This is a genomic window from Haloferax sp. DFSO60, assembly GCF_046557615.1.
GTDB lineage: Archaea > Halobacteriota > Halobacteria > Halobacteriales > Haloferacaceae > Haloferax.
The window spans coordinates 1-57,671 of record NZ_JBKIII010000001.1 but is presented as its reverse complement, the minus strand read 5'-3'; the positions used below and the strand labels follow the sequence as shown (position 1 = coordinate 57,671).

Below are 57,671 nucleotides of genomic sequence, written 5' to 3'. Positions count from 1 at the left end.
TAGAGCATGGTTTTCGGTGGTCGAACCCCCGGAGTAGCGATACGACAGGAGGTTTCTAAATCATCATTTTATCTCGAATTTTCTTTATTTACTCTTGTTTAATCCCTCAGAAGATGACAAGAGTGGCGTGCAACATACAGAGCATCAATTCTTTGAGGGCACACCCTTGTGTGATGTAGGACAGTGAGGTGCAATTGATACGTAAACATCTTACAGAGGCTGTGTAGGAGTATTTTTGAGGTTTGGAATTCTTCAGATAGGGCTTTGTGAAGTCATTATTACATCACCTTCAACTTCGATTTTTTCCCAGACCAGACCAGACATGATTTGTGTTGGAACTTCCTCAAAATCACCAGAAATTTTTTTGCCGTTCTCGGAAGTGACAGAAATCTGTTGTTTATACCAATGAATTTCGTCAAAAGTTGCTGCGGTTATGTCCTCAGAGAAGGACATATTCTGAACTTCTCCATCATCAAGGTGATATTCATGTACCATCTCAATGTTTTCTTCCCAACCGTCTTCAGTTGGGAATCGGTAGCGGGGACGAATTGAAGCAGGTATCTGATTTGAAGAGGTATCACTTAGATAATAACGGTAGACTGGAAATGACACTGTATCACCTGGGTTGATTTTAGTGGTCGATGGTCTACCAGTTTCAACCCAATGAGGATTGGTTTTAATGACGTACTTCGTGTCATCCGTAATACCACTCATATACAGAAATGCTCTACAATTCTTCGCGGCACTATTACCGTGATTCTTTACCTGAACCCGATATTCTATCTTTTTATATTTCTCGCCAGTAACAAACTCGGTTGGAGCATTGTGGGTGAACATCAGTCTGGGCTTCTGAAAGAGGCGCCAAGCAACCTGTGCCCCAAAATTAGCCAAGAATCCGCCGAGTGCCCCAATTATGAGTGGGTCGGTTGCCATTTCACTTTTTTAAAAGATTTTCACAGACACTTATACCTATCTCCAAGATTTTGGGTGATTCAAGGTAAAGATAAGCACTCTCTATTCAGCACGATTCTCAAAACCTGTTATCGAAAACACATATAGAAAAGACACGTTGAGTTAGTTCACCCCACTCTGAGCCGACGAGGAACGATTTCAAACAGTCACACCCAAAATGGTCGCAGGTCTATATGCTGATACCATCAGACTACTTCGACTATCAACTAATCGCAAGACAGCGTTGAGTCGCGTTAGTCTCGTGTTGAACTAACACCGGAATTTCGGGTGTTCCAGAAGGTACTAATGGCTATACTGCGTAGATTTGGACGCATCAGCCGCTCTCTGGTGACTGTGATTCCATCGGGAAGGAAGTGGGCCGGACGCGATTTGAACACGCGACCGTCTGATTAAGAGTCAGACGCTCTGCCTAACTGAGCTACCGGCCCTTGCAACTTCTCGTAACTGGTGGTAGGTAAAATGACTTTCCTTTTTGCACGGGGGCGGGAGTGTCCGACACACGCGCCGCGTGGCGGTAAACGGGTGTGTTAAGTGTCGGCCGAGCGGATAACTATCAACGATGAGTGCAGGGGTTAGTATTTCGTCGATGTCTACTTACGCGATTCTCGGCTGTGGAAGTGTCGGCCACGCGGTCGCCGAGGACCTGACCGACAGCGGGAAAGACGTCGTCATTCTCGACAAAGACGAGAGTCGGGTCGAAGCCCTGCGTGACCAGGACTTGAACGCACAGACGACGGACATCCGCGACCCGGAAGTCGTCGATGCCGTCGCAAACAGAGACGTGATTCTCATCCTCTCGTCTGACGTCGAAGCCAACAAGGCCGCCGTCTCGAAGATTCGAGAACGAAGCGACGACCAGTTTATCGTCGTCCGTGCCTCGGACCCCGTCTCCGAAGACGAACTGACGGAACTCGGTGCAGATGTTGTCATCAACCCGTCCGAGGTCATCGCCGACTCGGCGCTTCGAAGCGTCGAATCCGGCGAATTAGAGTACAAAGCCCGACAACTCGGTGACCTCCTCCGCGAGACCGAACACGGCTTGGCAATCCTCACCCACGACAATCCGGACCCGGACTCGCTGGCGTCGGCGGTCGCGTTGCAAGCGATTGCCCGCGAATACGACGTCGAAGCCGACATCCTCTACTCGGGTGACATGGGCCACCAAGAGAACCGGGCGTTCGTCAATATCCTCGGCATCGAACTCACTCCGCGAAGCGACGCGAAACCACTCACTGAGTACGGTGCTGTCGCGCTCGTAGACCACATGAAGTCTGGACTGCCGGACCTCGGCGGGGCAGACGTGACTATCTTCGTGGACCACTTCGAACCCGACGAGGGCATCGACGCCGAGTTCACCGACGTTCGACCGAACGTCTCCTCGACATCGACCATCGTCACGAAGTACATCCAAGAGTTCAACCTCAGCCCGTCGCAGGAAGTCGCAACCGCACTCCTGTACGGCATTCGCGCCGAGACGCTGGACTTCAAGCGCGATACGACGCCAGCTGACCTGACCGCCGCGGCGTATCTGTATCCCTTCGCCGACCACGACACGCTCGAAAAAGTCGAGTCGCCGTCGATGTCGCCCGAGACGCTGGACGTACTCGCTGAGGCCATCCAGAACCGAGACGTACAGGGGTCGCATCTCGTCTCGAACGCGGGGTTCATCCGCGACCGCGACGCGCTCAGTCAGGCGGCCCAACACCTGCTCAACCTCGAAGGCATCACGACGACGGCCGTCTTCGGCATCGCCGACGACACTATCTACCTCGCCGCACGCTCGAAGGACATCCGGATGAACATCGGAAAGATTCTGAGCGACGCGTTCACTGGAATCGGCGAGGCAGGTGGCCACTCCACACAGGGTTCTGTCGAGATTCCACTCGGTATCTTCACGGGTATCGAATCGAACGACGACAACCGCGATACGCTCTTACAACTCACCGAAGAGGCGGTAAAGCGGAAGCTCTTCAGAGCGATGGGCGTCGAAAGTGGCGAAAGCGGAAACGGAAATTAAACGACGACCGACTCTTCGCTCTCTTCTGGGTTCTTCAGGCGCTCGATGACGTCGTTGATGAGGATGACGTCGCCGACTGCGCGGACCCACCGATACGGAATGAGTACACCCTTTCCGGCTTCGATTTGGTTGCCAAACAGTTCCGTGTTCAGTGCCGTGAGCGCAAGTCCCGTGACCGCTTCGTGGTCGAGGTTGAGTCGAACGTCTTCGACTTCTCCGACGAACATGCCGTTGTTCGAGTAGACCTCACGGCCGACGAGCGTGGTAATCTCTTCGGGCGTCCCGTTCATATCCGGAACATGGTGTGCCGGGTCTTAATAGTTCGTAGGGCATCGAGAGCGAGACGGACGCCCGGCAGACGAGCGTCGGACACGCGTCGCAAAAGAGACACGAATCGGTCAGTTCGGCGGTGAAATGAGCTGTATCGGGTGTTTTGTTGGGCGCGAAAGCAGCGCGTCGAGTTGTTCGAGACACGACGTGCCGCTCGCGACGACGGTTCGAGTCCTCGTCTCGTCGGTTTGGAATTGGGCGCGCAAGTCGTCGCCGACGGCCATGCTCAGTTCGTAGTATTCGGCTTTGTAACCGAACGACCCGGCCATCCCACAGCACTCGACGTTCGAGGTTTCCACGTCGAATCCGAGGTCCGAGAGGACGGTTTCAGTGTATCCTTCCAGCCCGAGCGTTCGCTGTTGGCAGTGACTGTGATAAGCGATTTCTTCGCCTGTCCCTGCATCGAGTGCGTCTGCATCCGCGCCGTTCGAGAGCAGTCCAAAGACGTACTCCATCACCTCGTAGGAATTCGACGAAAGTCGCTCGAAGGACGCTTTGGGGAGGAATTTCTCGTACTCGTCTTTGAACATCGCGAGGTCCGAGGGTTCGATGACGACGATATCGTGCCCGGCGTCGATGTGTTCTGCGAGTCGTGCGTACACGTCGTGCGCGTGGTCTTCGGCGGTGGCAATCATCCCCTGCGAGAGTGGGGCGCGCCCAGACGAGCGAAGGTGGGGGACCATGACCTCGACGCCGAGTGCTTCGAGGGCTCGAACCGTCGCTTTTCCGCGTTCGACCTGCACGTGATTCGTGTAGAGGTCAGGGTAGACGACAGCGGTTCGCGTTGGGTTTTCGACGCGCGAATTTCGGTTCTCGAACCACGAAGTGAACGTCTCTCGTTTGAACGCAGGCAAGTCGCGCCGTGCGTCGATGCCCAGTGTGCGCTCCATGAGCGACCGCGAGATGGACGAGTGGGCGACCCAGTTCGAGACCGGCGCGAGCGCACTTCCAACCTTCGCGGCGGTTTCGAAGTTTCCGAAGAAGCGCTTTTGCAGGCTCACGCCACCGGGTTCCTCGTCGGGAGTGAGACCCTCCACGAGCCAATCGAACTCGGTGTGTTCCTCGCGATTTACGCGGTCGCGGACGACCGTGTTTATCCACGGAATGTCGATGTTGACCGGGCACGCGGTGGTACACCGACTACACCCGGTACAGAGGTCGTTGAACTCGGCGGCCGAATCGAGCCCTTCGATGCCCGCTTCCCACCCGGTTCCGATGCCTCCCGAATAGGTCTCACCGCCGAAGGCGTGGCCCCCGACGTGCTGGAAGTTGGCACAGACGTTAGAACACGCAGAACACCGAATACAGTAGAGTGTCTCGCGGAGTTGGTCGTCTTCTCGCATCGCCAGTCTGCCGTTGTCGATGAGTACGAGGTGGAACTCGCGGTCCGTCTCGTTCTCACTAATCGGCGTGTCTGGGTCGTCGAAATCGACGGTGGGCGAGACGACTGGCGGGGTCAAAAGCGAGATGTACGACGTGATGTGCTGGCCGGTTCCCGATTTCCCGATGAGTTCGATAAAGGGTCGCAGGTCTTCGACGCTCGGGATGACCTTCTCGACCCCCGCGACGGCGATGTGCGTGTCGGGGACGACGGCGGTCTTTCGGGCGTTGCCTTCGGAGGTGACGAGCGCGAGGGTTCCCGTGTCGGCAGTGATGAAGTTCGCACCGGTCATGCCCACGTCCGCGCCTTCGATGAGTTCGCCCAGTCGCTCGCGGGCGAACATGGTGAGTTCTTCGGCAGTTTCGAGTGGTTCGTCGGGGTCGAACGTCTCGTTGAACAACTCGGCAATCGCCTCTCGCGACTTGTGAATCGCGGGCGCGACGATGTGTGAGGGCGACTCGTCGGCGACCTGCAACACCCACTCGCCGAGGTCGGTTTCGACGACTTCGATTCCTGTGGCTTCGAGCGCGTCGTTGACCTCGATTTCTTCGGAGGTCATCGACTTCGATTTGACGACGCGCTCGGCCTCGTTGTCCGAACAGACGTCGTTGATGTAGCGATTCGCGTCTGCGGCGTCGTCGGCGATGTAGAGCGTGCCACCGTTCGATTCGACCGTCTCTCGGAGTTGGTCGATGAGGTCTGGAAGACGCTCGATTGCGTCTTCTTTGATGGCTCGTGCGTCGGCTTTCAGTCCCTCGTAGTCGTCTAACGTCTGGACAGATTCGTAGCGTCCGGCGTTGAACCCGCGTGTATTTTTGGCGACCGAAGAACCCTCGGTCTGCATCAGGTGTCGAATTTTAGCGGCCTTCGACTCTCTGGTCTTACTCATCGAGAATCACCACGTGAACCTCCTTGGGTCCGTGCGCGCCCTTGACGAGTTCGCCCATGTCTGCTGTCGCGCTCGGCCCAGTTGCGATAATCGCAGACGAGGGGGTTCGTTGGAATTCCTCGGCGAGCCACGAAAATGCCGCAGGCATGTCGGGGACGATATCGGATTTCCGGAGGATGGCGACGTGGCAGTCACCGAATAGGCTCACTGGTTCAGCTCCGTCAGGCGTCGCTTGGATGACGACACTCCCGTAATCCGCGATAGCGAGTCCGGCGGCCGTAATGCCGGTTCGTGCCTCACGGAGGTCTGCGGGCGTTGGTTCGGTGTTCACCCACGACGGGAGTGTCACCTCGTCGAATGGTAGCGAAACGCCCACTGTGGGGTCGTCGCACACCGCAGAGAGCGTGGCTTCGAACTCGTCGGGTGACGTGTGGGTCCACCCGACGTTGAGTCGGTCGAGCGACGCTTCGAACGTCGCGACCGTACGTGTTGGCATGACAATCAATAGCGGGCTTCGGGTATTCGTTCTTCGGGTGGTGACGGCTCTCGAATTCGAGGCGAATTTCGGAGAGCTCAATTTCTCCCCGACCCCGGTGGCTTTAGTATTTGACACACAACCAACAGCCAAGACCCTATGGCATCCCATCCGCACGACTCCTCCTCCGACCCCGCCACTGCGGGTAACTACGACTACGTCAACGACGACGTTGCCCGTCCCGCACTGGTCGAAGACCTCGAACGACTCGTCGAAGGCGACGTTCGCTTCGACTCCTACACGAGAACGCTCTATGCGACCGACGCCTCCGCCTACGAACAACTTCCAGTTGGCGTCGTCATGCCGACATCGACCGCCGACGTTGCCGCGGTGATGAAATACTGTTCCGAACGTGAGATTCCAGTCCTCCCTCGTGGCGGCGGGACGAGTCTCGCTGGACAGACGGTGAACGAAGCGGTCGTCATCGACTTCGTTCGCTACATGAACGACGTTCAAGAGTTTGACATCGAAGCGGCGGCCGTAACCGCTCAAGCGGGCGTTCGGCTCGGTGAGTTGAATGAGCAACTCGTCCCTCACGGCCTCAAGTTCGCACCCGACCCCGCGTGGGCAGACCGCTCGGCACTCGGCGGGGCAATCGGAAACAACTCCACCGGCGCGCACTCGCTCAAGTACGGCAAGACAGACTACTACATCGAAGAAGTCGAAGTCGTCCTCGCAGACGGGACGGTGACGACGTTCGGCGAGATGTCGATAGAGGAACTCCGTGAGAGTGGCGATGCGGATGGGAACTTGGAGGAACGAATCTACGCGAAAGTCGCCCAAATTCTCGACGAAGAGGCCGACGAAATTTCGAACAAATACCCAGACTTGAAACGAAACGTCTCGGGTTACAACCTCGATATGCTCGTCGATGAGATGCGTGGGGAGCGCCGGTTACCCGACGACACCGGTATCGACGAGTCGTGGGAGGAAGGCCACATCAACCTCGCACGGTTGTTGGCAGGAAGCGAAGGCACGCTCGGAATCGTCACCGAAGCGACTGTCTCGCTCACACCGATTCCGAACACGAAATCCGTGGCTCTCCTCACCTACGACGACGTGTTAGACGCGATGCGCGATGTCGCACCGATTCTCGAACACCACCCCGCCGCCGTCGAAGTGATGGACGACGTGTTGTTGGACCTCGCGCGCGAGACTCCCGAGTTTTCCGATGTCGTTGGAATGCTCCCCGAAGGGACTGATTCGGTTCTCCTCGTAGAGTTCTACGCCGAGAGCGACGACGAGGGCAAACAACAGGTCGCAGACCTCATCGCCGACCGCGCACGCAACAGCGAAGGAACCGAGTTCGAAGCATCGGTCGATGCAGATTCGCTGACCGGCGACGAGCGCCTCGCCAGCGGTTTCATGGAAGCTCACGACGCCGACACCCGCGCGAAATTCTGGAAGATGCGCAAGTCGGGACTGCCGATTCTCCTCTCTCGAACGAGCGACGACAAGCACATCGCGTACATCGAAGACACGGCGATTCCCGCCCACAACCTGCCGGATTTCGTCGCCGATTTTCAGGATATCCTCGACAGTTACGACACGTTCGCGTCCTACTACGCCCACGCCGGGCCAGGCGTTCTCCACATCAGGCCGCTCGTGAACACGAAGACTGTGGAAGGCGTCGAGACGTTCGAAGCCATCGCCGACGAGGTGACCGACCTCGTGGTCAAATACGGTGGGTCGGTCTCCGGCGAACACGGCGACGGACGTGCCCGAACCCAGTGGAATCGGAAGTTGTACGGCGACCACCTCTGGAACGTCTTTCGTGACCTGAAAGCCGCATTCGACCCACAGTGGTTACTCAATCCGGGGAACATCTGCGGCGACTTCGATATGACCGAGAACCTTCGGTTCTCGCCGGACTACGAGTTCGATGCCGGGTTCGACCCCGCGCTTCGGTGGACCAACCAGAACGGCTTCCAAGGGATGGTCGAACTCTGTCACGGCTGTGCCGGGTGTCGCGGCCAGCAATCGACCGTCGGCGGCGTCATGTGTCCGACCTTCCGTGCCGCCGAAGAAGAGATTCAATCGACTCGCGGGCGGGCGAACATGCTCCGGCAGGCGATGAGCGGTGGCCTGCCGGAAGACGAACTGTTCGAAGACGAGTTCGTCCACGAGGTGATGGACCTCTGTGTCGGGTGTAAGGGGTGTGCCAAAGACTGCCCGAGCGGCGTCGATATGGCGAAGATGAAAGCCGAGGTGATGTTCGAGTACCACAAGCGAAACGGGGCGTCGATGCGCGACCGGATGTTTGCGAACATCGATACCATCTCGAAACTTGGGTCGGCACTCGCGCCCGCGACGAACGCCCTGACGAAGCTTCCGGGTTCGCGGACGCTCTTACAGAAGACACTCGGTATCGCCAAAGAGCGGTCACTCCCGAAATTCCAGGCGATGAGTTTCGTCGAATGGTTCGAAACCCGCGAGGGCGCACAGATTCCGGAAGGGCAGGCCGACCGAAACGTGCTGTTGTTCCCCGACACCTACACGAACTACAACCACCCCGAAGTGGGCAAAGCCGCAGTCGGCGCGCTCGAAGCCGCGAACGTCCACGTTCGGATTCCATCGGGCGTCACTGGGTCGGGCCGTGCCCCGCACTCGAAGGGCTTTCTGGAAAAAGCTCGAAAAGACGCGAAACAGAACGTCAGAACCCTCACGCCGTACGTCGACGAAGGCTGGGACGTGGTGGTGTGCGAGCCCTCCGACGCAGTGATGTTCCAATCCGATTATCTCGACTTGCTCTCGGGCGAAGATGTCGTCGCGGTGGCGTCGAATACCTACGGAATCATGGAGTACTTCGACACCTTCAGACTGGACGAAGACCTCGCGTTCAGTCCACAAGACCAACACCTGACGTACCACGGTCACTGTCACCAGAAGGCGACGAAGAAAGACCATCACGCCGTCGGCGTCCTCCGTCGTGCTGGCTACGACGTTGACCCACTGGATTCGACGTGTTGCGGCATGTCGGGGTCGTTCGGCTACGAGGCCGAACACTACTCGATGTCGAAAGCGATTGGCAACATTCTCTACGACCAAGTCGAATCGAGTCCGGGCGATACCGTCGTCGCGCCAGGGGCATCCTGCCGGTCACAACTCGAAGCGATGCCGGGTGCGAGCGACGAACCGCCGCACCCAATCGAGCTACTGGCTCGAGCCATCACGATTTGAGCGGGGAGAAACGCTGAGTGGTTAGGTACTCGAATCGAGTACTGACCCGAATACGTCGAGGGCTTCGGCCATCGCATCGGGGTCGCCGCCGAGCGAGAGACGAAACTTTTCGGGGTAATCGAAGAACCGGCCAGGGACGACTAAGATACTCTCGTCCCACGCTGCGTCCGAAATTTCTGTCCCGTCCATCGATTCGTGTTGGAGGAAGGCGAAGGGGCAGTCTTCGGGGAGGAACCCCTCGAGAGCCGGACGAGATTCGATGAAATCGGTGAGCAACCGGGTGTTTTCGGCCACGCGGCCACGTGCTACCGCTTCGAGTTCGTCGCCGTGGTGGAGAGCGCGCCGAGCGAGCAGCGAACTGGGCCCGGCGACGGATGGCATGTGCATCGAGGCGGTTCGAGCGCGCTCGATGACGGATTCGGGGCCGACGAGCCATCCGATGCGAAGGTGGCCGAGTCCGTAGAGTTTGGTGAGCGACCCGGAGACCACGGCGTTTGGCAGTCCAGCGGCAGTCGGCCCGCCGAAAGGACCGTTCATCGGGTCAGACAGATAGGGTGCGTACACCTCGTCGACGAGGAGGTGACCACCTGCATCCGCGACGACGCCTGCCGTCTCCGAAAGCGTCTCTCGTGATTCGAGTCGGCCGGTTGGATTGTGTCGGTTCGTCACGACGGCATACGCGAAGTCGTCGGTCGCGGCGTTACCAATCCGTTGGGGGTCGAGTCGGTAGTCGGTCTCTTCGGGTCGCAGGAAGCGGTCAACCCGCGCGCCAAGTGCTTCGGGCGTCGCCGCGAGTGGTTGATATCCCGGTTTCTCGATGAGAACCTGTGGTTTGGGACTCGGTTCATCGTCCTCGGTCGGCGGCGTTTCTCGGTCGAGAAGCGCGCAGGCGGCGAGGAAGTTCGCGTGAGTCGCACCCGCAGTGACGAGGACGTGAGATTCGTGAACGTCGTATCGAGAAGCGAGTTGGCTCGTCAGTGAGGGTTCGTCTGGGTCGGACAACGCGGCCAACCTCGGCGGAACGACATGTTCGTCGGCCCGGTCATATCGAAGGTCACTCGTTGCGAGGTCGTACGTCGCGGCGGACGCACGCCCGACAATCCACTCCAGGTACGGGATTGCGGGAAACGTCGTCGTCATCGTCAGTTCTTCGATGGCCCTGTTGTAAGATATTGGGGTGTCGAAGAGGGTCACTATCCGGCGAAAATCGAGGAGAAAACCGTACCAAGTATATAAATAATGGAAAAATATAAATATTTGAATTCAGACCCTGAGCAAGACTTGCAGGGAATGAAGTAAAGACCTGAGACAAACAATGACAGTATGCCGGAGTGCCTCTGATAAACCGGCAATCGTCCTCCGAACCGGGGTGCCCGGTCCGGTTCGGTAAAACGGGGGAAACCACCCCGCTTTTCGAGAGACTCACACTTCGAGTGAGTGCTGTTTCTGTGACCCGAATTAGAGTTGTGCCGGTCGTTCTGCTGCGCCGTCGAGCAACGCATCGAAGGTATCGAGCGCGGCGCCCTCTATCGGATACGTGCTGTGTACGTCGTCCGGGTCGCGGCCACGCCCGCTCGCCACACCGACGACTTTCGCAATCGTTTCGTAGTTGTCGCGGACGAGCGAGCCAACGATACCCGGTGTGCCCGCTCGCTCGGCGAGTTCCTTCGCCGCCGCACGCCCTGCATACACTCGGTCTTCGCTACGGTCGGCGAGTACCATCGCAAACGGAACTTCCGAAAACTGCGCCGCCAAGAACTCCTGTGCGGCGTCGTCGTACCACGAAATCGCCTCCACGTCGTCGAGGCGTTTCAACGCCGTCGCCGCAATCGAGCAGTAGGGGCACTCACCGTCGTAGATGAGCACGGCGTTCGCGTTCATACCCCTTTGTCAGGACGCGAGATAGAAAAGTCGAGCGGCACCGACACCGGCGACAGCATTAGGAGCACCACGGCCGCAGTTTGTGTGTGGACGACCTCATCGAGTGGCTTCGAACGCGCCCGTACTACGAGGGGCAGATTCACGCCCATCGAACGTTCGCACCACAGAACCCATCGACCGCCGACTTCGACCTCGAACCTCGGTTGGCAGGCGCGCTCGCAGACCGTGGCATCGACAGCCTCTATCGGCATCAAGCCGAGGCTATCGAGGCAGTCCGAGACGGCAACAACGTCGTCCTCGCCACGCAAACCGCGAGCGGAAAGAGCCTCGCCTACTCCGTTCCGGCGTTCGAGCGAGCGATGGACCACGGCGGGCGGACCCTCTATCTCGGCCCGCAGAACGCCCTCGTCACCGACCAACTCGACACGCTCTCGGACCTCGCTCACGGCCTCGGGTTCGGGAGTCGCGTCTCGGTCGAGCAGTACACCGGTCGTCTCTCGAAATCAGAAAAACGCGAGGTTCGAAAGCGTCGTCCGACAGTCCTTCTTTCGAACCCCGACATGGTTCACTACGCGCTCTTACCCCACGCCCATCGACTCTGGGAGTGGTTCTTTTCGTCGCTCGAAACGGTCGTCATCGACGAAGTTCACAGCTATCGTGGCGTCTTCGGCAGTCACGTCGCACTCTTGCTTCGGCGACTCAAGCGCGTCTGCGAGCGATTCGGTGCAGACCCACAATTCGTCTGCTGTTCGGCGACGATTGGGAATCCCATCGAACACGCCGCGCGAATCACGGGTGAAGAAGAATCCTCGTTCGCGCTGGTCGATGAAGACGCGAGCGGCACCGGCGAGACGCACTGGGTGTTGTGGAACCCGCCAGAGTACGAAAACCCCGACGCGGGCGGGTCCGGACGGCGGCGCTCCGGGCACATGGAGACGAAGAACCTCTTCGTGGACCTCGTTGCACGCGGCCACCAGACGCTCGCATTCACTCGGTCACGACAAGGTGCAGAGCGATACGCCGCAGAGAGTGCGAGTGACCTCAGAAAACGCGGCGAACACACACTCGCTGGGCAGGTCGCGGCGTATCAGGCCGCGCTCACCCACGACCGACGCCGCGAAATCGAGGCCGGACTGCAAGAGGGCGAGATTCGCGGCGTCTGGAGTACGAACGCCCTCGAATTGGGTGTCGATGTCGGCGGCCTCGACGTGGTACTCATCGACGGCTATCCGGGAACGCGCATGTCGGCGTGGCAGCAAGCGGGTCGTGCTGGTCGCGGCGAAAACCCTGCACTCGTTGTCCTCGTCGCGGGCGAAGACCAGTTGGACCAGTACCTCATGAACCACCCAGTGGACTTCTTCGACGGCGACCCCGAGCAGGCGGTTTCTGACCCCGAGAACGACCACCTCATGCCATCTCACGTCGCCTGCGCCGCCGCCGAAAACTGGCTCTCGACCGACGACGAGCGCTACTTCGGTGGGCAATTCCCCAGTGTCGTCTCGAATCTCGAATCGAGAGGGACGCTCTCGCGGCGAGAGACCGACGAAGGGACGCGATGGCTCCACGACGGCGACGGGAGCCCCCAGCACTCGATGAGTCTGCGCACGATTACCGACCGCGAGATTCGCCTTCTCGATGCCAGAAACAACGAGACGATTGCGAAACTGGCGTTCGAGGATGCACTTCGAGATGCGCACCCCGGCGCGGTGTATCACCACCAAGGCCAGACCTACGAGGTGGCTGAATTAGACCTCAGCCGTGACGTCGCTCGGTTACAGCCGTCGTGGGCCGACTACTACACGCGCATCCTCCACGACAAGCACATCACGGTCGAACGCGACCTGATTTCGAAACCGCTCTCGGCCCGGTCTGATGTCGAAGTTCGATTCGCCGAGGTGACGATGCGAAAGCAGATTACCGGGTTCGAGCGCCGCGACGCCAAGCGCGGGACGACGATTGGCCAGCAACTTCTCGACTTGCCGGAGACGAGTCTGCGGACGAAAGCGTTGTACTTCACCGTCCCCGGTGACGTTGAGGGCGAGATGCGTGACTTGGGCGGCGACTACGGGTTTAACGGCGGTATCCACGCCGCCGAACACGGGATGATTTCGCTGTTTCCGCTCACCTTACTCTGTGACCGAGGAGACATCGGCGGGATTTCGACGCCGTTCCACGAACACACCGGCCAATCGACCATCTTCATCTACGACGGCTACCCCGGCGGTGTCGGGTTGACGCGAGCAGGGTACGACGCGGTGGAGACGTTGATGGAACGGACGGCCCGCCTCATCGACGATTGTGCCTGCGAAGACGGTTGTCCCGCATGCGTGCAGTCACCCCAGTGTGGGAACGCGAACGACCCGCTGGCGAAAGAGACCGCCGTGCTGTTGCTTGAGAAACTGACAGGGATGTCCGAGTGACCGAAACGCGGCACTCTCGGGCGGTCAAAATCGACAGACTGTGAGACGATATACCGTCTCACGAAGCCGTCTATTGCGAACCAATAGGTATTTTTGGCCAGCCTAAATCCATACAGGTAATGAGCCACGACATCTGTGTTGTCGTTCCAACCATCCGCGAATACGAGTGTATGCGAGCGTATTTCGACAACGCCCGCGAACACGGCTTCGACCTCGACCGCCTGTTTGTTCTTCTCGTCACCGAAGATTTCTGTGACACCGAAGGGATGCAGGCAATGCTGGACGACGAGGATGTTGCAGGTGCAGTCTTCGACGAATCCGCCCGAGAGCAGTGGTACGAGACGCACGATATCGAGGAGTTCTCGCACCTCGTGCCCGCCGCGAGCCACGCACAGACGAGTTTCGGCCTGCTCTACATGTGGGCACACTCTGAGTTCGACTACGGCGTATTCATCGACGACGACACGCTGCCTCACGACGAGTGGGACTTCTTCGGCCGTCACATGAACAACCTCCACCGCGAGGGCGACGTGGAGACCGTCTCCAGCGACGAACAGTGGGTGAACGTCCTCTTCCAGAACTTCGACGAACACGGCCTGTACCCGCGTGGCTACCCGTACTCGGCGATGCACGAGACTGTCGAAACCGACACCCGAGAGGTTCGAGAAGTCGTCGCCTCACAAGGTCTGTGGACGAACGTCCCCGACCTCGACGCAGTGCGTATCCTGATGGACGGTGACTTGGAAGGCCAAGCCCAGACTCGCACCGACTTCGAGGATTTCGAGGGCGACTTCGTCGCCGAAGACGGCCAGTATCTCACCGTCTGTTCGATGAACCTCGCGTTCAAGCGCGAGGTCATCCCGGCGTTCTACCAACTGCCCATGGACGACAACGAGTGGGAAGTCGGCCGCTTCGACGACATCTGGTCGGGCGTCTTCCTCAAGCGCGCCGCGGACGTCCTCAGAAAGGACATCATCACTGGTTACCCCCTGTGCGAACACAACAAGGCCGCACGCCCGACGTTCGACGACCTGAACAACGAAGTGCCGGGTCTCGAACTCAACGAACACCTCTGGGAAGTCGTCGATTCGGTCGGGGAGGACGCAGATTCCTACGCAGACGTGTTCGAAGCGATGGCCGACGCACTCGAAACCGGCGACTGGTCCGACTATCGAAACGGCGAGTTCTTCAACTACGTTGGCGACCATATGCAAGATTGGTTGGCGTGTTTGGACGCACTCGCGGCACCCCGTGCCGCGGTCCCCGCTGACGACTAAGGCTCACTCGCGCCCGCTTTTTTTTCCCTCGCCTCCACGAACCGGTAGGTATAAATGATTTAGGCGGGCCTAAATTAACTATGGACGAACACGACCAAGAGCCACGCGGCCACGGTCGTCGCCGATTCATCGCGGTGACGGCGGCGCTCGGCCTTGGCTCGCTCGCGGGCTGTACCGGGTTTACTGGCGATTCATCGAACCAATCTGGCGGCGGAGATACTGACGGCGTTGGACAGATTGGGTCGGGTCGCTCACCCTTCGGTGACCGCGAGATTACCGGCGGCGTTTCTGTCGCTGACATGCCCGACCTCGAGGGGGAACTGACGCTCTACTCCGGTCGTGGTGAGGCACTCGTCGGCGAACTGCTCGGCTTCTTCGAAGAGTACTACGACAACTTCGAGGTCGTTCCACGATACAACTCGGCGACCGAACTCGTGAACCAAATCGAGACCGAGGGCGAAAACAGCCCCGCAGACGTATTCTTCTCGGTTAACGCGGGCTCTCTCGGTGCGCTGAAGGATTCCGGTCGAACCCAAGATCTGCCGACCGAAGTACTCGACCTCGTGCGCGAGGAGTTCCACGACCCTGACGGGCAGTGGACCGGTACGTCCGGTCGCGCCCGCACGGTCCCGTACAACACGGACAACCTCTCGGAGTCGGACATCCCGGACGACATCATGGCCTTCCCCGAGACGGAAGCCTTCCGCGACAACATCGGCTGGGCTCCCACGTACTCCTCGTTCCAGGCGTTCATCACCGCGATGCGCGTTCTCGAAGGCGAGGAAGCCACCAAGCAGTGGCTCGAAGGAATGCAGGAACTCGGTGTGAGTGAGTACAACGACGAGTTCCTCGTCGCCCAAGCGGTCGCCGACGGCGAGATTCAAGCCGGGTTTGCGAACCACTACTACATCCAGCGCATCCTCGCTGACCGGCCAAACGCTCCGCTTGGGACGGCGTTCACGTCGGGCGACGCCGGGTCGATTTTCAACGTCGCGGGCGCGCTCGTCCTCGACACCGCCGACAACGCGGAACTCGGGGCAAACTTCGTTCGACACCTTCTTTCGGCAGAAGCCCAAGACTACTTCGCACGAACGACGTTCGAATACCCGCTCGTCTCCGGCGTGGACCCGATTGGTGAACTCCCGAGTATCGACGAACTCACCCCGCCGGAAGGCCTCGACCTGACGCAATTGTCCGACCTGGAAGGAACCGTGCAACTCTTGCGTGAGGTGGGCGTCCTCTGAGGTGACACACTAATGGCGACCGAACAGCAGAACTCGGCCGACGGTGATGGACTTCCGCTCGGACTCACAGTAGCGAGCGGAGCAGTCGCCGCCGCGGTCATCGTTCCGCTGTTGTGGCTCGTCAAAACGGCACTGGACGTCGGCTTCGACGAAGCACTGGCACTCGTCACGCGCCCGACGACGATTCAGGTGTTCATCAACAGCACCATACTCGTCGTCCTCGTGACTGCCGCGTGCATCCTCGTCGGCGTCCCACTCGCGTATCTCACCGTTCGAACCGACTTACCATTCAGACGCTTTTGGACTGTCGTCGTCGCACTGCCGCTCGTCATCCCGAGTTACATCGGCGCGTTCACGTTCGTCTCGGCGTTCGGCCCGCAAGGTGCCTTCCAACGGGCACTCAGTCCGCTCGGCATCGAGTCGCTGCCAGAGATTTACGGGCTTCACGGAGCGGTGTTGGTGCTGACGCTCTACACCTATCCGTACGTGTTCATCACCACGCGAGCGGCGCTCAAGTCGATGGACACCACGCTCATCGACGCGGCGCGTACCCTGAATCACACGCGTTGGGAGGCGTTCAAGCGCGTGACGATTCCGCAGGTTCGCCCCGCGATTGCGGCAGGCGCACTGCTCGCGGCGCTCTACACGCTCTCGGACTTCGGGACGCCCGCTATCATGAAGTTCGACGCGTTCACCCGCGTCATCTACGTGGAGTTCGGCGCGTTCGGCCGCGACACGGCGACGTTGCTCTCGCTCCAACTGGTCGGCGTCACGCTCATCATTCTCACCCTCGAATCGCGGATTCGCGGCGAAGAGCGCACGACCAGCGGTGGACGCGGCGGGAGTCGCCTCCAACTCGGGCGCTGGAAGTATCCGGCACTCGCGTTTTGTGGAGCCATCGCGACGATTGCACTCGTCGTCCCGCTCGGGATTCTCCTGACGTGGTTCGCACAGGGCGTCGCCGAGACGAGTCAGTCACTCGCGTTCCAACCCGAGTACGCACTGAACTCCGTACTCGTCGCGGCGGCAACCGCAGGAGCGGCAGTCGTCGCCGGAGTTCCGGTGGCGTATCTCGCCGCCAACTACCCGTCGCGGGCGAGTGCGATGTTCGAACGCGTGACCTACGTCGGATACGCGGTTCCCGGCGTCGTCCTCGGCCTCGCGCTCGTCTTCTTCGGGAGTTCGTACGCGACGCCGCTGTACCAGACGCTCTATCTCTTGGTCTTCGCCTACGTGATTCGCTTCCTCCCGCAAGCAGTCGGGTCGCTCCGGGCCTCGTTCCTGCGAGTCGACCCCGCACTTCCGGAGGCCGCACGAACCCTCGGGGAGACGCCATCCGGAGCGTTCCGTCACGTGACGCTCCCGCTCGTCGCACCCGGTCTGTTCGGCGGGGCGGCGCTGGTGTTCCTCACGACGATGAAGGAACTGCCTGCGACGCTCTTGCTGCGCCCGTCAGGGTTTAAAACGCTCGTGACGCATATTTGGACAGCGTTCGAGTCGGGCTACTTCGGCCAAGCCGCGGTGCCTGCGCTCATCTTGCTGTTCGTCTCCGGACTCTCGATGCTCGTCATCATCACTCAAGAAGGATACGATGTCAAATAGCACACTCACTCACACCGACCAGAAGGACAACACCCCCGACAGTGGCGCGTCAGCGAACGTACTCGAACTCGACGGGATTTCGAAGTCCTACGGCTCAGAATCGGTCATCGATGACCTCTCTATTTCGGTCCGCGACGGCGAGATTCTGACCTTGCTCGGTCCATCTGGTTGTGGGAAAACCACGACGCTCCGACTGATTGCCGGTCTCGACCGACCCAACGGCGGCGAAATCAGACTGAACGGCACGCCCGTCTCCGGAAACGGCGCGTTCGTCGCCCCCGAAGAACGCGGCGTCGGCGTCGTGTTTCAGGAGTTCGCACTCTTCCCACACCTGACGGCCGCAGAGAACATCGCCTTCGGTCTGAAAGAACTCTCTGAGACAGAGCGCGACGAGCGAGTGCAGAGCCTGCTCGAACTCGTCGGCCTCGAAACCCAAGGCGAGAGCTACCCCGACGAGCTATCCGGTGGCCAGCAACAGCGCGTCGCCCTCGCTCGCTCGCTCGCCCCCGAACCGGACATTCTCCTCCTCGACGAACCCTTCTCGAATCTCGACGTTGACCTTCGCGTCCAGATGCGCGAGGAAGTCCGGCGTATCCTCAAAGAAGCCGGTGTGACGGCCATCTCGGTCACCCACGACCAAGAAGAGGCGATGTCGATTTCCGACCGCGTGGCCGTGATGAACGACGGCAACCTCGAACAGATTGGCGAACCCGAACAGGTGTTCCAGCACCCCGAATCCCGCTTCGTTGCGGGCTTTTTGGGATATGCGGGCTTCTTGCCGGGGCGAATAACGGGCGACGTCGTCGAAACCGAACTCGGCCCGGTCCCCCGTGAGCAGATTCACGGTCTCGCTCCCGAGTACGACGAGACCGATATCGACCTGCTCGTTCGCCCGGACGACCTCTCGGCACACGCCTGTACGAACGGCGGGCACGGAACCATCGTCGGCAAGCGGTATCTCGGTCCGACGATTCTCTACGAAGTCGAGTTCAACAGCGGCAACGCACTGCTCTGTATGCACAACCACGACGAGACAGTTCCCACCGATGGCTGTGTAGAAGTAACCCTCGATGCGGGCCACGAACTCGCGTGGTTCCCCAAAGAACAGCGTCCTGCTGACGGCCCCAACGACGACTAATGGGGCTTCGCGGCTTCGAACGTACCGACCTCGATTTTGACTCCTTGCGTGAATTGACCGCCCAGCGACTCGCGGCGCTCGCCGTCGTCCTGGCCGTCGGGTTCGTCGTCCTCTGGTTCGCCATCGACCTCTTTCCGTTTCACTCTGTCAACGACGACGAGGGTGTCTACCTCATGCAGGCCGCGATGCTCCTCGACGGGAAGTTGTTTCTCTACCCCGGCGCGCTCGCAGAAGTCACGAGGCCGTGGTTCTTCATCGTCGAGCGAACTGCGAGTGCCCCCGGTGGCGTCCAGATGTACTCGAAGTACTCGCCGGTCGTCCCCGCGATGTTCGCACTCGGCCTCTCGATAGGGCTGCCGAACCTCGTCCTCGGTGTCGTCGCGGTCGCGAACGCCGGACTCGTCTACGTCCTCGCGGGCGACGTGTTCGACCGAGAGACAGGCATCGTCGCCGCGGCTATGCTCGGCCTCTCACCGATGTTTCTCCTCACATCTTCGACATTTCTCACCTACGCACCGGCGACGATGCTCAATCTCGCCTTCGCAGTGTGCTACGTCCGCGCTGTCCGCCGCAACTCGTCGGGCTACGCCATCGTCGCAGGGACGTGTATCGGACTCGCGTTCTTCGCTCGCTCGTTCACTGCCGTGCTGTTCGCACTCCCCTTTATCGTTCATACGCTCTGGACGCTCGGTGCTGGCTGGCGAGCAGGCGTCGGCGTGCGCGTCTTTCGGCGCGCCCTCGCAATCGCCCTCCCCGGACTCGCGTTCGTCGCACTCACGCTCACCTACAACGCCGTCGTCACCGGCCACCCACTCGTCTTTCCGTACATCGCGTTCGCACCACTCGACGGCATCGGCTTCGGCTACCGCGAAATCCTCGGCTACGGAATCGACTACACACCAGCGGTCGGCGTCGAAACCGGCCTCGAAGCCCTCACCATGCTCCTTACTCGCTGGGGACCGATGGGCTGGTTCGGCACTCTCGCGGCGCTCGTCGGCGTAACTCACAGCGCAGTCCGCTGGTGGGGCTACCGGACGGGTACCCGTCTTCGGGGAGAAGCGCGACGAAAACGACACGGCCTCTCGAAGCGCGCCGAACCGTTCACGCAGCTCTCCGACAGCATGCTCGCGGCGATTGTCGCGGGTATCTTCGTCTCCGTCTTCGTCGGAAACGGCTTCTTCTGGGGGACGCACAACGGCCTTCGAAACGGACTCATCGACCTGCTCGGGCCATTCTATCACTTCGATGCGCTCGTCCCGCTCGCCATCTTCGGCGCGGCGGGAGTCGTCGTCAGCGTTCGCACACTCGATAGCCTCGCTCACGACTGGTTTTCGGCCTCCGAAGCGCGGGGCGTCGTCTTTTCGCTCGTACTCCTCTTGGCGCTCGTTGGCGGCGCGGTGACCGTCGGCGCGGTTGCAGAACCGTACTCCGAAAACCACCTTCGAACCGAGAACCTCGCCGAAACCTACGAACCTCTCATCGACGCCGGATTCGAAGACCGGCCACTGACGCCGGATATCGTTGGTGGAGACGCGGGCCGAAACGCCCTCGTCTTCATCCCTGACCCGTACGGCGACTGGCAGGCCCATCCGTTCCAGTCCCTCCGCAACGACCCCAGATTCGATGGACCGGTTCTGTATGTGCTGGACGAAAGCCCAGAATCGGATTTCACCGTTCTCGATGCGACGAATCGAACACCGTACCGATTCACCTACCGTGGCGAGTGGACTGGTGCGGTGCGCTCCGTCGAACCCGAGTTGACCGAGTTGACGGTGTTCGAAGGCGATGGCGTCGCCGCCGAAAGCACGTTCGGCGCACCCGCAGGGAGTCGAACCGTCTCGGTCCGCGTCGAAACCGAATCGGGATATGCGCGTTACGACGTGCCGATGAACGATTCTGTGACAGTCGAATGGGAACTCACGCCCGATGGCGTTCAGGTGACGAACCACCAATTCGCCGCCGGGTCAGACCCAGTTCCGATTCCGGAGGGAGCAAGCGAAGTCGCACTCGAAGTGACGTTCGTCGGCGACGGCGGAGAGACGATTACCTATCGGCAACTGGTGAGCGTGGAACGCTCGGGTGACGAGGTTCGCGTTATCTGGCCGCCAGAGACACGCATCTGTGAGTTCTCGACCGAGTGCGGCACCGAAGGCGAGTGGGTTGGCCCCGACGGCGACTATCTGGACGGCGTGTCCGTGGAGACGAACGCGACTTCGGTTTCGGAATGAACACAGCGGTGTCACCAGTGCGCGAGTAATTGGTCACTCACGCCCGTCGTCGCCGGGAAAATCACGTCCGAAATTTGAGAATCACAGAAATCTGCGACTAGTTTATCTATCCTGCCGACGGCGATGGACGTTGGTGTAATCAATGACAGCAACTAGTGACCTTACCTCAGAAGAGATTCAGCCTCCACGAACGACAGTACGCGGCCTCCAGACGATGGGGGGCGTCGCCGCACTACTCGAAGGCGCGATATACCTCGGCGCAATCGTCTATTTTCTACTCATCTTGGACTTCACCAGCGTCACTGACCCTCTCCAACAGGTGGAGTTACTCGCTGCGAATCAGGCCGCCATCTACGCCGCGAATCTGATAATCTACGTCGTCTTCGGCATCGTACTCGTCGTCTTGGTGTTAGCACTCCACGAACGACTCGTCGAACGTACCGGCCCGACAATGCGAATTGCAACAGCGTTCGGCCTGCTGTGGGCAGGGTTGGTCATCGCCAGCGGCATGGTCGCAAACATCGGCACCGCCGCCGTCGTCGAACTGTTGGCCACCGACCCGGCACAAGCAGCGGCCACGTGGGTCGGCATCAACGCCGTCGTCGAAGGACTCGGCGGCGGGAACGAAATCGTCGGCGGGTTGTGGACCTTCCTCGTGAGTTGGGCGGCGATTCGCGCAGGTGCGCTTCGACGGGCGCTGAACTATTTTGGATTGGTGGTCGGCGCTGCGGGCATCCTCTCTGCGATTCCTGCGCTCGGTGATATCGGCGGTGGAATCTTCGGCATCACACAACTCGTCTGGTTCGTCGCACTCGGCGTCGTGATGTTGCGCACTCGGCCCACCGAGATGGAGTAACCGTCACTCGAACGACGAGTACAGATTCGATTGTTGATAGACTGGAGAAGAATCACTCGGCGTAGCCCGATTCGAGCATCAAAATGAGGCGACTCCGACGTGAAATGACTATGTGTCTGTTGCTTTTGGGAGCGTTACGACGAGACAGTTTCGGCGACGGCGTCGTACACGTCGTCGATTGCGGCACCGAAGTCCGTCTCACCGTCTCCTTCGACCCACCGATACGTCACGGTCCCCGTCGAATCGAGGACAAAGATACTCCGTAAGGCCGCCTCGAACAGCCCGTACATGTCGGGGAGGACGACGCCGTAGTCGTGGATAACCTCGTGTGTCCAATCGGAGAGCATCGGGAAGTTGAGCTCCTCCTGCTGAATGAAGATGTTCAGCGCCGGTGGGAGGTCCACGCTGACGCCGTAGACCTGTGCGTCGAGTCCTTCGAAGCGATGCATCGAATCGCGGAACGTACACATCTCGGTCGTACACCCGCTGGTGAACGCCGCCGGGATGAATGCGAGGACTATCGGTCCATCTCCGAGCGCCTCACTGAGCGTGAACGAACTGATGTCGTTGTACACCTCGCCACCTGCAATCGGGACGGAGAAATCTGGAGCAGTGTCGCCAACAGAGAGCATGTCTCTCGGATACGGTGGCAGGTGAGTAAACGGTTCCTGCGAGTACAGGTGGGGATACTCAACAGCGGAATCCGACCGCAGTTTTCGCTGACGCAGGTTTATCAACTAACACGGGACCACGGTCGCGTATGAAACGAAAACAGTGCGTGACGACGAGAGATTAGGGTTCGCGCCGCCAGACGATTGCCTGCCCGTTCGCTAACTCGACGTCCGTAGCCTCATCGACGCCGGGCGCGACGAGTGCCGGTTCCCAGCCATCGGTCGGAATGGTGGGGGCGTTCTCGTCGTCTTCGGCGTCGCCTGCGAGAACTTCAGGCGACGTTTCGACGGGAACACCCTCCATGTTCGCGGCGAACAGGAGTTGTTCGTCGGAGTCGGGTGATGTTCGGAATCCGTAGTAGAGGACGGTCCCGTCGGTCGGATGCCGGTAGGTGAAGTAGTCGTCCTCTTCGTCCAAATCGGATATGAGCCACGAGCGGTCGTGACGGAACTCCCGAGTTTCGTGGCGGAACGTCGCCCGCGACTCGTCCTGTTCGTCGTGCCAGTAGCCCAAGTTGGCGAAGTCGTGGATGTCGCGCATCCACGCGTAGCCGTACGCTTCGAGGTCTTCAGCCGAGAGGTCGTCGCCGAGCGGTTGGTCCATCGCCGAGAGCATGTCGGCCATCACGTCGAGGTCGTAGTCAGTCGCGCCGACTGCCGACGAGAGGGCGTTCATGAAGGTGAGAAGCTCCTCACGCGACTCGAAGCCGAGGTCTTTCACGCGGTGGAAGAATCGGTCGTCCTCGAAGTGCTCGTCGCGCACCTGCCAGTAGAGGAATTTGGACTCGTCGGAGACGACTTTGACGTTCCACGTCGGGTCCGTATCGCGGATGAACCCCCACGGGGCGCGCATGTTGGCGTGGACGAAGTCCATCGGAACGCCCGGCAGGAAGCAATGGAACAGCATCGACGACGCGGCGTTGTCGTAGGCTTCGCCGAGCGTCTCGGGGTAGTCCTCACCGAGGTAAGGGTTGACTGGCGATTGGTTGAACTCGACCGTCGGGTCGATTTGCGTTCCCCTCCTGACCGTGTCGTGGTTGGCAACGCCAGTGAGCCAGTTGCCACCGAACTCACCGACTTCGCGGACGCGCCACCACTTCGTCGCCCAGAACGTCAGGAGAGCGGGCGTGTTGTGGGCGAACGTAATCGGCGACCACTGGAACGAGTGGGGGTGCTGTTCGATGAGCGCGCGGTACGAGGAGGCGAGTTCCCAGTCCTCGCGTGGCCACGGGCGACCGTCCTCGTAAATCATCCACGGGCGGTACTCGGTCCCGGCGACCTCTTGCACCACGCGGTCCATCTCAGCGAGGAAGTCGTCGTCGTGGTACATCTCGCCTGTCTCCGGGTCGTAGGAGGTGAAGTCCTGCGCGCCATCGACGCGGATGCCGTCGGCACCGAAGTCCATCTTGCGACGCTGCATCTCCAAGAAGACGGCGCGCGCGGTGGGTTCGGTGTAATCGAGGTGCTTGCCGTACATCCCCGGTCCGAGGATGTAGCGGTCAGATAGGAGTTCTGCGCCGCGGTCGTCGGCGTGGCCGAGTGCGACGTCGAAGACGACCTTGATGGGTCGCGGCAGGTCGTGGCAGGCGGCGATGAAATCGACGAGTTCGTCTGGACGACCGGTTTCGAGAATCGCCGGATTCGGTGCGGAGAAGGCGCTGACGACGATGTCGTAGCCCCAATTAATCATCTCGGGGCGGGCGACTTCGACCGCGACTTCGTCCGTCGTCGCTTCTTTGACCGACCAGAAGTCGTGTTCCTCCTCGTTCTCAGTGAGTGGTTCGACGGGCATCACTTGGATGCCGTCGTAGCCTGCGAAAGCGCGTTCCCACGCGTCGAGGTCTTCGCCAGCGCGCTGTTTCTCGGCGATGTCTTCGTAGACCTCGGCGAGTCCGGCGAGCGAACCTCGTTCGGTGGCCGTGCCGGGATGAATTTCGAGCATGCTCGTCGCCGGGTCGACTCGTGGAATTCCCTCGTCTTCGGTCGTCGAGACGCGCTCGTCGTCGGTGCCGAGTGCTTCGAAGTACTCGCGGTCGGCGCGAGTCTCGTCCAGCGTTTCGAGGTCGTACACTTCGGCGGGCGCGAACGCGCCAAACGGAACCGAGTACGAAACCGGGTCCTGAATCGTGTGTTCGCCCTCGTCGTCCTCGTAGACGAGTTGGTAGAGCGCACCGAGTTCGCCTCGCGTGCCCGCAGGAACGTCTTCGACAGCGACCCAGTGGTACTCGCCGACGCGTTCCATCGAAATTCGGTCGCAGGCGAACGAGACGGTTCGATGGTCGGTGTCGCCGGGGTCGATTTCTGTGGTCGGCGTCAGCAGTTCGAGCCAGACGTTCGATTCGGGAACACCTGATTCGACGATTTCGGGCGTCCAGAACCCAAATTCGACTCCCGAATCGGTGACGTGCGCGCCCAATCGTTTCGAGAGTTCTTTGGCGGCCTCGAAGGTGCCGTCGTGGTTCGCAACGACCGTCTCGTGCCACGAAACGAGGTCGTCGGTGTGGTCGGTCAGTCGGGTTGGGGATGCGTATTCGGAACTCATCGGATTTCGAAACTGGTCGGTGGGTTACGCGAGCGGGCAGACAACGACGTCGTCAACGGTGAGGCCACCCTCGGCGGCGACGGAGTCGCCCGAGATAATGTCGGTCGCTTCGACGTCGAGCGAGCCAACGTCGACGGTTTCGACGCCGTCGCCGAAGTTCAGGAGACAGAGATACGACCCCTCGTCGTGTTCGCGGACGAACGCGACGACTTGGTCGGAGTCGCAGTCGTAGTCGATGCGGCGGAACGCGCCCTGCGAGTTAAGCGCGGGCGTCTCGTTTCGAACTTCGATGAGTCGTTGGTAGTGTTCGCGCACGTCGTCGCGGGCGTGGTCCCACGCGAGCGCGTCACGTCGGCCTCGCTGGCCGATTTCCTGTCCGCCGTAGACCATCGGCACGCCGGGGAGCGTGAACAGTGCGCCCGCGGCGGCCTTCGCGGCGGCGTCGCCACATTCGACGCCGTAGCGCGTCTCGTCGTGGTTTTCGAGATACAGCATGAACGACGCGTGGTCGGGGAAGCCGACTTCGGTGCGCTGTTCGATGGCATCCAGAATGCGGTCTGCGGGCGCATGGCCGCCACCGACCTGCCGGAGCGTGAAGTAGAGCGTCGTATCGAAGTGCATGTCGAACATGCCGTCGTGGAAGTCGGCAATATAGGGGATAGTCTCGTCCAAGAGCAGGAATTCGGGGTCTTTGGACTTCACGCGGTCACGGAGTTCCTGCCAGAAGGTATCGGGCACTGCCCACGCCATGTCACAGCGGAAGCCGTCTACGAGGTCGGCCCACATGTCTACGGCGTCGAGCAGATAGCGCCGAACGTCCAGATTTGTGTGGTCGAAGTTAGCGATGAACTCCCAATCGAAGTACGTCCCCGGTTCGCCGCTATCTTGCCATTCGTACCAGTCGTAGTACTCCGAGTCGGGGTTCTTGTAGGCGTCTTCGAAGAACGGGTGGTCGCGCGCGGAGTGGTTGAGTACGAGGTCGAAGAGAACTTTCATCCCGTGGTCGTGGGCGGCCTCGATGAACTGTTCGTAGTCCTCGCGGGTGCCGAGGTCCTCGGCGATAGAGTAGAAGTCCACGATGTTGTAGCCGTGGGGCGCGTGGTCGTTCTGAAGGACGGGCGTGAGCCACAGACAATCGACGCCGAGCGATTCGAGGTAGTCGAGTCGCTTTCCGAGTGCTTCGAAGGTGTTGTCGGCTTCTTCGTCGTCAGAAGCGTAGCCACGGACGTAAATCTCGTAGAGCGTGACGTGCTGTGCCCACTCCGGCGGGTCGTTTGGTCGGGAGACAGAGAGACCGGAACCATCGGTTGCATTCTTGGGTTCGGCCTCGGCGACGCCGCCGTCGGTGAACGCTTCACGCGAGACGGAGACGGAGTCTGGAACGCTGTAGGTTTCATCGAGTGCGACAGCGTGGACGCGGAGTTGGTCGCCGATAGCCGAGAGCGGAACACGGAGTTCCCACCCGTCGGTCTCGATAGCCGACTCGTCTACGTCGTCGCGGTCGTCCACGAGGAACTCGACCACGAGATCGTCGCGGTCGGTGGTGCTGTTCGGGTTGGGTTGCGGGTCGGCGCGTACGACGACCACGTCGTCTTCGACCGTCGCGTCGAGACGAATGCGCGGGCGGCCACCGTCGCCGCGAGTTGCCTCGCCAGCGCCGCTGCCGGAACCGGATGCGCCGCCGCTGAACTGCGTGGGCCGTGCAGAGCCACTTTGGCCGCTGTAGCCGCTCATTCCGCTCATACCGCTGGTGCCACTTCGGAGCGACCCGACGGGCAGGTAGTCGCCGGGGAAGACACGAATCGTCAGTTCGTGGGTGCCGTCTGGAGCCTGTAGTTCGAGAACGTAGGTTCCGGCGGCGTCGGGGTCGAACTGGATGACCGCCTCGTCGGCGTCGAATTCGAGACTGCTTGCAACCGGTGCGCTTTGGACGTGCCACGAGTAGTCGGCGTCTGGGTCAGGGTCGCGCGGAGCGAGTTGGACTGACTCACCGACGGCCATGAATTGGGGCGGGCCTGGGTGATGCATACATCAGAGAACATGCCGAAAGACTTTGAATTTACTCCCATGAGAATTCTTGTTTGAACCGAACGAGTCGAGTGGAGAGATGGGCCGAAGAACTCGGTTGCTCAAATTTTCGAGGAAAATGTCGTTCACGTGCAACCAATACTTATGTTTCGAGCGAAAGTGTTCCATCTATGCGACTGCGGACCGCGTTAAATGAATACAAGCGTAATCGAGGGAGACGCTTCCCAGAGGAGTGTCCAACCTCGTCCGGCGCATTTTCGAGTCACGGAGATAGACTCGTGTATGTTAGCCCCGATGGCGCACTTCGAGACTACTCGTCATCGCTCTCCGGATTATATGGTATCGACAGGTCTCGGTTCGGTATCGAAACGAACGGCGACACTCACTGGTTCGACGAACTCGAGCCCGTCCGCCAACACTACTACCGCGAGACGACACTCGTGGAGACGGAGTACGACGCAGGCGAGTACACCGTCCACCAGTACGACCTCACGCTCGGTCGCGCACACGTCACCCACGTCGAACTCCGCGGGGCGATTCCAACCGATGCGCACCTAACTGCCTTCCTGACGTTCGCCCCCGAAGGCCGCGAGACTCGAGTCGGTCGTCTGATTCACGAAGTTGGCGGCCCGAACGAGACACAAGCGGTCGAAGTCTTCCACCGACGCGAACACGACTACGTGACCGCTTCGACGGGCCTCGACGACGTTCGCGGGCAGATTCCCGAGCGATTCGACGAGATTCTCTCGGAGGATGCCTTCGACTTCCCGCGCGAGGCCGTCCTCGAACGCTACGAAGACACACACTTGTCGGGCGACGTCGTCGTCAGCGCTCCCCTCGAAATGGACGGGCGCGCCGCGCGAACGACGCTCGTGACCCAACTCTCGGACCACGAACAGATGGGTCGGACCGACGCGCTCGCCGACTTGCAACACTGCGCGCTCCAGCACTCGACTGCCGACGACCTTCGGGCGGCAGCGAGAGAGCAGGCCGAAGTGTACGTCCCCGACGGAACCCCGCGCGAACGAATCGTGCGCGCCGACCTTCGTGCGCTCTCGCTGCTCACCGCGCCGAGTGGCGCACGCATCGCCGCACCCGAGTTCGACCCCTTCTACGCGCACTCTGGTGGCTACGGTTACACGTGGTTCCGAGACGATTCGGAGGTCTCACGCTCGTTACTCAGAGCAGACCAACTACTCCAACTCGGTCTCGGCGACCGTTTAGCGACCAGTGCCGAGTTCTACTGCGATACGCAACTCAGTGACGGCACGTGGCCCCACCGCGTGTGGGCAGTCGATGGCTCGCTCGCTCCCGGATGGGCCCACGGCCGCGTCGAGGGCGCGGGCGACGAAGAGTATCAAGCAGACCAGACTGCCTCCGTCGTCACGTACCTCGCAACGCTCCTCACCGAGCGCCGCGACGAACTGGACGACCAACTCGTCGGTCGGATTCGGACGGCACTCGCAACCGGTCTCAGCGGGTTAGACGACAGCCTCGAAGACGACGGCCTGCCGGAGGTCTGTCAGAACGCCTGGGAGAACATGGCTGGACGGTTCACCCACACCGCCGCGACGTTCTTAGAGGCCTATTCGACCGTCGCATCGGCCCCACTCGACGACGAACTCTGCGAACACGCACGAACACAGGCAACCGCGGTGTACGAAGGTCTCGACGAACTCTGGTCGAAAGAGCGCGAAGTGTACGGCCTTCGACTCACGCCTGACGGCGAACTCGACGACCGCCTCGACTCGGCGACGTTCTCGCTCGTCGAGGCAATCGACGCCTACGCTGACATCGAAGAAGTCGAAACCAAGACGGCAAACCGACTGGTCAAGCACATGGCCGCGACCCTGAAAGGGTTGTACCGCAACCCCGACGGCGACGTGGCCGGGTTGGTTCGCTTCGAAGACGACTACTGGCGCACCGACAGTCAAGACGGCGAGAAGATTTGGTCCGTCTCGACTGCGTGGGGCGCGAACGCCGCCGCGAAGTTCGGCCTCCTGTGTGACCGCCTCGGCAAAGACGGTCGCCGGTTCGTCGAGCAAGCGACGACGCTCTACGAACTCCTCCAACCCGACGGCCCGCTCTCGACCGACGCCGACTACCTCGCCGAACAGGTGTTCGACGACGGAAGCTTCGACAGCGCGACGCCGCTCGGATGGCCGCACGCACTCCGTGTCGAGACGACGGCGATTCTGTCAGACCTCGACGCACTGCCCGCGCCGAAGCCAGCGCCGACTGGCCCCGAAAACCGTCCGCGCTGGACGACCGGCGAGAAGTACGGGATTGGAACCGTCGCAGACCACGGCAGCGAAGACCCCTCGCGCGTCTGGTTCACCTTGACCGAAGGCGCGTTGACGGAAGTTCGCTTCCCGCGTGTTGACCTCATGAACCTCCGGACGCTCGACTTCCTCGTAGCCGATGCGGACCCGAGCGCGGAGTACACCGCTCGGACGCACAACGAGACGCGGCGTGACGACCACGCCGACACGGTGGAACGAACCGCCGAAATCATCAGCGAAGACGCACTCGTCTTCCAGCACACCATCACCGAAACCGGCGATGGTCGCGGGCACAAGTGGGAACTCAAAGTAGAGTACAGCATCGACCCCGAACACGACGCGTTGCTCGCAGACGTGCAGTTCGACGCCCTCGACGGCAACGAGTACGAACTCTACGCCGTCGCCGACACGGCACTCGCAAACACGGGGACGAAAGACCGTGGTATTCGCCTCGGCCAACTCGGAAGCTACCATCTCGTCGCCCGCGACGCGGGCGCGTTCGACGCCGGACAAGGCCGCGAACCACTGCTTATCGACGAGAACGGTCGCGAGTACAGCGTCGCCATCGCGATGACGACCGCTGGCCGATTCGACTGGGCGACCGTCGGGGTCGCCGGGTCACCGTACCTCTCGGAGTTCTTCTCGAAGGGTGAGATACCGGCAGCGAACGAACGCACCGACGACGAAAACGTCGTCCTCGTCGGTCGCATCGGCACGGGGAACGAACTCGGCGAGACGCTCGCACTTGGCTTTGCCGAACACGCAGATACCGCCGCCGCACTCGGTGAGGCCGCTGGTGCGCTCACTCGTGGCTACGAGACGGTTCGCTCGGCCTACACCGACTCGTGGGACACGTTCCTGTCGGACAAGGAACTGCCCGAATCCGTTGCGAGCGACGAGCAACTCGTCGAACAGTACAAGACCTGTCTCATGAGTCTCCGTGCGGTCGAAGACAAGACGTACATGGGCGCGGGTATCGCCTCGCCGTCGGTTCCGTGGGGCGAAGCCGTCCCGTCCGAGGAGTCCAAAGGCTACGGGTACAACTTCGTCTGGTCGCGCGACCTGTATCAGGTCTTTACCGTCTTCGAAGCGGTGGGCGACCTCGAAACTGCCATCGACGCGCTGGAGTACATCTACACCTTCCAGCAAGACGACCGCGGATTCATCCCGCAGAATACCTACCTCAACGGGCGCACCCGCTGGGGTGGCGAACAGATGGACAACATCTCGTTCCCGCAGGTGATGGCCTACATGCTCAAAGAACACGGCATCACCTTCGACGACGTGGACTACTCCTACGACAACATCAAACGGTCTGCGGATTACGTCGCTCGAAACGGGCCGCCGACTGCCCAAGAGCGGTGGGAAGAAGAAGCAGGCTACTCGCCGTCGTCTATCGCCGCGGAAATCGCAGGCATCACCTGTGCCGCGTCGGTTGCAATCGACGAAGGCCACACCGAAGACGCACTCGTGTGGCTTGCACTCGCCGACGACTGGACCGACCGCATCGAAGATTGGACCGCGACGAAGACCGGCACCGACCGACACAAGCACACGCCGTACTACGTCCGTGTCACCCGGGACGGCGAACCCGACGCTGGACACCTGCGGACGCTCGCCAACAACGGGCCGACGCTCGACGAGCGCGAAATCATCGACGCTGGCTTCCTCGAACTCACCAGACTGGGTATCAAATCCCCCGAAGATGAGGTCATCGTGAACTCGCTCAAAGAAGTGGACGACACCATCCGCATCGATACGCCGTACGGCCCGGCGTTCTACCGCTACAACGGCGACGGCTACGGTGAGCGCGAACGCGACGAAGAAGGCGCGCCGTGGTCTATCGAAGCGAAAGGCAAGGGTCGCCTCTGGCCGATTTTCACCGGCGAGCGCGGTGAGTACGAACTCCTCGCCGGAACGTCCAGCGGTGACCTCGAACCGAACAACCTGCTCCAGACGATGGCATCGTTCGCAAACAGCGGACGCATGCTCGCCGAGCAGGTGTGGGACCGCGACCACACGACGGACTACAACTGGGAGTTCGGCGAAGGGACCGGCAGCGCAACACCACTCGCGTGGTCCATGGCGCAGTTCGTCCGACTCGCCCACAGCATCGACGTGGGCGAACCAATCGAGATGCCGCAATTCGTCCGCGAGCGCTACGTCGAATCGTCGCTCCCCAATGGACCGAAACTGCGCGTCAGCACGCGATTCAGAGGCGACAAACTCATCGTCTCCGGACAGAGCGACGCGGCACTCGTCGCAGTCAAGACACCGAGCGAAACGACGCTCATCGAACCAAAGGGCGACTCCTTCGAAGTCGAAGTGGACATCGAATACGGTGAGAATCAAGTGACTGTCGCCGCTGCGTCCGACACAGACCTGACGAAAGCCGGGACGAACGTCTCGCGCTTTACGCTCTAAGTCGGCGACAACGACGCAGATTTTTCTTTCGTAACCTCCTGCAACGTGTGTTCTTTCGCCGAGAAGGGTCACGAAACTGTGAAAAATAATTAATATATTTGGGTGACACATCTTGGAGTGCCGTGGCTGAGCGTCACGGCGCCTGACGTGGCTGAGCGTCACGTCTAAACAGCCAACCCCCAAATCCCAGTGCGGTTGGGTGTTGCCCTTGCGACTGCCCGCGCTGTCCGTGCCTCGGTTCGTCTCGCGCGGGTGGTTTTCACGGTCGGTGGTGGCCGTGGTGGGATTTAGAGATGGGACGTGAAGAGGCCTTGTGCTGGATTTTTGCGTGTGCCGACTGGTGAGACGTTTTCCGCGGCACGATTGCTTTTCCGCGTAGACTTCTAACACCCAACCATGCCAGTCTATCAGCGTCGCGTACGCGTCGCCGCGCCTCTCGAAGCAGTCTGGGAGTTCCACTCGGACGTCTCCGGGTTAGAAGCGCTTACACCGGGCTGGATGGGTCTCGAAATTCAGGCAGTACGCGGCTCCGACGGCGAACTGAATCCCGAGGAACTCGCCGAAGGGACGGAAATCGACATGGCGATGCGACCGCTCGGTGTCGGGCCGCGACAGACGTGGACCTCGCGGATTCTCGCCCGCGAACGGGGTGAAAACACGGCGTGGTTCCGCGACGATATGCGCGACGGGCCGTTCGACCGATGGGTCCACACCCACCGATTCGTCGCAGAGGGCGACGAGACGGTTATCGAAGACCGAGTCGAGTACGAACTGCCGTTCGGCCCGCTCGGCGAGTTTGCAGGGACGTTCGGAATCGTCGGCTTCGAACCGATGTTCCGCTATCGCCACGACAAGACGAAAGAACTGCTCGAAGGTTAGTTGTTCTGCGGACTCACGCGCCGGTCCACATCCGAGTGAACGGCGGCCATGTCGATTTCGAAGCGAGCGCCGCCGAGGTCCGGTTCGGGTTCGGTCGCCTCGATTTCCCATCCGTGGGCTTCGACGATGCCTTTGACGATAGAGAGACCGAATCCGGACCCGGACTCTGAGGTCGTGTGGCCGTGTTCGAAGATGGTTTTTCGCTTTGCTTCGGGGATTCCCGGCCCGTTGTCGGCGACATAAAAGCCGGTCGGCGTTGCACCGACGTGAATCGTCAGTGAGTCGGCGTCTTCTGACTCGGCGTCTCCGATGTCGTCTGCTTCGCTGTGATTGTACGTAGACCCGTGCTGGATGGCATTACGAAAGAGGTTCTCGAACGCCTGTTGGAGACGGCCAGGGTCGGCCTGAACGATATCGAACTCGGAGTCGATACTGAGTTTCGAGCGGTCGGTCTCGACCGTACTCCACGCACGCTCGGCAATCTGGTCGATAGAAACGGTGTTGGTTTCGCCCACCTTTCTGCCCTCTCTGGCGAGTGTGAGTACGTCGTTGAGGAGCGTATCCATTCGAGAGAGTGCGTCGAGCGAGCGAGAGAGATACGTCACGTCGTCTTCTTCGGCGGCGAGTTCGACGAACCCCTTTGCGATGTTGAGGGGGTTTCGGAGGTCGTGAGAGACGACCGAGGCGAACTCTTCGAGGCGGTCGTTCTGACGGCGGAGTTCGCGCTCTCGACGCTGGCGGGCGAGTGTGTTCGAGACGTTGTCTGCGACCGTTCGAAGCAGGTCCACCTCCATGTCGGTCCACGCACGGCTCTCATCGAGGTGGTCGAAGAGGACGAAACCGACGAGCGTCCAATCGCTGACCATCGGCACGGCGACGAAGCCACCGGTGTCCGACGTTCTGAGGAGCTTTTTCGTCTTCGTTGCTTCCGGTGGGAGTTCGCCAGTGTGGTGGATGCGGATGTTTTCGAATCGACCGAGTCGGGACAACAACCACGTGGCGTCATCGATGCCGATACGCTCCGGGTGTGCGACGACGGAGTCGGCGTGCCAGTCGTGGATACACGCGGCGGCACGCCTCTCTTCGTCGTATCGATACACCGTACAGCGGTCGAGGCCAACGGCTTCACCGAGTGTCTGGAGTGTCCACTCGATTTTCGTGCCGATTTCGTCGGCTTCGGCGCTCGTCAACGACGTCGACGTGTCGAGTACGGCGTCCTGTAATCGAGTCTCGTAAGTGAGGCGCTCTTGTTGGCGGCGACGGTCGGTCACGTCTTGCAACGTCCCGAGGATACTCAGGTCGTCGTCGGTCGAGCGAACCGTGAGGTGGCCCTCACACAGGATTTCAGTCTCGGGCCGGAGGTAGTTTGGCCCGGCTTCGAATACGGCTTCGAATCGGGTTGCTTCGGATGCATCGTCCAACAGCGCGGCTGTGAGCGCAGATTGGAGTTCGTTCCCGTCGGCGGCGAGGTCGGTGACGTGTTTACCGAGGACGCTTTCGCGGTCGTAGCCAGTTAGTTCACAGAACACGCTATCGACGGAGACGAACGTGCCATCGGTATCGAGCGTGTAGACGGCGCTGTCGAGTGCTTCGATAGCCATCCCGTATCGTTCGGATGCGGCCTGTGCCCGTGATTGGGAGACGGCGTTGAGGACCCTATTTGCGAGTACGGTGTACTGGTCGGTACCCGTGTCTTTCTGCATATAGTCTGTCGCGCCGACGCGGAATGCGTCGCGGGCGACTTCTTCGGAGCCTTTGCCGGTGAAGAGAATAAACGGCAAATCGGGGTGTTCAGTTCGAACTGCACGGAGAAATTCGAGACCGTCGATACTCGGCATATCGTAGTCGGAGACGACACAGTCGAACGCCGCTTCGCGGAGCAAGTCGAGTGCTTCCAATCCGTCGTTCGATGTGGTGACCGAGAGCGACGTCTCACCGGCCTCACGTTCGAGAAATACCGCAACGAGGTCTGTGAGGTTTGGCTCGTCGTCAACGTGAAGAACGTGGACATCGGTCCCTGAGCCACCATCCATACAGTCTAGGTTTCGCTGGCACTAATGAGCGTTTTGACGTGGTTATCAACACTGATACGGTGTGTTGAATAATAATTCCAAGTGAGTGTTATTTTGTGAGGAGTTCTGAGAATCACGTGGCAACCGACGACGAGGCGGTGACATAGATACCACCGAGGACGACAGCACCACCGACGAGCGTCGGGACTGTCGGAATCTCACTCAAGAGAACGAGTGCGAGGAGTGTGCTTCCTACCGGTTCACCGAGGAGCGAGACGGAGACGACACTCGATTCGACGTGCGCGAGCGCCCAGTTGATGACCGTGTGGCCGAAGATACCGGGACCGACTGCCATGGCGAAAAAGAGTATCCACTCACGTGCGGGATATCCAACCAGCGGGTCGCCACGGCCGAGAATGACGACGCCGAGCGCGAGCGCACAGACAGAGTAGACCACGACGACGTAGGGAACGAGCGAGACTCGGCTTCGAACACTCCGACCGGTGAGAACGTAGGCGGCGGCGGTTATCGCGCCCACGACCGCGAGAGCATTTCCGAGCAACGGCTGTGGTGCGCCGCTGGGCGTCAAGAAGTCCGAGACAGACATCACGACCATCCCACCGAGTGCGATAGCGATTCCGACGACGATGCGCCGATTCACTCGCTCGTCGAGGAGTGCCCACGCGCCCACGACGACGAAGAGCGGTTGTGCTTGGACGAGGGTCACACTCGCCGCAACCGTCGTGTGGTTGAGGCTCTCGAACCACGAGGCGAAGTGGGCAGCGAGTGCGACGCCCGCGCCCGTCGCGAAGACGAGGTCACGACGCGAGATGAGCGAGAACTCGTCGCGGTATCGAGTGAAAGCGACAGGTGCGAGAAGAGCGACGGTGAAGACGACGCGGTAGAACGCTTTGATGAGACTCGGCGCGGTACTCCAGCGGACGAGAATCGCGCTGGTACTCACCGCGAGTACGGCGACGCTGAGTGCGGTGTAAGGAGAAATCGATGGCGATGGAGCCTCGGTCACAGTTCGCACGACACAAACAGTACGCTTACCGCTTGCGCATTACTTTACTCGCTCGACTGAGGTGACCCGAACAGTGAGCGACCGACTCGGAACCGGACTCGTTGCCCTCTCAGCGATTAGCTTCGGGACACTCGGCGTCCTCGGCAAGCTTGCGGGTGCCGCAGGGTTGACGATTCCAACCGTCCTCGCACTGCGATTTTCGGTCGCAACGCTGTTCGTCTGGGGCTGGTTAGGAGTTCGCGGCGAGTTGCGGATGCTCTCGGGTCGGTCGCTCCTCATCGGTCTCGGCCTCGGCGGGCTCGGCTACGCGACGATGAGCGCGCTCTACTTTCTCGGCTTGGAGTACCTGACTGCGGGACTCGTCGGTATCGTCCTCTACACCTACCCCGTCATCGTCGTGGGCTTGAGTATCGCCGTCCTCGACGAACCCGTGACGCCGAAGACGGTCGCCGCGCTCGCGGTTGCACTCTCGGGGGTCGTCCTCATCGCCGGTGCCGACCCCAGCGGCGTCGATATTCGCGGCGTCTGCATCGTCCTCGGCGCGGCCGTCGTCTACGCGCTCTACATCGTCATCGGCAGACAGGCGCTCACGACGGTCGATTCGCGCACGTTGACGGCACACGTTCTTCCTGCGGCCGCCGCCTCCTTCGTCATCTTCGGCGGATTCACCGGGCAACTGCACATGCCGACCGAACTGTCGTCGTGGGCAATCGTCGTCGCTATCGGCGTGTTTGCGACGGCGATTCCTATCTTCACGTTCTTCGCCGGGATGTCGCGTATCGGTGCGAGCAGAGCCAGTATCGTCAGTACGTTCGAACCCGCCGGGACGCTCGCACTGGGTGCAATCGTGCTGGGCGAACCCGTGACGCTCGTGACGGTTTTCGGTGGTGCGCTGGTCGTCGCTGGCGTCGTGTTGGTCGAAACGGGCTAGTACTGGAGTAATTCAGGCGTCCTAACCGCTGTAACCCGTGCTTATGTGTTTGCCAGTCGATAGTACCTGCGGAATGTCTAACTCAGTATACGCGCTCCAAGCGCGCCTGAAAGCCAAGCCCGAGAAGGCCGACGAAGTCGCCGAATTCCTCGAATCTGCGTTGCCCATGGCCGAGGACGAACAAGGGACGACCACGTGGTTCGCGCTCCGTTTCGACGAGACCACCTTCGGCATCTTCGATACGTTCCCGGACGAAGATGCCCGTCAGGCCCACCTCGACGGGGACATCGCGGCGGCGCTGATGGAGAACGCCGACGAGTTGCTGGCAGAAGAACCACAGATAGACCACGTGGACGTACTCGCGGCGAAGCATCCCTGAGTGGAGAACACGCAGTTGAGAGTACGCAGTTTGAAAACGTGGGTGAGAGCGAGCGCTTCAACAGTGTGCGCGTCCGCGACTATTCGGCGTCAGCGGGCGTATCGAAGTCGTGGAAGTGCTCGCCTTTCTCTTTGGTCAGGATGTTGAGCGCGGCGGCCGCACCGTCGCCCGCCGAGATGATGGCTTGCCACTCTTCGGCGCGAACCATCGCACCTGTGGCGTAGACGTTCTCGATGCTCGTCTCCATCGTCACGTCCACATCGACGACGTTCTCGTCGGTGAACGCACAGCCGAGTTGCTCGGCGAGGTCACGCTTTGCGCCGGTTGCGAGGACGACGTACGTTGCTTCGTACTCCTTGCCGTCGGCAGTGACGACAAAGCCATCTTCCGCACGTTCGACCGACGTGACTTCCGCCTCGTGGATTTCCGCGCCAAAACTCTCGACTTGTTCGCGTGAATCTTCGAGGAATTCGGTCCCGTCTTTCGAGTCGAGGCCGAGGTAGTTGAACAGGTGTGCCTTGTGGAGCCACGTCTTGTCGGTGTCGAAGACGTGCGTGTCGAGGCCGTTCTTCGAAGCGAACAGTCCCGCAGACAGTCCTGCTGCTCCGCCACCAACGATTACGACTTGCGTCATGTCACTCAGCTACGGTGTGAAGACAAATGAGGGTTGGGGAGACGGAGAAGCGCGAAAAGCGGCCGACTGCTCAACGTGGCGTCGTCCTACTCCACTCTTCGGGGTCGGGGTCGTAGCGCTCGCCGACGAAAAATTCCATCGAGCCGGGACGAGTGTCGATAGTCAGTTCGTCGGTTTCGATTATCTCGCCATCGAGGCTGAACTGTACCGGTTCGCCATCGGTCGTGACGTGCAGGTGCGAACTCTTCACGCGGGTGAGGTGGCTCGCTTGACGGCGAAGCAGTCTATCTGCTGCTCCTTTCGAGAGGTAGTCGAGTGCCGGAGCGTCCTTGATGATGACGGCGTTCACCATTCCATCCTCCATATTCGCCTGTCGCATCCGTTCGCCGGGGAACCGTCGCCCGTTGCCAACGAGCAACATCAGTGCTTCACCAGACCACGCAGGGTCTCGGTCAGGGCCAACAGAGACCCACATGGACGGCGCTTCGAACGTGCGAGCGACCGAGAGCGTCGTGAGGACGTACGCCAGCACACCCAATCGACGCTTGAGACGGCGAGAGGTCTTTGCGCTGGATTCGGCGGTTAGTCCGCACACACACGAGTTGAGAAACGGCCGTCCGTTCGCCATTCCGAGGTCCAACTGTCGCTTCTCGCCGGATTCGATGACCGAGAACGCGTGTTCGACGCCACGGATACCGATGTTGTCCGCGAAGTCGTTGCCGGTGCCTGCGGGGATGATACCGAGCGAAACCTCGTCGAGTTTTCCTGCATCTAAGACGCCTTTTACCGTCTTGTTCAGCGTTCCGTCGCCACCACACGCAATCACTGTGTCTGCGTATTCGGCCGCTTGCGCGGCGAGTTCGACGGTGTGGTCTCCGCCCTCGCTATCGAGGACTTCCCATCCGCGCTCTGTCGCGTGCTTCAACGCCTGCATCGTTCGTTTTCCGTTGCCACTGTTCGGGTTTCGAACGACGACGCGAGTGGGCTCAGTCATTATCACCTACTCACCGCCGCTTTTGAAATGCGTACCGGCGGCGAAGGTGACACTGCTGTTTTATTATCGTTGCTCGTGGAATGCAACTATGTTCGACTGCGACCTCCACACCCACAGCCGATTCTTCCATCAAAAGCCGGGGGTTGCCGCGGGATTCGACCCGTACGGGGCGCGTGCGACGCTCAAAGTAGCCACTGCTCGGGGACTCGACGGCATCGCAATCACGAATCACGACTTCTTCCGACCCGCGACGATTGTGAGCGACGCCTGCATTCCGGGTATCGAAATCTCGACCACACAGGGCCACTTGCTCGTCGTCGGTCCGAACCCACCACGCGATACTGTTTCCGGCGAACTCACCCCGCACGAGGCAGTCGAACTTGCACACGACCACGGCTGTGCGACTATTATCGCCCATCCATTCCGAAACAGCACGCTCAAAGAGAGTGACGCCGACTTCGACGCAATCGAGGTCAACGGCAAACATCCAGAACACCGCCGCGAAATCGAACGAATCGCCGAGGAACGAAACCTCTCGCTCGTCGGCGGGAGCGATGCACACTTCCCGTTCGAAGTGGGACGGCTTTCGACCAGAATCGACGCCGACGAGTTCACCCCGGAAGCGGTCGTCCGCGCCATCGAGAACGGTCGCGTCGAGCCGGTCGCCCGAAACGGGCCGCTCTTCCGGGCGCTCGGTGTCGTCTACAATCGGATTCACGAAGAGAAAGGCCACGTATAGACCGCGAGGCGGTCGCAGACGAGGCGGAGGTAGACTAACACTGCGGCACGATAGCAGACGGTTCAACGAGCAGTATCGTCAGTCTCGTTTTCGCGCTCGAATCAGTGCCTTCGGATTGGCGAAGGAGACGACTGAATCGCCGTCGAATTCGACGTCGAACAATTCGTGTGCGCCCTCGGGTGCCTCACGGAAGCGACGCTCCAATTCGGCGATGTCGTCTTCGGCGACGCTGGTTCGTTCGACCCACGGGCCGAATTCGAGCGTGATGGCCGCCGATTCGACTGCTTCGACTTCGAGTCCTGCATCTTCGAACCACTCGCGCCACTGTGAGATGGAGTATAGTTCGACGTGTGTCGGGTCGCGCAGGCGTTCGACCCCGTTGAGAAAGTCGGCGAGCGAAGTGTCTTCTGGAGCGACGTTATCCTCGAAGGCGAGGACACCACCCGGTTCGAGGACGCGAGCGGCCTCGGCGACGAAGGCTTCCGGGTCGGGGAAGTGGTGGGCCGCGATGCGACAGGTTACGGCATCGAACGACTCGTCGGCGAAGGGCAGTCGCTCCGCGTCGGCGACGAGTCCAGCGACAGGATACTCACGAACGGCGGTTGCGACCATCTCGGGTGCGAGGTCACTGGCGACGACGTTCGGGACTCCTGCGTTTGCGACTGCACCCGCGGTGTGGCCCGCGCCGGTTGCGATATCGAGCGCGCGAGTCGAGTCGGCGCACCACGAGCCGAGCGTGTGACGGTCCTCGCCCAGTCGATGCACCTCGCTTTCGAAGTACGAGTCTGCCGCCTGTCCGAAGTGGCTGGCCGTCGCTCGTTTTTCGTCTGTCATTGTGACAGGTGTGCATGGAGAGGTGAAAAAGAACGGGTCGGTGACAGAGTGACGACCGACGACGGAAGAACAAAAACAGATTCAGGCCGATTCGACGTACTCCGGACGCTCGGCGTACGGAATCGGGTCGCGCTCGCCGAGGTTCTGAAACGCCTGCAAACGGAAGGCACACGAGTCACAAGTGCCGCAAGCGGGTTCTTCGGCACGGTAGCAGGACCACGTGTGTTCGAAGGGAACGTTGAGTTCGAGACCGCGGCGGGCGATATCGGTCTTGGAGTCGTTGACGAACGGAACCTCCAGCGAGATGTTCGTTTCGGGCTTGGTTCCGACATCGACCATCGCTTCGAAGGCCTCGAAGAACTCGGGGCGGCAGTCGGGGTAACCCGAGTAGTCTTCGGAGTGCGCACCGACGAAGACGGCGTCGCAGTCGTTCGCTTCGGCGTAGGAGACGGCCATCGAGAGCAAGTTGGCGTTACGGAAGGGGACGTACGAGGTCGGAATCTCCTCGGAATCGAGGTCTGCGTCTTCGACGTCCATCGAGTCGTCAGTGAGCGAAGACGCGCCGATTTGCTTCAGGTGACTCGTCTCGATGTGGAGGAAGTCCTTCGCATCGAGTTCGTCAGCGAGTGCGCGAGCGCAGTCGTACTCTTTGGACTCGGTTTTCTGCCCGTAGGAGGTGTGGAGCGCGTAGATGTCGTAGCCGCGTGCTTTGGCTTCGTAGGCAGTCGTCGCGCTGTCCATGCCGCCGGAGAGGAGAACGACGGCGCGTTTGTGTGAGTCAGATTCGGTCATGGTTTGATGGAAGTGTGGTCGTGGAACGGTGTGTGGTCGTGGAACGGTGGGTTACGGTTACGTCTCCGGTGCGTCGTTCCACAAATCGACGTGGAGTCGTGGCGTGTAGCGATAGCCGAACTCGGCGGCGAGGTCGGCGACGGCGGTTCTGCTCCCTTCGAGTGCCTCGCGAGTTTGGCCTTCGGGCATGAGCAGAACATCAGAATCGCGGACTGCGTGGTTTGTAACGCCGCGAACGTCTGAAACGAGCGTTTCGATTTCCGGCATGTCGTCGGGGCCGGTGACGACGAACTTGAGTTGGAAGTCGTCGGCGTGTTCGATGAGCGACGAGAGCGAATCGAGGTCGATACGCTCGGTTTCGTGCTTGTCGGTCCAAACACCGGGATCAGTGCCTTCGGGGGCATTTTCGGGTGTTGGGGTCGAAGACGCGAGTTTGGGGCTGATGCTCGCTAAATCGACGGGCGCGTCGGTTTCGAGCGTTCCGTTCGTCTCCACGGTGAGGTGATAGTCGTCGGAGAGTTCGGACAGAAGCGCACTCGTCTCCTCGTGGATGAGCGGTTCGCCGCCGGTGACGACGACGTGTGATGGGGCGAGTTCGCCGACTTCCGCGACGATATCTTCGACGGTCATCCACGCGTGCGTCGGTTCCCACGAGGTATGATACGAATCACAGAACCAGCAGCGGAGGTTACAACCACTCGTCCGGACGAAGGTACTCGGAACACCAGCGAGCTTGCCTTCTCCTTGGAGCGACGCGAAGAGTTCGTTTATCGGCAGTCGGTCGCCGTCGGCGTCGGAATCGGGTCGGGAGACGGAGTCCGAAACGGGCATCAGAACCCTGCGCAGAGTTCGCTCGTTTCGCTAATTTCGACCGAGACCTCGGAGACGGTCTCGGGGAGACGGTCCATGAGTTTCTCTTCGAGCAGGACGGCCATCACTTCGGCCGTCGGCGGGGCTTCGAGGACGACCATGCCGTCTGCGTCACCTGATTGTTCGAATGCTTGGACGAGAGGGTCGCCCGACTCGACGAGAAAGCGGTGGTCCCACTCGTCGATAACGTCGGTGACGACGCCCTTATCGACGACCCAGCCCTCGTCGGTGAGTTCGCCGACGATTTTGACCGAGATTTCGTAGTTGTGGCCGTGTGGCCGACTACATTTCCCGTCGTGGTGGAGGAGTCGGTGACCGGCGCTGATTCGAATTGGGCGGTCCCGACCGATGTGGAGGACGCGTTCGCCCGCACGCGACATCGGCGTCTCGACTTCGTCCGGTTCCCGACGGACGGTCTCTGGTGTTCCCATAGGCATATCCCAAGATTACCCCGATACTACTTAACCACACGGTCTCGATTCAGTCATGCGATTTACAAAAATAGCAGAATCGTGGACTATCTGATTATTCGTCAAGTGCGGCGCGCCACGAGTCGGGAATCTCTACCGGTGACCCCGACCCGTCCATCGCCACTTGAATCGTCTCGCCGGTTGCGACGACCTCGCCGTCGTAGGAGAGTTCGTAGGAGAGTGGGAAGCTCTTCGTACCGGGTTCGCCAGCCTCGACTTCGACCTGCACGCTTCCGACGCCTTCGATGGGGGCGCGATAATCGAGTTCGAGATGGGCGACGACGATAGAGAGTTCGGAGAGTGGAACGTCGAGTACCGCTTCGAAAAACTTCACGCGCGCTTGCTCACAGTAGGTCGCATAGACGGCGTTGTTCACGTGGCCAAACGAGTCAAAATCGCGGAAGCGAACGGGGACATCGGCGACGATGCTCATTGACGATAGCAGACGCGGGGCCCATATAGAAACGACGATTCGAGGGGTGGCGTCCACCTCAGCACACGAATCAAGTGGCCTATTCGGCTGTCGAGAGGGTGGGGTTCGAACGCTGTGGAGGGCGTCCGTAAAGAGCGACGACTTTCCACACGTTCGACCGGGCACCCAGACGAACCATTTCGAGTGGGATGCGCGTGCCCACGGGAAGTGCCGCGAGTGTCTCGCGGATACGGTCGTTTTCGTACGCGACAAGGTGGCGGGTTTCGTTCGTCTCGTCCACCTCGACGGTCATCGACTCGTGGTCGTTCATCGGGCGGCGGATGCTCACCAGGACTGGGGTTGACGACTGCGAAAGCATTGATACCGAACATGCGTAGAGACGGCATAAAATATTATATTACCAATATGTTTTGGTCTGGAAACTACATGGCAGAACGTGGCACGCTGGTCAGTGGTTAGCGAGTTTGGAGACGGTTATGGAGAGAATTAGCCGGTAAGGATGTGGTTCTCCACCGATAACACCGATATGGAAATGGAGAGAGACGATACCGAATCAGAGACGGTTGCCGTCACAGTCCGAGATGGTGAGTCAGTCGTCGAACTCCACGTCGAACGCGGGGCAGTACTTCGAGATGTCCTTCTCGATGCTGGATTGTCCCCCTACACAAGAGTGACCAGTCGGGCGAACTGTGGGGGTCGAGGCCTCTGTGCGACCTGTGGCGTCCGGCTTTCACAGGGAGAACCCGAACCGGAACACTGGCACGACCAACTGGCCGACCGCTTTGGCTATCCTCGACTCTCGTGTCAGGTTCGTGTGGATGGTCCGATGACCGTCGAATTAGTCGAGAAAGTGGTGTGGGGCAGACGTAGACCGTAAATCGAGTCTCCCGGTGGTGGTGCAGTACGGCATTAATTCGAATATTCGAGGATTAGCATTTTTCACTGCGCGGAACGCGTCACTAATCCGCATATAACAACGCCCAATCAGGTCCATACTAGCCGGATGAGTACTGAACACTCCCCGCGAACTCGTGGATTATCACGGCGGGACTTGCTTCGAAGAGGGGCCGTTGCGACGGCGGTTGCTAGCCTCGGAGTAGCAGGTATCGCAGGAAACGCGTCGGCGACGAAGCCGAAAGATGCGATTCCAATCGACGGCCCAACCACGATTACAGAACCGGGTTACTACGTCTTGACCAAGGATATCGTTGCGACTGACGAGGGGTCAATCATCGATATAGATCCGTTCGAGAACGAGCCGTTCGGACTTGGAGACGTGACGATTGATGGGTGTGGCTACACGCTCGACGGTGACAGAAAAGCGGAGTATGGCATCTCGTTGATCGCGTATCCAGACGCGTCATTGACGAACCTCACCATCAAAGACGTCTGTGTGACTCGCTGTACGTGGGCCGGAATCCAAATCGAGGAGGTCAGAAGCGGCCTAATCGAGAACGTCACCGTCACCCGGTGTGGGAGCGAGTTCAGTCTGGGTGCGATTACGTACCTGCAAAACAGCAACGTGACGCTCAGAGATAGCCTCATCAAGAACAACCGAAACAGCGGCATCTACACGACAGAGGGCGGCAGGAACAACGTCTTCGTCCGAAATCGAGTCACACGAAATGGTAGTATCGGCTTCATCGACGAGGGGAGCGACTTCCTGTTCAAAGACAACAAATTCGACCACAACAAATACGGACTGAGTCTCGGCGTCACGAACGTCCGTCCGATGGTCGTAGACAACCTGTTCTACAAGAACGGGGCTGGTATCGAGGCCGACTTCATCATCGACGCGGTCATTCGCGGGAACCGGTTGGTCAAAAACGGAGAGTACGGTATCACACTGTTCGATACTGCGGGCGTGACCATCGAGAAAAACGAGATACATCGAACCAACGGGCCGGGAATCATCTTGTCCTCGATTTTTGCCTTCGGCGAGAACAATATCTCGAAGAATACGATTACACACAACAGCGGTCCGGGAATCGTCTCTCGGCAGGTCAACATCGATTCGGACCCGCGGACCAACACTGTCATCGAGAAGAACACCATCGAATACAACGGCGACGGTGGAGTCCAACTGACTGAATCTAACATCTTCGAAATCATAAAAAACACCATCCGAAACAACGACGGCGACGGAATCGAGCTCCGAGATTCCGACGACAACGTGATTCGCAAGAACGTCATCAAAGGCAACGCTGGCCTCCCAATCCGCATCGACGACGAATCGACAGGAAACGTCGTCGAGAAGAACAAAACGAGTGGAAGCGGTGCAGACCACGATAGTAAGGACAACGACCAGAACGACGGGGACGAAGAAATCTGTCGCGTCGATTCACACTGACTCTCTTTCTTTTCGGGATTGACGACGGACTAACCGTTGGAGTCTCACAGTTTTGCGATTGGTTGTGAAGTGAGAAAATTGACTGTTAACTTCTTTCGTCTTCACCTATTGTATCAAAAATCCAAGACTAACAATGTGAACTCAGGCTGAAATTTCTCGAATGAGTTCTGAAAACTCACCCCGAGAGACGAGACTGTCTCGTCGAGATGTTCTTCGAAGAAGTGCCGTTGCAACGATCATCGCTGGGTTTGGACTGTCCGGTGTCGCTGGAACGGTCTCAGCCAAGCCAAAAGACGTGATACCAATCGATGAGCCGACTCGAATCACCGAATCGGGGTACTACGTCCTGACGAAGGATTTGGCGATTACAAATCCTGATGCAACAGTTATCAGTATCGACGAGGGGCTCAGCGACGTGACCATCGACGGGCAAGGGTACAGTATCGAAGGGCCCGGCAATGGAGACCGAACACCATTTGATGATTTTTCAGATACTGGCACGAGTGTCGGTATCTCTGCCGGGTCGTACGAGGAGGAGGTCTTGGAGAACGTCACCATCAAAAACCTCTGTGTGCGTGGGTTCTTCAACGGTCTTCGCCTCGAATCAGTTCGAGGTGGGGCGATACAGAACGTGAATATATACATCTGTGACTACGGAACAGAGTGTCTCCAGACCTACGACGTGACAGTGAGAAACTGCCTGTTCAAGAAGAACAACCAAGGGTTCTACACAACCGAAGGTGGCGGAGGGTTGGTGTTTCACAAAAACCGATTCATCGGGAATCAAACTGGTGCACTCCTCACCGAAAGTGTTGATGCGCTGTTCAAAGAGAACTACTTCGCCTACAACACGTCGTATGGAGTCGAACCAGTCATCGTTGACGGATACCGATTCATCGATAACACGTTCTATAAGAACGGAAACGACGAGTTCGGGTACGGAATCTTCCTCGACGAGGTCAGTGGGACAGTTATTCGGGGGAATCGCTTCATCGAAAATCTACAGTATGGGCTGTATATCGGAGGTGGGTTCGGCAACCACATCGAGAAGAACATCTTCGACAAAAATGGAGACGCTGGAATCAGAGGTGGATTCCAAGACAGCGTCATCTCGAAGAATACTATCACAGACAACGGTGGTGAGGGCATTAGCCTCGTGGGTACGTCGCTCGACAACGAAATTTCGAAGAACGTTATTAGCGGAAATAGCAAGGACGGAATCTTGTTCGTCGGCGTGGATAACAACCTCATCCTGAAGAATACTATCCGTAACAACGGTGGCGATGGAATCGAACTTCGAGACTCCGACGACAACGTCATTCGTAAAAACATCATCACAGGCAATGGTGACCTCCCAATTCGTATCGACGACGAATCGACAGGGAACGTCGTCGAGAAGAACAAGACCGACGAGAATGGCGATAGTGGGAATGGCAATTATAAGGAGAACGGTGGCGACAATGACGGCGACGACGGCATCTGCCGCGTCGATTCGCATTGACTCTGCTTTGCTTTCCCGAGTGAGCCAGTTACCGAGAAAATGCCATTTACTCTGATGGTCGCTCGGTAACTTCCTTCACCGAACCAATTTTGTCAAAAATCCAATCATAACAACACCACTGGCGACTCATGCTTCGTGAATGAGTGAAGAACACTCGCCAGAGAGTCGGAGATTGTCACGCAGAGAGATACTTCGAAAAAGCGCGGTTGCGACGACTGTCGCTGGGCTTGGGCTGTCTGGTTCGGCTGGGTCGGCGGCGGCGACGGAGAAGGAAGACGCGGTTCCAATCGATGGGCCGACTCTGATTACTGAGCCGGGGTATTACGTCTTGACGCAGGATATTATCCTCGGAGACGAGCCGGGGGCTATTTCTGTTGAAGAAGAAGTTGGAGATGTCACCATCGACGGCCGAGGATACACGCTCGATGGGACTGGAAAGGCAGATGTAGGGATTTTCGCCGGTGAAGCGTTCAGAGGCAACGAAAATATCACCGTCAAGAATCTCTGTGTCACTGGATTCACGCAGTCAGGGATTCGTCTCGGGAGCAACACAGGAAGTGCAGTTAAGAACGTCACCTTCACTGATTGTGAAGCCGGACTCCGTTGGATATCTGTTAGCGAGACAGTGGTCAAAGATTGTACATTCAAGAACAATTCCACAGGAGTGTTCACCACCGAAGGAGGCACTGATGATGTCTTTTTACGAAACCATTTTGTTTCGAACGACACGGCTGCATACTTCGATAATATCAACCCGGGTTTCTTGTTCAAAGAGAACCGAGTCGAGCACAACGATGGTGGCGTCATCGTAAGCGACTTCGTGTCAGGGACATCAATCGTCGGCAACGAATTTTACCGCAATGGTTTCGGGGCCATCATCGAAAGTGCCACAGAGGGGGTTATCAAAGGAAACCAGTTCGTCGAGAACGAAGGCGATGGAATCGACCTCAGAGGGGCGAGAGACTTCTCCATCGAAAAGAACCACGTCCTCCGGAATAGTGGAGTTGGAATCAACCTCATCAGCGTTGTCAATAGCACCGTCTCGAAAAATCTGGTTCGTGGCAACGCAGCCGACGGGATATTCTTCTGGGGAGTCACTAACAGCGAGGTTGTCAAAAACAAAGTCCTGAACAATGGCGGCGACGGTATCGGGCTCCGAGATTCCGACGACAACGTGATTCGCAAGAACGTCATCAAAGGCAACGGTGGTCTCCCAATTCGTATCGACGACGAATCGACAGGGAACATCATCGAGAAGAACAAGACCGACGAAAAGAACGGCGGTGGAAACGGTGGCGATAGTGACGACAAAGAGGATGGGAACGGCGACATCTGCCGCATAGAGTAGTCGCACTGACTTCGATTCGTTCTCACGAGTGAGTCAGCTACCGAGAAACTACCATTTACTCAGATGGTAGCATGATAACTTCATTCACCTATCCACTTTTATCAAAAATCCAATCATAACAACATCAGTGGTTACTCATGATTCACGAATGAGTGAAGACCACTCGTCAGAGAGTCGGAGGCTGTCACGCAGAGAAATACTTCGAAAAGGAGCTGCTGCGACGACTGTTGCTGGACTTGGGCTGACAGGTGCGGCTGGGTCGGCGACGGCAACGAAGAAGAAAGAAGACGCGATTCCAATCGATGGACCGTCTCGGATTACCGAACCGGGGTATTACGTCCTGACACAGGATATCGTCTCGACAGGCGAGTTTAATCTGCTAGTCCTCGACGAAATCGAACTCGGAGTGGGGGTGGACGACGTCACCATCGACGGACAAGGATTCACACTTGACGGTGCTGGAAAGTCAGCAGTCGGAATTCGTGGAGGGTCGTTTGCCTTCGGAAACAATAATGTCACCATCAAGAATATCTGTATCACTGGATGTACACAATACGGGATTTACCTTGCGAGCAACAGAGAAGCGACAATTCAGAACGTCGCCGTCACGCATTGTGAGAACGGCATCTGGTGGGATAACACGTTAGACTCGACACTCGAAGGTTGTACGCTCAAACAGAACGCTCAGGGGATATTTACCACCGAAGGGAACTTTCGAAATACCTTCGTTCGAAATCAGTTTATCAAAAACGGGCGTGCCGCGTTCTTGGTCGAAAATACAGACGACTTCCTGTTCAAGAACAATCGAATCGAGCACAACGATGAAGGGTTCATCATTAGTGACCTTGGCGGGAAATCGTTAGTTACGGGGAATCACTTCTATCGAAATGGGTTTGGGGCTGGTATCGGTGGACCCTTTTCCCCAGTTGACGGAAACGAAGTGACCATTCGACGAAATCAATTCGTCGAGAACGAGAACGAGGGACTCGAAATCAGCGAAGCAGCAGGGTTCACCATCGAGAAGAATAGCATGCTCCGGAATGGAACGCAAGGAATCAGGTTTGCTATCGATGTGAACGAGATGACTGTTTCGAAGAACCTTATCCGAGGGAACGGTGATGACGGAATTCTACTGAGAAACTCTGACCGGAACGAGATTGTGAAGAACAAGGTTCTGAACAATGGTGGTGATGGAATTGAACTCCGTGCCGCAGGCGATCAAGAAGATAGGGGTTCCGACAACAACGTCATCCGCAAGAACATCATCAAAGGCAACGCTGGCCTCCCAATCCGCATCGACGAATTCTCGACTGGGAACATCATCGAGAAGAACAGGACTGACGAGAAGAACGGCGGTGCGAAGGGTGGCGATGGTGACGAGAGCAACAGTGACGGAAACAAGGGCGACGACAAAGACGATAGGAACGACGGAAACGACGATACCTGCCGCGTAGAGTAGTCACACTCCGCACAGCCTCCGAACCATCTACGCTTAGGCCACCTCGTGACGTATGTTAACAGTGGTGAAGACATGGCGTATCTACACGTAAACGCAACCGTCGAAGACTACGACGCGTGGAAAGCCGACTTCGAGCAATATCACTCGCTTCGAGCGGATTTCGGCGGCAAAGGCTACCAACTCTTCCAAGCGACCGATAATCCGAACGAGATTGTCGTCGTCATCGAGTTCGACTCCGAACAGAGTGCCCGTGAGTGGACGAATTACCTGAAATCACAAGGAGAGTTGACCGAACCGAAGATGAAAACCGAGGTGTCGTATCTCGAACTGATCGAACAGAAACAGCTCTCAGCAGTCTGAGTTTCTCTCAGTTTTTTCGGTGGCAAGCTCGTTTTCGTCCCCGATTTGAACTCACTCGCTCACTACGTTCGCTCGCTGCTCAAATCGGGTCGAGAAGTCCTTCAAATTCAACACCGCTCACTGTCGCTCGCGGGTGTTGAAATTCAGTCCGCTCTCCCCGATTTGAACGGGGGACAAGCCGATCTACAGTCGGCTGCTCTGCCAGGCTGAGCTAAGAGCGGGCAAGATATTCTGAATCCACGGTGAGACTTAAGAATTCTCATTCACCGTGGCAGTCGGGCGATTGTAACCTGAAAAAGAGCGACCCAGATTACTCGGGGTCGTCTTCGATACTGTCCGATTCGGGTGCTTCGTGACTCGTCTCACGGACACGAATGCCCTTTCCGGCGAGGTGTTGCATCTGTCGCTGGGCGAAATCTTCCTCGCTCGTACCGCGGGAGGCGAGTACGTAGACGAGGGCGCTCCCGGCAGGGCGCATGGTTCGACCGGCACGCTGAGAGCCCTGGCGACGCGACCCACCGAGACCGGAGGCGACGATTGCGAGTTCGGCGTTCGGGAGGTCGATTCCTTCGTCGCCGATACGGGAGATGATGAGCGTATCGAGGTCGCCAGTTCGGAACGCCTCGAAGTAGGCCTCACGGCGGGCGTGTCGAGTCTCTCCGCTGATGAATGGAACCTCGAGTGCCTCGGCGAGTTCGTTACCCTGGTCGAGGTAATCGACGAAGATGAGCGTCTTCGAATCTGGGTGCTTGGCGCGGAGGCGTCGTGCAGCATCGATTTTAGCGGGGTTCATCGCGGCGAGCATGTGGCGCTCGCGGCCGTCGCTCGCGGACCACTCGTTGCGGGCGAAGTCGTCTTCCCAGCCAACGTATCGAATCTCCACTTCGGGTTCTTGGACGTAGCCCGCATCGAAGAGTTGGGTCCAATCGGTCCCGATGGGTTGGCCGATGAGCGTGAAAATCTCGGCTTCCTTGTCGTCCTCACGGATGGGCGTCGCAGAGAGACCGAGACGGTGTTTGGACTGAAGGTCGGCGCTGCGCTGGAACACCCGACTCGGGATGTGGTGGGCCTCGTCGTAGATGATGAGCCCCCACTTACGCGAGTCGAACAGCGAGCGATGGCGGTCCATCCCGGCGGTTTGGTACGTGGCGATGGTGACTGGCCGAATTTCTTTCGTGCCGCCGTGGTACTCGCCGATTTGGTCGGGGTCGAGGTCGGTGTGGGTGAGGAGTTCGCCACGCCACTGATGGGCGAGTTCCCGACTCGGAACTAAGATGAGAGTCTCACCGCCGACGGCCGCGAGCGCACCGATACCAGCGATTGTCTTGCCAGCACCCGGCGGGCCGACGAGGACGCCAGACCGCTGTTCGAGGAATCGGTCGACCCAGTCTTGTTGGTACTCCCGAAGTTCGACGTTGAGTTCGACGTCGAGTTCTTCACCGATTTCGAGGTCACGGTCGTCTTCGACGGGGTAGCCCGCGTCGTAGAGGATGCGCTTGACGGCCGCAACTTCCTCGTCTCGAATCCACGCCTCCGTGTCTGAGATGGGCGCGTACACCTGCTCTTCGTCGAGTTTCTGGAGGGCGACGTTTCCCATGAGGCTCTCTGTCGCGGCTTCGAGAACGGTGTAACCCTCCTCGTGGGTGTAGAGACGGAACTGGTGTGCGCGCTTCCACTGGTCTTCGATCCACGCTTCGAGGTGAGGCGACCGTTCGGGAACGACAGACCGAAGGAGTGCGATGAGTTGGGCAACGTCGTCGAAGGGCGCTTGCCACACGTCTTCTTGGCGGATTCGGTACAGATAGCCCCGACCGCGACCTTCCCGGTCACCCGTGGTATCGACGAGGTGGGCGAACTGCGAGAGACGCGCGCGGGTGTACTGCGTCGGTTGGTCGACGACGAGTTCGCGGCGCTTTGGGAAGAGAATCACGCGCTCGCGTGCCGCGAGGTTTCCCCACTCTGTTGGGAACCAAACGATTGGGTCGGTCTCGACGTTGACTTTCTGGATGCGTCCGGCCTCGGCAAGGATGTCGAGGTCGGCAACCGCCGTGTCCTGTGTCACATCGAGTCGGCGAGCGACCTGCTGTGCGGTCACGACCGGACGACCCTCCGCTTCGAGCGCATCGTAGAACGAGTCGAGTGTGACACCCTCGGGTTCGGATTCGGTATCAGCAGATAGTGTCGAGGGCGCGTTCAGTGCCGAATCTCCGTCTGGTGAGGACACGTCTGTCACGTCTGCAAGGCGGTCGAGAACGTCTTCGTCGGTCGATGGCTCTCGGTCGTCTGGAACCTCTGACGGGTCCTCGTCCTCGGCGGTCATCACACGGAGTATGGACGCGAGGAGGAAACGGCTTGCGACACGGTACAGGTTTCGACGAGTACGAGAGACTGGCGCTCTCGTCGATTACGACGTGGGAGAACGAGCAGGAATCATCCGGTCGAAGATGGTTTCGAGGTTCTCGTCTACCGTGACGAACTCGGGAAATTCTTCGAGGGTGCGGATTCCATCGAGATAGACGTACTCGACTTCCTCTGGAGGAATCTCTTCGAATACCTGTACTGGCCCACGTTCAGACTGTCCGATGAAGGGCCGACCATCGGGGTCAGTCTGTGGTGTCAGTCCGTACTCGACGTAGAGGCGGGCCATCAATAGCGCACTTGCGAGGGGGACATACCCCGGGGTCAACTGCCACGTGACCTCACGCGAGGGATACCGAACGGTAGTCACGTAGCCGTCGGCGAACCGAAAGCAATCGACGATTTCGTCGGTGGCACGCCATCGGGTCTCTGTCTTTCGAGACCACTCGAGGGACCAAGTCAAGTTGCCGGGAGAGTTCCCACTAAGGCTGACTGCCCGGCGGACGCGCTGCCACGCACGACCGAGTGAACGCATACTTACTCAATTGGTGCCCAAGGGTAATTGCATTGACGGGGACAGGCGCGAACACGGGACAGTATCGCATTCTGTGAGGTTCGAACTACGAGGATAACAAGGGTGAAACGCGACAGAGAAACGCAAAAAATCAAGAGGCTGTTAGCGTCGTTGCGAGTGGTAGGCACACACCACGTTTCCGATGAATAACAAGTGTATACTACGACGGTTTGCCGTGGGGAACGTGGAACACCAGTAGTTGCTCACCGGCAAGGAAGTTGGAGTCTACCACACCTCGTTTCCGGTGAGTGACAACCTCGACTCCGAAGAGACATGAATTGAGAGTCAAGAGACGGAGAGACACCGTGTTTCCGATGAATCCGTACTCAGGACAGCACAGTCGAAAAGCATCGTATGGGCGTGCGTGTGCGTGCGTCTTTGGCGTGGCTCAATTCGGGGACGAGGGGTGTTCAGAGAGGTTTGCAGAGTACTCGTGGTGGCTCGAAGTTTGGTCGGTTTTGTAGCTCGTTGTCACTGATCTGTGGTGTTGTGGCTGTCTCGGTTGATTCTGTTTCGAGGGACCGACCCACTGCAGAATTATCGGATGTACGTTGCACCGCTGACAGACACCGTGTTTCCGGTGAAACGGTGCGATGGTAACAGGGCTATCGGAAACGAGGTGAGATTAGCTGGCGGCGACAGGGATTCACCGCTCACAGACACACCGTGTTTCCGGTGAAATAGGAAATGGAAGCATGACGGTCCCTAAGTGGATATTTCGTGGTATCTGGACTGAATAAACGGCCCACCATCACGACTGACTTCTCGAATCGAGACACTTATATTAGAGACACCACGTTTCCGGTGAAATGATGCGATAGAAGACCCATATCCCCGGTTTATCTCAGGGAGTGAAGAGAGGAGGTGTGAGGGTGAAAACTCGTAACTGGGGCGACTACCCAAGAAACGAGAACTCGGGGTGTCGAGGACGACCACCCGGTCAGTTCACTCACTGTATAGGAACGGTTAAATAGTTTATTTGTGTAAACGTCCATTGATACACTCGCAAACAAGATACTGCTTGACACTCAAGCAGTGTTCGACTTGATGCGGAGGTTCGATTTTCAGCACCTGAAATCCCTGATATCGGTCGATTTACTGTTCACCGTTGATCCTGCGAGTACGAGAGTAGCATCGAGAATGCTACAGACGCGGCGTGATTCGTATCTCGTGTTTGGTGTGTTGCTGGCGAGAAGTACCGTTCTAGATTCTGAGCGACGAGATTTGACGGATTGTTTCTGAAACGGCTAAATAGAGGTGTTTCAGGTAGTTGCTGGAATATCTGCTACCCTCACACCTCGTTTCCGGTGAACTAGAACCCCCATTTCGTATGCACAGGAAACGGAGGTTCGGACCGTTTCATCGGAAATGTGGTGTGCGCGCGCTGCGTCGAATGGTAAGCCCTTTCACCGGAAACGTGGTGTGTTGCGAACATGCCTAACGCCAGCGACGACCTCTTCACTCGGGAGGATCCCATCTTCGCCAACAAGGAGTTGCTGGAGATCAACCATCTCCCGGGGGAAGGTCGAATTGTCGGTCGTGATGACGAAATAGCGAATCTCGCGACAGCGGTCAACCCCGCAATCTTCGGACAGAGCCCGAGCAACGTCCTCATCTACGGGAAGACGGGGACGGGCAAGTCGCTGTGTGCAAAGTACGTCTCACAACGACTCGTCGATACCGCGGAGGAAGAAGGCGTCAAGGCAACCTTTGCCTACGTGGACTGTGCGCAGGACACGACCGAAACGCAGGCAGTCCAGACGATTGCCGACAGTGTGAACGACGTGGACGTGACGAGCATCAAAGTTCCCGACAAGGGTCTCTCGACTTCGACATACTACAAGCGACTCTGGAGAATCCTCGACGCCCTCTACGACGTCGTTCTCATCATCCTCGACGAAATCGACAAACTGAGCGACGACGACATCCTGATGCAGTTGTCTCGTGCGGGCGAGGCCGGGAAAATATCTGGGTGCAAACTCGGCGTTATCGGCATCAGTAACAAGATTCAGTACAAAGACCGCATGGACGAGCGCGTCAAATCGAGTCTCTGTGAACGGGAGTTCGTCTTCCCGCCATACGATGCCAATCAACTTCGAGATATCATGGACGCCCGCAGCGACGCCTTCCGTGAGGGTGTTCTCGACCCATCGACGATTCCGCGGGCCGCGGCACTCGCTGCTCGGGAACACGGTGATGCACGCAAGGCGATCGATATCCTTCGATACGCCGGTGAAATTGCACAGTCGATGGGGGCGGCGACCGTCAAAGAGAACTTCGTCACGCAAGCCCGACAGCGCGCCGAGACCGACCGTTTCCGAGAACTCATTCGCGGGTCAACCCCTCACTCTCGATACGTCTTGCAGGCACTCGCGATTCTCTCACTCTCGAACCAACAGCAGGACGGTTTCCGGACGAGTCGAGTGTACGAGGTCTACGAAAACATCTGCCGACAGCAGGGCTCAGATAGCTTGTCGCTCCGTCGCGTCCGCGACCTCCTGAAAGAACACGCGTTTCTCGACATCATCGAACAGTCGAAACACAGCGGTGGGAGTGCTGAAGGAAGCTATACGAAACACCAGCTGCTCGAAGACCCAGACGTAGTAAAGGACGTCCTCACCGAGAGCGTAGACGCCTAAAACGTAGCCCGAACCACGGGAGGGCGTATGGAGGGCCGAAGTTGCGGGAGTAAGTGCGGCTCAGGCTACTGCATCGCTGCACGTATCTCTCAGAATAGTGATTACTTATACTTTATTACTGCATCGTGTGATTGTAATTATCACGTGTGACTGGGGTCGTCACACGTGTGGAAACACGAGTGAATCAGAGAGCCGACTACGCACTCGGCCCGAGCGGTTCGATTGCAGTCGAGTTTGCACGCAGTGAGTCGTATACTGACTGTGCCCACTCGAGGACCGCAGAGTCGTCACCGTCGATGAGTGCGACCATGTTGTCGTCATCGTCGTATGCGGCGACGAGTGCGTGTCCATCGACGAGGAGAAGTCCGAAGTCAATTGGCTCTTCGCTGATGCGGAGTGAGAACTGTTTGAGTTCGTGTGCGCGTGTCAGTGCATCGGGATAGGACGCGATAGAGCGCTGGAGGACTTCGCTATCGATGATAAGTTCCATCTGCGTCCCCGGGCCGACGACCCGCTCTGCGGCCTCGTTGAATACTCGGCTCACGATGGGGCTGACTCCGCGAAAGTCCTCGACTGGTTCGTCGCCAAGTACGGTCAGATACCGATTGAGTGGTGCGTGTGGGTCCACACCTATGGCAGTCGTGATGGTCATTTGTTCGAGTACGTCTGAGGGAACAGTTGCAATTTGCCCCGTCGCATTGGTCAAGAACTCGCTCGCCTTGTCTACCTGTGTGACCGTATCGACGAGAGCGCCATACTTCTCGTGGACCATCCGCCCACCAGGGGTCAACTGATACTTTCCAGCGTGCTTTTCGACCCAGTTACGGTCACAAAATCCGGCGAGAGTTCGCTGTGCAGTCTCACGGGCGCAGTCACATATTTTCGCAAGCTCCGTGGGACGTCGTGGCTCTGTTGCGAGCGCGTCTAGTATCGCTTCTCGACTCTCCGAACCGACGAGAAAGGCGATATCATCCCGAGCGTCCATAGATAATTAGTGGGCTGTGCGACATTTGACGCTTGTGGACCTGCGGCTTCCAGGAGTATCTCGCGAAGAAGTGAGTCTGTGTTACCGCGTTAGCCGAGGAGGCCAAGCGCATCGATGCGCTCGACGATTTCCTCGACAGCGGTCTCTGCGTCGTCGGTCTGCTTCCCGCCCGTGATGACGATTTTACCGGACCCGAAGAGGAGAATGACGACCTTTGGCTCGTCCATCCGGTAGACGAGACCTGGGAACTGCTCTGGTTCGTACTCGACGTCTTCGAGGCCGAGGCCAATCGCCAGTGCGTTCAGGTTCAGGTTGTGACCCAAGTCCGCGCTGGAAACGATGTTCTGGACGGTGATTTCCGGTTCATCGTCAACGGGGATGCTCAAGTCACGGAGCTTGTTGAAGATGATTCCGAGTGCTTCGTGCACGTCGTCGATACTCTTCGCACCCGTGCACACGATTTTCCCCGAGCGGAAAATCAGTGCAGCAGCCTTCGGGTCTTGTGTTCGGTAGACAAGCCCAGGGAAGTTGTCGGGGTTGAAGTCCGCACCAGGAAGGTCATCGGCGAGCGCCTCAAGGTCGAGCTCTTGACCGATTCCGGTCGATGCGACTACGTTCTGGATCTCAATAGAGTCTGCCGGCCCACTCATTGCTCGCACATGACTCGTACCTCCGTCCTTATAAAACCCGTTATAAACCAACTTAAACAACGTCAACGCTGTTTCTTTTTCTCTCCTCTCTACGCGCACGCGCGAGAATAAATATAATTTCTCGACTACTACCAGATGATGATACAATTTGACGAGCGTGAAGTTATGACACTCCTCGTGTCTATTTTTCTCACAGAGCCACTAAATCAACGGCGTTAAATGTAACCCCGGCATTGGTAGTAATGTGAAGAAGCGCCCCAGGGGACGACCCCCAGGGGGGCTTCAATTCGAGCGCTGACACACTCAGGGTGTCCGGGCAAATCACGGGATGACACACCTTCCCGAACTGCCCACCAAACGACGCCCTTAAGTGTAACAGGGCGTTTCGAATGAATGCACAAGACAACAACGCGATTTCGGGGCGATTCAACGCGTCCCGATTCACGGACCGAATCCGAACCAGGTTCGATGGGTTTATACCCACGAATCACTTCGACTCAGGTCCGAAGGAAATGAGGATTTCGCCCCTGCGGTACGCCGTAAGACGATATCTGAT

The 57,671-nt window shown here is 58.9% G+C and carries 44 protein-coding genes and 2 tRNA genes; 21 read left to right on the top strand and 25 right to left on the bottom strand.

Annotation, left to right across the window (positions count from 1 at the left end):
• Nucleotides 1-252 precede the first annotated feature (252 nt).
• Together ACK509_RS00230 and ACK509_RS00225 are read right to left on the bottom strand one after the other, a co-directional pair.
• The gene (locus ACK509_RS00230; protein ID WP_410764436.1) at nucleotides 253-933 is read right to left on the bottom strand and encodes a CARDB domain-containing protein; all 681 of its coding nucleotides are present in this window, start codon (nucleotides 931-933) and stop codon (nucleotides 253-255) included.
• Between the two features lie 393 nt (nucleotides 934-1,326).
• A tRNA-Lys gene (locus ACK509_RS00225) sits at nucleotides 1,327-1,400 on the bottom strand.
• A 131-nt stretch (nucleotides 1,401-1,531) separates the two neighbouring features.
• On the opposite strand from ACK509_RS00225, the gene ACK509_RS00220 reads away from it, so the two are divergent.
• Complete coding sequence (locus ACK509_RS00220; RefSeq protein ID WP_410764435.1) at nucleotides 1,532-2,989, top strand: DHH family phosphoesterase; 1,458 nt, start codon at nucleotides 1,532-1,534, stop codon at nucleotides 2,987-2,989.
• Here the strand turns inward: ACK509_RS00220 and ACK509_RS00215 are convergent.
• The 3 genes from ACK509_RS00215 to ACK509_RS00205 form a co-directional block, all read right to left on the bottom strand.
• A complete protein-coding gene (locus ACK509_RS00215; protein ID WP_410764434.1) occupies nucleotides 2,986-3,279 on the bottom strand; it encodes a PRC-barrel domain-containing protein in 294 nt (97 codons plus the stop codon). The genes ACK509_RS00220 and ACK509_RS00215 overlap by 4 nt on opposite strands.
• 108 nt (nucleotides 3,280-3,387) lie before the next feature.
• The gene (locus tag ACK509_RS00210) at nucleotides 3,388-5,589 is read right to left on the bottom strand and encodes an LUD domain-containing protein (RefSeq protein ID WP_410764433.1); all 2,202 of its coding nucleotides are present in this window, start codon (nucleotides 5,587-5,589) and stop codon (nucleotides 3,388-3,390) included.
• Complete coding sequence (locus ACK509_RS00205) at nucleotides 5,582-6,085, bottom strand: LutC/YkgG family protein (protein WP_410764432.1); 504 nt, start codon at nucleotides 6,083-6,085, stop codon at nucleotides 5,582-5,584. The genes ACK509_RS00210 and ACK509_RS00205 overlap by 8 nt, the downstream gene beginning before the upstream one ends.
• 138 nt (nucleotides 6,086-6,223) lie before the next feature.
• Here ACK509_RS00205 and ACK509_RS00200 point away from each other — a divergent pair, with 138 nt between their 5' ends.
• Nucleotides 6,224-9,304, top strand: coding sequence for an FAD-binding and (Fe-S)-binding domain-containing protein (locus tag ACK509_RS00200; RefSeq protein WP_410764431.1), 3,081 nt, complete (start codon nucleotides 6,224-6,226; stop codon nucleotides 9,302-9,304).
• A 21-nt stretch (nucleotides 9,305-9,325) separates the two neighbouring features.
• Here ACK509_RS00200 and ACK509_RS00195 read toward each other — a convergent pair whose 3' ends face one another.
• Entirely contained in the window at nucleotides 9,326-10,444 is a 1,119-nt protein-coding gene (locus ACK509_RS00195; RefSeq protein ID WP_410764430.1) for a pyridoxal phosphate-dependent aminotransferase, read from the bottom strand.
• Nucleotides 10,445-10,762: 318 nt separating this feature from the next.
• A complete protein-coding gene (locus ACK509_RS00190) occupies nucleotides 10,763-11,185 on the bottom strand; it encodes a DCC1-like thiol-disulfide oxidoreductase family protein (RefSeq protein ID WP_410764429.1) in 423 nt (140 codons plus the stop codon).
• An 86-nt stretch (nucleotides 11,186-11,271) separates the two neighbouring features.
• Here ACK509_RS00190 and ACK509_RS00185 point away from each other — a divergent pair, with 86 nt between their 5' ends.
• From ACK509_RS00185 to ACK509_RS00155, 7 genes are all read left to right on the top strand, one after another.
• Nucleotides 11,272-13,605, top strand: a complete 2,334-nt coding sequence (locus ACK509_RS00185) for a DEAD/DEAH box helicase (RefSeq protein WP_410764427.1) — start codon at nucleotides 11,272-11,274, stop codon at nucleotides 13,603-13,605.
• Between the two features lie 119 nt (nucleotides 13,606-13,724).
• Nucleotides 13,725-14,882, top strand: a complete 1,158-nt coding sequence (locus ACK509_RS00180; protein WP_410764426.1) for an alpha-1 4-glucan-protein synthase — start codon at nucleotides 13,725-13,727, stop codon at nucleotides 14,880-14,882.
• 80 nt (nucleotides 14,883-14,962) lie between these two features.
• Complete coding sequence (locus tag ACK509_RS00175) at nucleotides 14,963-16,126, top strand: iron ABC transporter substrate-binding protein (RefSeq protein WP_410764425.1); 1,164 nt, start codon at nucleotides 14,963-14,965, stop codon at nucleotides 16,124-16,126.
• A gap of 12 nt (nucleotides 16,127-16,138) precedes the next feature.
• Complete coding sequence (locus tag ACK509_RS00170) at nucleotides 16,139-17,728, top strand: ABC transporter permease (protein WP_410764424.1); 1,590 nt, start codon at nucleotides 16,139-16,141, stop codon at nucleotides 17,726-17,728.
• On the top strand, nucleotides 17,718-18,866 hold the full coding sequence (locus ACK509_RS00165; protein WP_410764423.1) for an ABC transporter ATP-binding protein: 1,149 nt from the start codon (nucleotides 17,718-17,720) through the stop codon (nucleotides 18,864-18,866). Before ACK509_RS00170 ends, ACK509_RS00165 begins: the two co-directional genes overlap by 11 nt.
• Nucleotides 18,866-21,094, top strand: a complete 2,229-nt coding sequence (locus ACK509_RS00160) for an ArnT family glycosyltransferase (protein ID WP_410764422.1) — start codon at nucleotides 18,866-18,868, stop codon at nucleotides 21,092-21,094. Before ACK509_RS00165 ends, ACK509_RS00160 begins: the two co-directional genes overlap by 1 nt.
• Before the next feature lie 142 nt (nucleotides 21,095-21,236).
• The gene (locus tag ACK509_RS00155) at nucleotides 21,237-21,950 is read left to right on the top strand and encodes a hypothetical protein (RefSeq protein ID WP_410764421.1); all 714 of its coding nucleotides are present in this window, start codon (nucleotides 21,237-21,239) and stop codon (nucleotides 21,948-21,950) included.
• Nucleotides 21,951-22,084: 134 nt separating this feature from the next.
• Here the strand turns inward: ACK509_RS00155 and ACK509_RS00150 are convergent, their stop codons facing one another.
• From ACK509_RS00150 to malA, 3 genes are all read right to left on the bottom strand, one after another.
• Nucleotides 22,085-22,582 carry a redoxin domain-containing protein gene (locus ACK509_RS00150; RefSeq protein ID WP_410764420.1) on the bottom strand — a complete coding sequence of 166 codons (498 nt, stop codon included), beginning with the start codon at nucleotides 22,580-22,582 and terminating at the stop codon, nucleotides 22,085-22,087.
• Between the two features lie 160 nt (nucleotides 22,583-22,742).
• Nucleotides 22,743-25,163, bottom strand: a complete 2,421-nt coding sequence (gghA, locus tag ACK509_RS00145) for a glucosylglycerol hydrolase (RefSeq protein ID WP_410764419.1) — start codon at nucleotides 25,161-25,163, stop codon at nucleotides 22,743-22,745.
• A gap of 24 nt (nucleotides 25,164-25,187) precedes the next feature.
• A complete protein-coding gene (gene malA, locus ACK509_RS00140) occupies nucleotides 25,188-27,191 on the bottom strand; it encodes an alpha-amylase MalA (protein WP_410764418.1) in 2,004 nt (667 codons plus the stop codon).
• 170 nt (nucleotides 27,192-27,361) lie between these two features.
• Between malA and ACK509_RS00135 the strand changes: the two genes are divergently transcribed.
• Both ACK509_RS00135 and ACK509_RS00130 read left to right on the top strand, forming a co-directional pair.
• A complete protein-coding gene (locus ACK509_RS00135; protein ID WP_410764417.1) occupies nucleotides 27,362-31,897 on the top strand; it encodes a glycoside hydrolase family 15 protein in 4,536 nt (1,511 codons plus the stop codon).
• Nucleotides 31,898-32,293: 396 nt separating this feature from the next.
• Nucleotides 32,294-32,776, top strand: coding sequence for an SRPBCC family protein (locus tag ACK509_RS00130; protein WP_410764416.1), 483 nt, complete (start codon nucleotides 32,294-32,296; stop codon nucleotides 32,774-32,776).
• Here ACK509_RS00130 and ACK509_RS00125 read toward each other — a convergent pair.
• Both ACK509_RS00125 and ACK509_RS00120 read right to left on the bottom strand, forming a co-directional pair.
• Nucleotides 32,773-34,809, bottom strand: a complete 2,037-nt coding sequence (locus tag ACK509_RS00125) for a response regulator (RefSeq protein ID WP_410764415.1) — start codon at nucleotides 34,807-34,809, stop codon at nucleotides 32,773-32,775. The genes ACK509_RS00130 and ACK509_RS00125 overlap by 4 nt on opposite strands.
• A 112-nt stretch (nucleotides 34,810-34,921) precedes the next feature.
• A complete protein-coding gene (locus ACK509_RS00120) occupies nucleotides 34,922-35,815 on the bottom strand; it encodes a DMT family transporter (protein WP_410764414.1) in 894 nt (297 codons plus the stop codon).
• Nucleotides 35,816-35,888: 73 nt separating this feature from the next.
• Between ACK509_RS00120 and ACK509_RS00115 the strand changes: the two genes are divergently transcribed.
• Nucleotides 35,889-36,746: a DMT family transporter gene (locus tag ACK509_RS00115; protein WP_410764413.1), complete on the top strand. Its 858-nt coding sequence runs from the start codon at nucleotides 35,889-35,891 to the stop codon at nucleotides 36,744-36,746.
• A gap of 73 nt (nucleotides 36,747-36,819) precedes the next feature.
• Nucleotides 36,820-37,125, top strand: coding sequence for a putative quinol monooxygenase (locus tag ACK509_RS00110; protein ID WP_410764412.1), 306 nt, complete (start codon nucleotides 36,820-36,822; stop codon nucleotides 37,123-37,125).
• 79 nt (nucleotides 37,126-37,204) lie between these two features.
• Here ACK509_RS00110 and ACK509_RS00105 read toward each other — a convergent pair whose 3' ends face one another.
• Both ACK509_RS00105 and ACK509_RS00100 read right to left on the bottom strand, forming a co-directional pair.
• Nucleotides 37,205-37,759: an FAD-dependent oxidoreductase gene (locus ACK509_RS00105; protein ID WP_410764411.1), complete on the bottom strand. Its 555-nt coding sequence runs from the start codon at nucleotides 37,757-37,759 to the stop codon at nucleotides 37,205-37,207.
• A 70-nt stretch (nucleotides 37,760-37,829) separates the two neighbouring features.
• The gene (locus tag ACK509_RS00100; RefSeq protein WP_410764410.1) at nucleotides 37,830-38,753 is read right to left on the bottom strand and encodes a diacylglycerol/lipid kinase family protein; all 924 of its coding nucleotides are present in this window, start codon (nucleotides 38,751-38,753) and stop codon (nucleotides 37,830-37,832) included.
• An 88-nt stretch (nucleotides 38,754-38,841) separates the two neighbouring features.
• Here ACK509_RS00100 and ACK509_RS00095 point away from each other — a divergent pair, with 88 nt between their 5' ends.
• Nucleotides 38,842-39,492 (top strand): PHP domain-containing protein, encoded by a 651-nt coding sequence (locus tag ACK509_RS00095; protein WP_410764409.1) that lies wholly within the window; start codon nucleotides 38,842-38,844, stop codon nucleotides 39,490-39,492.
• A 78-nt stretch (nucleotides 39,493-39,570) separates the two neighbouring features.
• On the opposite strand, the gene ACK509_RS00090 is transcribed toward ACK509_RS00095, so the two are convergent.
• From ACK509_RS00090 to ACK509_RS00065, 6 genes are all read right to left on the bottom strand, one after another.
• Nucleotides 39,571-40,326, bottom strand: coding sequence for a class I SAM-dependent methyltransferase (locus ACK509_RS00090; RefSeq protein WP_410764408.1), 756 nt, complete (start codon nucleotides 40,324-40,326; stop codon nucleotides 39,571-39,573).
• A gap of 81 nt (nucleotides 40,327-40,407) precedes the next feature.
• Nucleotides 40,408-41,118: a 7-cyano-7-deazaguanine synthase QueC gene (gene queC / locus ACK509_RS00085; RefSeq protein ID WP_410764407.1), complete on the bottom strand. Its 711-nt coding sequence runs from the start codon at nucleotides 41,116-41,118 to the stop codon at nucleotides 40,408-40,410.
• A 57-nt stretch (nucleotides 41,119-41,175) separates the two neighbouring features.
• Entirely contained in the window at nucleotides 41,176-41,949 is a 774-nt protein-coding gene (locus ACK509_RS00080) for a 7-carboxy-7-deazaguanine synthase QueE (protein WP_410764406.1), read from the bottom strand.
• Entirely contained in the window at nucleotides 41,949-42,425 is a 477-nt protein-coding gene (locus tag ACK509_RS00075; protein WP_410764405.1) for a 6-pyruvoyl trahydropterin synthase family protein, read from the bottom strand. The genes ACK509_RS00080 and ACK509_RS00075 overlap by 1 nt, the downstream gene beginning before the upstream one ends.
• A gap of 88 nt (nucleotides 42,426-42,513) precedes the next feature.
• Complete coding sequence (locus ACK509_RS00070; protein ID WP_410764404.1) at nucleotides 42,514-42,891, bottom strand: acyl-CoA thioesterase; 378 nt, start codon at nucleotides 42,889-42,891, stop codon at nucleotides 42,514-42,516.
• Nucleotides 42,892-42,970: 79 nt separating this feature from the next.
• Complete coding sequence (locus tag ACK509_RS00065; RefSeq protein WP_410764403.1) at nucleotides 42,971-43,249, bottom strand: hypothetical protein; 279 nt, start codon at nucleotides 43,247-43,249, stop codon at nucleotides 42,971-42,973.
• A gap of 174 nt (nucleotides 43,250-43,423) precedes the next feature.
• Between ACK509_RS00065 and ACK509_RS00060 the strand changes: the two genes are divergently transcribed.
• From ACK509_RS00060 to ACK509_RS00035, 6 genes are all read left to right on the top strand, one after another.
• Nucleotides 43,424-43,768 (top strand): 2Fe-2S iron-sulfur cluster-binding protein, encoded by a 345-nt coding sequence (locus tag ACK509_RS00060; protein ID WP_410764402.1) that lies wholly within the window; start codon nucleotides 43,424-43,426, stop codon nucleotides 43,766-43,768.
• A 126-nt stretch (nucleotides 43,769-43,894) separates the two neighbouring features.
• On the top strand, nucleotides 43,895-45,241 hold the full coding sequence (locus tag ACK509_RS00055; protein WP_410764401.1) for a right-handed parallel beta-helix repeat-containing protein: 1,347 nt from the start codon (nucleotides 43,895-43,897) through the stop codon (nucleotides 45,239-45,241).
• A gap of 160 nt (nucleotides 45,242-45,401) precedes the next feature.
• Entirely contained in the window at nucleotides 45,402-46,742 is a 1,341-nt protein-coding gene (locus tag ACK509_RS00050; protein WP_410764400.1) for a right-handed parallel beta-helix repeat-containing protein, read from the top strand.
• A 139-nt stretch (nucleotides 46,743-46,881) separates the two neighbouring features.
• Nucleotides 46,882-48,090, top strand: a complete 1,209-nt coding sequence (locus tag ACK509_RS00045) for a nitrous oxide reductase family maturation protein NosD (protein ID WP_410764399.1) — start codon at nucleotides 46,882-46,884, stop codon at nucleotides 48,088-48,090.
• A 148-nt stretch (nucleotides 48,091-48,238) separates the two neighbouring features.
• Nucleotides 48,239-49,549, top strand: a complete 1,311-nt coding sequence (locus tag ACK509_RS00040; protein WP_410764398.1) for a right-handed parallel beta-helix repeat-containing protein — start codon at nucleotides 48,239-48,241, stop codon at nucleotides 49,547-49,549.
• Between the two features lie 72 nt (nucleotides 49,550-49,621).
• Nucleotides 49,622-49,909: an antibiotic biosynthesis monooxygenase gene (locus ACK509_RS00035; RefSeq protein WP_410764397.1), complete on the top strand. Its 288-nt coding sequence runs from the start codon at nucleotides 49,622-49,624 to the stop codon at nucleotides 49,907-49,909.
• A gap of 147 nt (nucleotides 49,910-50,056) precedes the next feature.
• Here the strand turns inward: ACK509_RS00035 and ACK509_RS00030 are convergent.
• The 3 genes from ACK509_RS00030 to ACK509_RS00020 form a co-directional block, all read right to left on the bottom strand.
• A tRNA-Tyr gene (locus ACK509_RS00030) sits at nucleotides 50,057-50,130 on the bottom strand.
• Between the two features lie 89 nt (nucleotides 50,131-50,219).
• Entirely contained in the window at nucleotides 50,220-52,229 is a 2,010-nt protein-coding gene (locus ACK509_RS00025) for a DEAD/DEAH box helicase family protein (protein ID WP_410764395.1), read from the bottom strand.
• 84 nt (nucleotides 52,230-52,313) lie between these two features.
• On the bottom strand, nucleotides 52,314-52,802 hold the full coding sequence (locus ACK509_RS00020) for a hypothetical protein (protein WP_410764394.1): 489 nt from the start codon (nucleotides 52,800-52,802) through the stop codon (nucleotides 52,314-52,316).
• A gap of 1,472 nt (nucleotides 52,803-54,274) precedes the next feature.
• Between ACK509_RS00020 and ACK509_RS00015 the strand changes: the two genes are divergently transcribed.
• Entirely contained in the window at nucleotides 54,275-55,480 is a 1,206-nt protein-coding gene (locus tag ACK509_RS00015) for a Cdc6/Cdc18 family protein (RefSeq protein ID WP_410764393.1), read from the top strand.
• Nucleotides 55,481-55,676: 196 nt separating this feature from the next.
• Here ACK509_RS00015 and ACK509_RS00010 read toward each other — a convergent pair whose 3' ends face one another.
• Both ACK509_RS00010 and ACK509_RS00005 read right to left on the bottom strand, forming a co-directional pair.
• Nucleotides 55,677-56,465, bottom strand: a complete 789-nt coding sequence (locus ACK509_RS00010; RefSeq protein WP_410764392.1) for a helix-turn-helix transcriptional regulator — start codon at nucleotides 56,463-56,465, stop codon at nucleotides 55,677-55,679.
• 89 nt (nucleotides 56,466-56,554) lie between these two features.
• The gene (locus ACK509_RS00005) at nucleotides 56,555-57,115 is read right to left on the bottom strand and encodes a TATA-box-binding protein (RefSeq protein ID WP_410764391.1); all 561 of its coding nucleotides are present in this window, start codon (nucleotides 57,113-57,115) and stop codon (nucleotides 56,555-56,557) included.
• Nucleotides 57,116-57,671 lie beyond the last annotated feature (556 nt).

Excerpts from the sequence above, each read along its gene's own strand:
- ACK509_RS00200 (WP_410764431.1), top strand. The coding sequence starts at position 6,224 with ATGGCATCCCATCCGCACGACTCCTCCTCCGACCCCGCCACTGCGGGT.
- ACK509_RS00165 (WP_410764423.1), top strand. The coding sequence starts at position 17,718 with ATGTCAAATAGCACACTCACTCACACCGACCAGAAGGACAACACCCCC.
- ACK509_RS00055 (WP_410764401.1), top strand. The coding sequence starts at position 43,895 with ATGAGTACTGAACACTCCCCGCGAACTCGTGGATTATCACGGCGGGAC.
- ACK509_RS00195 (WP_410764430.1), bottom strand. The coding sequence starts at position 10,444 with ATGACGACGACGTTTCCCGCAATCCCGTACCTGGAGTGGATTGTCGGG.
- ACK509_RS00015 (WP_410764393.1), top strand. The coding sequence starts at position 54,275 with ATGCCTAACGCCAGCGACGACCTCTTCACTCGGGAGGATCCCATCTTC.
- ACK509_RS00180 (WP_410764426.1), top strand. The coding sequence starts at position 13,725 with ATGAGCCACGACATCTGTGTTGTCGTTCCAACCATCCGCGAATACGAG.
- malA (WP_410764418.1), bottom strand. The coding sequence starts at position 27,191 with ATGCATCACCCAGGCCCGCCCCAATTCATGGCCGTCGGTGAGTCAGTC.
- ACK509_RS00110 (WP_410764412.1), top strand. The coding sequence starts at position 36,820 with ATGTCTAACTCAGTATACGCGCTCCAAGCGCGCCTGAAAGCCAAGCCC.
- ACK509_RS00060 (WP_410764402.1), top strand. The coding sequence starts at position 43,424 with ATGGAGAGAGACGATACCGAATCAGAGACGGTTGCCGTCACAGTCCGA.
- ACK509_RS00070 (WP_410764404.1), bottom strand. The coding sequence starts at position 42,891 with ATGAGCATCGTCGCCGATGTCCCCGTTCGCTTCCGCGATTTTGACTCG.
- ACK509_RS00040 (WP_410764398.1), top strand. The coding sequence starts at position 48,239 with ATGAGTGAAGACCACTCGTCAGAGAGTCGGAGGCTGTCACGCAGAGAA.
- ACK509_RS00025 (WP_410764395.1), bottom strand. The coding sequence starts at position 52,229 with ATGACCGCCGAGGACGAGGACCCGTCAGAGGTTCCAGACGACCGAGAG.
- ACK509_RS00010 (WP_410764392.1), bottom strand. The coding sequence starts at position 56,465 with ATGGACGCTCGGGATGATATCGCCTTTCTCGTCGGTTCGGAGAGTCGA.
- ACK509_RS00160 (WP_410764422.1), top strand. The coding sequence starts at position 18,866 with ATGGGGCTTCGCGGCTTCGAACGTACCGACCTCGATTTTGACTCCTTG.
- ACK509_RS00080 (WP_410764406.1), bottom strand. The coding sequence starts at position 41,949 with ATGCCCGTTTCGGACTCCGTCTCCCGACCCGATTCCGACGCCGACGGC.
- ACK509_RS00035 (WP_410764397.1), top strand. The coding sequence starts at position 49,622 with ATGGCGTATCTACACGTAAACGCAACCGTCGAAGACTACGACGCGTGG.
- ACK509_RS00095 (WP_410764409.1), top strand. The coding sequence starts at position 38,842 with ATGTTCGACTGCGACCTCCACACCCACAGCCGATTCTTCCATCAAAAG.
- ACK509_RS00135 (WP_410764417.1), top strand. The coding sequence starts at position 27,362 with ATGCGACTGCGGACCGCGTTAAATGAATACAAGCGTAATCGAGGGAGA.
- ACK509_RS00220 (WP_410764435.1), top strand. The coding sequence starts at position 1,532 with ATGAGTGCAGGGGTTAGTATTTCGTCGATGTCTACTTACGCGATTCTC.
- ACK509_RS00065 (WP_410764403.1), bottom strand. The coding sequence starts at position 43,249 with ATGCTTTCGCAGTCGTCAACCCCAGTCCTGGTGAGCATCCGCCGCCCG.
- ACK509_RS00075 (WP_410764405.1), bottom strand. The coding sequence starts at position 42,425 with ATGCCTATGGGAACACCAGAGACCGTCCGTCGGGAACCGGACGAAGTC.
- ACK509_RS00125 (WP_410764415.1), bottom strand. The coding sequence starts at position 34,809 with ATGGATGGTGGCTCAGGGACCGATGTCCACGTTCTTCACGTTGACGAC.
- queC (WP_410764407.1), bottom strand. The coding sequence starts at position 41,118 with ATGACCGAATCTGACTCACACAAACGCGCCGTCGTTCTCCTCTCCGGC.
- ACK509_RS00230 (WP_410764436.1), bottom strand. The coding sequence starts at position 933 with ATGGCAACCGACCCACTCATAATTGGGGCACTCGGCGGATTCTTGGCT.
- ACK509_RS00190 (WP_410764429.1), bottom strand. The coding sequence starts at position 11,185 with ATGAACGCGAACGCCGTGCTCATCTACGACGGTGAGTGCCCCTACTGC.
- ACK509_RS00215 (WP_410764434.1), bottom strand. The coding sequence starts at position 3,279 with ATGAACGGGACGCCCGAAGAGATTACCACGCTCGTCGGCCGTGAGGTC.
- ACK509_RS00100 (WP_410764410.1), bottom strand. The coding sequence starts at position 38,753 with ATGACTGAGCCCACTCGCGTCGTCGTTCGAAACCCGAACAGTGGCAAC.
- ACK509_RS00155 (WP_410764421.1), top strand. The coding sequence starts at position 21,237 with ATGACAGCAACTAGTGACCTTACCTCAGAAGAGATTCAGCCTCCACGA.
- ACK509_RS00205 (WP_410764432.1), bottom strand. The coding sequence starts at position 6,085 with ATGCCAACACGTACGGTCGCGACGTTCGAAGCGTCGCTCGACCGACTC.
- ACK509_RS00210 (WP_410764433.1), bottom strand. The coding sequence starts at position 5,589 with ATGAGTAAGACCAGAGAGTCGAAGGCCGCTAAAATTCGACACCTGATG.
- ACK509_RS00105 (WP_410764411.1), bottom strand. The coding sequence starts at position 37,759 with ATGACGCAAGTCGTAATCGTTGGTGGCGGAGCAGCAGGACTGTCTGCG.
- ACK509_RS00175 (WP_410764425.1), top strand. The coding sequence starts at position 14,963 with ATGGACGAACACGACCAAGAGCCACGCGGCCACGGTCGTCGCCGATTC.
- gghA (WP_410764419.1), bottom strand. The coding sequence starts at position 25,163 with ATGAGTTCCGAATACGCATCCCCAACCCGACTGACCGACCACACCGAC.
- ACK509_RS00170 (WP_410764424.1), top strand. The coding sequence starts at position 16,139 with ATGGCGACCGAACAGCAGAACTCGGCCGACGGTGATGGACTTCCGCTC.
- ACK509_RS00090 (WP_410764408.1), bottom strand. The coding sequence starts at position 40,326 with ATGACAGACGAAAAACGAGCGACGGCCAGCCACTTCGGACAGGCGGCA.
- ACK509_RS00150 (WP_410764420.1), bottom strand. The coding sequence starts at position 22,582 with ATGCTCTCTGTTGGCGACACTGCTCCAGATTTCTCCGTCCCGATTGCA.
- ACK509_RS00130 (WP_410764416.1), top strand. The coding sequence starts at position 32,294 with ATGCCAGTCTATCAGCGTCGCGTACGCGTCGCCGCGCCTCTCGAAGCA.
- ACK509_RS00050 (WP_410764400.1), top strand. The coding sequence starts at position 45,402 with ATGAGTTCTGAAAACTCACCCCGAGAGACGAGACTGTCTCGTCGAGAT.
- ACK509_RS00005 (WP_410764391.1), bottom strand. The coding sequence starts at position 57,115 with ATGAGTGGGCCGGCAGACTCTATTGAGATCCAGAACGTAGTCGCATCG.
- ACK509_RS00020 (WP_410764394.1), bottom strand. The coding sequence starts at position 52,802 with ATGCGTTCACTCGGTCGTGCGTGGCAGCGCGTCCGCCGGGCAGTCAGC.
- ACK509_RS00045 (WP_410764399.1), top strand. The coding sequence starts at position 46,882 with ATGAGTGAAGAACACTCGCCAGAGAGTCGGAGATTGTCACGCAGAGAG.